Origin of the sequence: Variovorax sp. KBW07 (assembly GCF_003852515.1) — a bacterium.
Classification (GTDB): domain Bacteria; phylum Pseudomonadota; class Gammaproteobacteria; order Burkholderiales; family Burkholderiaceae_C; genus Variovorax.
In genome coordinates this window covers 1-57,092 of record NZ_QAJK01000013.1, presented here as the reverse complement: position 1 = coordinate 57,092, position 57,092 = coordinate 1, and the positions used below count along the sequence as shown (strand labels likewise).

At 66.9% G+C, this 57,092-nt stretch carries 46 protein-coding genes and 4 tRNA genes (1 of these 50 running past the window's edge); 11 read left to right on the top strand and 39 right to left on the bottom strand.

Annotation, left to right across the window (positions count from 1 at the left end; genetic code table 11):
• From DBV14_RS02645 to DBV14_RS02620, 6 genes are all read right to left on the bottom strand, one after another.
• Positions 1-401: the 5' portion of a DUF6886 family protein gene (locus DBV14_RS02645; protein ID WP_124457648.1), read on the bottom strand. The gene continues 139 nt to the left of window position 1, outside the view; only the first 401 of its 540 coding nucleotides appear in the window; its start codon is at positions 399-401; the stop codon falls past the left edge of the window.
• 36 nt (positions 402-437) lie between these two features.
• Positions 438-650: a hypothetical protein gene (locus tag DBV14_RS02640; protein ID WP_124457647.1), complete on the bottom strand. Its 213-nt coding sequence runs from the start codon at positions 648-650 to the stop codon at positions 438-440.
• 147 nt (positions 651-797) lie between these two features.
• Positions 798-1,721, bottom strand: coding sequence for a ZIP family metal transporter (locus DBV14_RS02635; RefSeq protein WP_124457646.1), 924 nt, complete (start codon positions 1,719-1,721; stop codon positions 798-800).
• Positions 1,722-1,842: 121 nt separating this feature from the next.
• Positions 1,843-2,742 carry a dienelactone hydrolase family protein gene (locus DBV14_RS02630; protein ID WP_124457645.1) on the bottom strand — a complete coding sequence of 300 codons (900 nt, stop codon included), beginning with the start codon at positions 2,740-2,742 and terminating at the stop codon, positions 1,843-1,845.
• Between the two features lie 138 nt (positions 2,743-2,880).
• Positions 2,881-3,642 carry an aspartate/glutamate racemase family protein gene (locus tag DBV14_RS02625; protein WP_124457644.1) on the bottom strand — a complete coding sequence of 254 codons (762 nt, stop codon included), beginning with the start codon at positions 3,640-3,642 and terminating at the stop codon, positions 2,881-2,883.
• 34 nt (positions 3,643-3,676) lie between these two features.
• Positions 3,677-4,567, bottom strand: coding sequence for a transporter substrate-binding domain-containing protein (locus DBV14_RS02620; RefSeq protein ID WP_124457643.1), 891 nt, complete (start codon positions 4,565-4,567; stop codon positions 3,677-3,679).
• Positions 4,568-4,796: 229 nt separating this feature from the next.
• Between DBV14_RS02620 and DBV14_RS02615 the strand changes: the two genes are divergently transcribed.
• A complete protein-coding gene (locus DBV14_RS02615; protein ID WP_124457642.1) occupies positions 4,797-6,026 on the top strand; it encodes a D-amino acid dehydrogenase in 1,230 nt (409 codons plus the stop codon).
• On the opposite strand, the gene DBV14_RS02610 is transcribed toward DBV14_RS02615, so the two are convergent.
• The 6 genes from DBV14_RS02610 to polA all read right to left on the bottom strand — a co-directional run bounded on the left by DBV14_RS02610 (position 5,956) and on the right by polA (position 15,343).
• Positions 5,956-7,533 carry a PepSY domain-containing protein gene (locus DBV14_RS02610; RefSeq protein WP_124457641.1) on the bottom strand — a complete coding sequence of 526 codons (1,578 nt, stop codon included), beginning with the start codon at positions 7,531-7,533 and terminating at the stop codon, positions 5,956-5,958. The two genes, DBV14_RS02615 and DBV14_RS02610, sit on opposite strands and share 71 nt — an antisense overlap.
• Before the next feature lie 16 nt (positions 7,534-7,549).
• Complete coding sequence (locus tag DBV14_RS02605; protein WP_124457640.1) at positions 7,550-9,745, bottom strand: TonB-dependent siderophore receptor; 2,196 nt, start codon at positions 9,743-9,745, stop codon at positions 7,550-7,552.
• A gap of 114 nt (positions 9,746-9,859) precedes the next feature.
• Positions 9,860-10,216, bottom strand: a complete 357-nt coding sequence (locus DBV14_RS02600) for a hypothetical protein (protein WP_124457639.1) — start codon at positions 10,214-10,216, stop codon at positions 9,860-9,862.
• Positions 10,217-10,262: 46 nt separating this feature from the next.
• Positions 10,263-11,165, bottom strand: a complete 903-nt coding sequence (locus DBV14_RS02595) for a LysR family transcriptional regulator (protein WP_124457638.1) — start codon at positions 11,163-11,165, stop codon at positions 10,263-10,265.
• 16 nt (positions 11,166-11,181) lie between these two features.
• A complete protein-coding gene (locus DBV14_RS02590) occupies positions 11,182-12,471 on the bottom strand; it encodes a M20/M25/M40 family metallo-hydrolase (RefSeq protein ID WP_124457637.1) in 1,290 nt (429 codons plus the stop codon).
• Positions 12,472-12,529: 58 nt separating this feature from the next.
• Positions 12,530-15,343 carry a DNA polymerase I gene (polA, locus tag DBV14_RS02585; protein WP_124457636.1) on the bottom strand — a complete coding sequence of 938 codons (2,814 nt, stop codon included), beginning with the start codon at positions 15,341-15,343 and terminating at the stop codon, positions 12,530-12,532.
• A 97-nt stretch (positions 15,344-15,440) separates the two neighbouring features.
• Here polA and DBV14_RS02580 point away from each other — a divergent pair, with 97 nt between their 5' ends.
• From DBV14_RS02580 to DBV14_RS02570, 3 genes are all read left to right on the top strand, one after another.
• On the top strand, positions 15,441-15,812 hold the full coding sequence (locus DBV14_RS02580) for a hypothetical protein (RefSeq protein WP_124457635.1): 372 nt from the start codon (positions 15,441-15,443) through the stop codon (positions 15,810-15,812).
• A 61-nt stretch (positions 15,813-15,873) separates the two neighbouring features.
• Positions 15,874-16,956 (top strand): homoserine kinase, encoded by a 1,083-nt coding sequence (locus DBV14_RS02575; protein ID WP_124457634.1) that lies wholly within the window; start codon positions 15,874-15,876, stop codon positions 16,954-16,956.
• A 9-nt stretch (positions 16,957-16,965) separates the two neighbouring features.
• The gene (locus DBV14_RS02570; RefSeq protein WP_124457633.1) at positions 16,966-17,796 is read left to right on the top strand and encodes a BPSS1780 family membrane protein; all 831 of its coding nucleotides are present in this window, start codon (positions 16,966-16,968) and stop codon (positions 17,794-17,796) included.
• A 30-nt stretch (positions 17,797-17,826) separates the two neighbouring features.
• On the opposite strand, the gene DBV14_RS02565 is transcribed toward DBV14_RS02570, so the two are convergent.
• The 3 genes from DBV14_RS02565 to DBV14_RS02555 all read right to left on the bottom strand — a co-directional run bounded on the left by DBV14_RS02565 (position 17,827) and on the right by DBV14_RS02555 (position 25,864).
• Positions 17,827-19,353 (bottom strand): DUF3999 domain-containing protein, encoded by a 1,527-nt coding sequence (locus DBV14_RS02565; RefSeq protein ID WP_260396780.1) that lies wholly within the window; start codon positions 19,351-19,353, stop codon positions 17,827-17,829.
• Between the two features lie 11 nt (positions 19,354-19,364).
• Entirely contained in the window at positions 19,365-23,318 is a 3,954-nt protein-coding gene (locus DBV14_RS02560; protein WP_124457631.1) for a DUF2339 domain-containing protein, read from the bottom strand.
• Positions 23,319-23,425: 107 nt separating this feature from the next.
• Positions 23,426-25,864: a UvrD-helicase domain-containing protein gene (locus DBV14_RS02555; protein ID WP_124457630.1), complete on the bottom strand. Its 2,439-nt coding sequence runs from the start codon at positions 25,862-25,864 to the stop codon at positions 23,426-23,428.
• 218 nt (positions 25,865-26,082) lie between these two features.
• Between DBV14_RS02555 and DBV14_RS02550 the strand changes: the two genes are divergently transcribed.
• Positions 26,083-27,060, top strand: coding sequence for a GMP reductase (locus DBV14_RS02550; RefSeq protein ID WP_124457629.1), 978 nt, complete (start codon positions 26,083-26,085; stop codon positions 27,058-27,060).
• Positions 27,061-27,117: 57 nt separating this feature from the next.
• Here the strand turns inward: DBV14_RS02550 and DBV14_RS02545 are convergent, their stop codons facing one another.
• Positions 27,118-27,984: an alpha/beta hydrolase gene (locus DBV14_RS02545; RefSeq protein ID WP_124457628.1), complete on the bottom strand. Its 867-nt coding sequence runs from the start codon at positions 27,982-27,984 to the stop codon at positions 27,118-27,120.
• Between the two features lie 90 nt (positions 27,985-28,074).
• Here DBV14_RS02545 and DBV14_RS02540 point away from each other — a divergent pair.
• Positions 28,075-28,150 (top strand) — tRNA-Ala (locus DBV14_RS02540).
• A gap of 119 nt (positions 28,151-28,269) precedes the next feature.
• Here DBV14_RS02540 and DBV14_RS02535 read toward each other — a convergent pair.
• The 6 genes from DBV14_RS02535 to DBV14_RS02510 form a co-directional block, all read right to left on the bottom strand.
• Positions 28,270-29,538, bottom strand: a complete 1,269-nt coding sequence (locus tag DBV14_RS02535) for a pentapeptide repeat-containing protein (protein WP_124457627.1) — start codon at positions 29,536-29,538, stop codon at positions 28,270-28,272.
• A 49-nt stretch (positions 29,539-29,587) separates the two neighbouring features.
• Entirely contained in the window at positions 29,588-30,922 is a 1,335-nt protein-coding gene (locus DBV14_RS02530) for a hypothetical protein (RefSeq protein WP_148092426.1), read from the bottom strand.
• Positions 30,922-34,002: a metallophosphoesterase gene (locus DBV14_RS02525; RefSeq protein WP_185545900.1), complete on the bottom strand. Its 3,081-nt coding sequence runs from the start codon at positions 34,000-34,002 to the stop codon at positions 30,922-30,924. The genes DBV14_RS02530 and DBV14_RS02525 overlap by 1 nt, the downstream gene beginning before the upstream one ends.
• 294 nt (positions 34,003-34,296) lie before the next feature.
• On the bottom strand, positions 34,297-35,406 hold the full coding sequence (locus DBV14_RS02520; protein ID WP_124457624.1) for a DUF4123 domain-containing protein: 1,110 nt from the start codon (positions 35,404-35,406) through the stop codon (positions 34,297-34,299).
• Positions 35,403-37,784, bottom strand: a complete 2,382-nt coding sequence (locus tag DBV14_RS02515) for a type VI secretion system Vgr family protein (RefSeq protein WP_124457623.1) — start codon at positions 37,782-37,784, stop codon at positions 35,403-35,405. Before DBV14_RS02515 ends, DBV14_RS02520 begins: the two co-directional genes overlap by 4 nt.
• Before the next feature lie 286 nt (positions 37,785-38,070).
• Positions 38,071-38,781, bottom strand: a complete 711-nt coding sequence (locus DBV14_RS02510) for an SDR family NAD(P)-dependent oxidoreductase (RefSeq protein ID WP_124457622.1) — start codon at positions 38,779-38,781, stop codon at positions 38,071-38,073.
• Between the two features lie 152 nt (positions 38,782-38,933).
• On the opposite strand from DBV14_RS02510, the gene DBV14_RS02505 reads away from it, so the two are divergent.
• From DBV14_RS02505 to DBV14_RS02495, 3 genes are all read left to right on the top strand, one after another.
• Positions 38,934-39,009, top strand: a tRNA-Lys gene (locus DBV14_RS02505).
• 402 nt (positions 39,010-39,411) lie between these two features.
• On the top strand, positions 39,412-40,371 hold the full coding sequence (locus DBV14_RS02500) for a GyrI-like domain-containing protein (RefSeq protein WP_124457621.1): 960 nt from the start codon (positions 39,412-39,414) through the stop codon (positions 40,369-40,371).
• Positions 40,372-40,387: 16 nt separating this feature from the next.
• Positions 40,388-41,752 carry an amidase family protein gene (locus DBV14_RS02495; protein WP_124457620.1) on the top strand — a complete coding sequence of 455 codons (1,365 nt, stop codon included), beginning with the start codon at positions 40,388-40,390 and terminating at the stop codon, positions 41,750-41,752.
• Here the strand turns inward: DBV14_RS02495 and DBV14_RS02490 are convergent.
• Positions 41,749-42,180, bottom strand: coding sequence for a hypothetical protein (locus tag DBV14_RS02490; RefSeq protein WP_124457619.1), 432 nt, complete (start codon positions 42,178-42,180; stop codon positions 41,749-41,751). The two genes, DBV14_RS02495 and DBV14_RS02490, sit on opposite strands and share 4 nt — an antisense overlap.
• A gap of 272 nt (positions 42,181-42,452) precedes the next feature.
• Here DBV14_RS02490 and DBV14_RS33305 point away from each other — a divergent pair, with 272 nt between their 5' ends.
• Entirely contained in the window at positions 42,453-42,629 is a 177-nt protein-coding gene (locus tag DBV14_RS33305; RefSeq protein WP_185545899.1) for a hypothetical protein, read from the top strand.
• A gap of 119 nt (positions 42,630-42,748) precedes the next feature.
• Here the strand turns inward: DBV14_RS33305 and DBV14_RS02485 are convergent, their stop codons facing one another.
• The 4 genes from DBV14_RS02485 to DBV14_RS02470 form a co-directional block, all read right to left on the bottom strand.
• On the bottom strand, positions 42,749-43,312 hold the full coding sequence (locus DBV14_RS02485) for an HNH endonuclease (protein ID WP_124457618.1): 564 nt from the start codon (positions 43,310-43,312) through the stop codon (positions 42,749-42,751).
• A gap of 46 nt (positions 43,313-43,358) precedes the next feature.
• Positions 43,359-43,432 (bottom strand) — tRNA-His (locus DBV14_RS02480).
• A gap of 29 nt (positions 43,433-43,461) precedes the next feature.
• On the bottom strand, positions 43,462-43,677 hold the full coding sequence (locus DBV14_RS02475; RefSeq protein WP_124457617.1) for a short-chain dehydrogenase: 216 nt from the start codon (positions 43,675-43,677) through the stop codon (positions 43,462-43,464).
• Positions 43,678-43,712: 35 nt separating this feature from the next.
• A tRNA-Arg gene (locus DBV14_RS02470) sits at positions 43,713-43,789 on the bottom strand.
• A gap of 745 nt (positions 43,790-44,534) precedes the next feature.
• On the opposite strand from DBV14_RS02470, the gene DBV14_RS02465 reads away from it, so the two are divergent.
• Entirely contained in the window at positions 44,535-44,936 is a 402-nt protein-coding gene (locus DBV14_RS02465; RefSeq protein ID WP_124457616.1) for a hypothetical protein, read from the top strand.
• Between the two features lie 9 nt (positions 44,937-44,945).
• Here the strand turns inward: DBV14_RS02465 and DBV14_RS02460 are convergent, their stop codons facing one another.
• The 12 genes from DBV14_RS02460 to DBV14_RS02405 all read right to left on the bottom strand — a co-directional run bounded on the left by DBV14_RS02460 (position 44,946) and on the right by DBV14_RS02405 (position 56,991).
• A complete protein-coding gene (locus DBV14_RS02460) occupies positions 44,946-45,389 on the bottom strand; it encodes a thioesterase family protein (RefSeq protein ID WP_124457615.1) in 444 nt (147 codons plus the stop codon).
• A gap of 2 nt (positions 45,390-45,391) precedes the next feature.
• Entirely contained in the window at positions 45,392-45,922 is a 531-nt protein-coding gene (locus tag DBV14_RS02455; RefSeq protein WP_124457614.1) for a MarR family winged helix-turn-helix transcriptional regulator, read from the bottom strand.
• Positions 45,919-46,695, bottom strand: a complete 777-nt coding sequence (locus tag DBV14_RS02450) for an SDR family NAD(P)-dependent oxidoreductase (protein WP_124457613.1) — start codon at positions 46,693-46,695, stop codon at positions 45,919-45,921. The genes DBV14_RS02455 and DBV14_RS02450 overlap by 4 nt, the downstream gene beginning before the upstream one ends.
• 53 nt (positions 46,696-46,748) lie before the next feature.
• Positions 46,749-47,498 carry an SDR family NAD(P)-dependent oxidoreductase gene (locus DBV14_RS02445; protein WP_124457612.1) on the bottom strand — a complete coding sequence of 250 codons (750 nt, stop codon included), beginning with the start codon at positions 47,496-47,498 and terminating at the stop codon, positions 46,749-46,751.
• A gap of 3 nt (positions 47,499-47,501) precedes the next feature.
• On the bottom strand, positions 47,502-49,091 hold the full coding sequence (locus tag DBV14_RS02440; protein WP_124457611.1) for an ATP-dependent acyl-CoA ligase: 1,590 nt from the start codon (positions 49,089-49,091) through the stop codon (positions 47,502-47,504).
• Positions 49,081-49,812 (bottom strand): ABC transporter ATP-binding protein, encoded by a 732-nt coding sequence (locus DBV14_RS02435; protein ID WP_124457610.1) that lies wholly within the window; start codon positions 49,810-49,812, stop codon positions 49,081-49,083. The genes DBV14_RS02440 and DBV14_RS02435 overlap by 11 nt, the downstream gene beginning before the upstream one ends.
• 82 nt (positions 49,813-49,894) lie before the next feature.
• Positions 49,895-51,691 carry an ATP-binding cassette domain-containing protein gene (locus DBV14_RS02430; protein WP_124457609.1) on the bottom strand — a complete coding sequence of 599 codons (1,797 nt, stop codon included), beginning with the start codon at positions 51,689-51,691 and terminating at the stop codon, positions 49,895-49,897.
• Entirely contained in the window at positions 51,688-52,743 is a 1,056-nt protein-coding gene (locus DBV14_RS02425; RefSeq protein ID WP_124457608.1) for a branched-chain amino acid ABC transporter permease, read from the bottom strand. The genes DBV14_RS02430 and DBV14_RS02425 overlap by 4 nt, the downstream gene beginning before the upstream one ends.
• Positions 52,744-52,786: 43 nt before the next feature.
• Positions 52,787-53,950, bottom strand: a complete 1,164-nt coding sequence (locus DBV14_RS02420) for an ABC transporter substrate-binding protein (RefSeq protein WP_124457607.1) — start codon at positions 53,948-53,950, stop codon at positions 52,787-52,789.
• Positions 53,951-53,990: 40 nt separating this feature from the next.
• A complete protein-coding gene (locus DBV14_RS02415) occupies positions 53,991-54,461 on the bottom strand; it encodes an aromatic-ring-hydroxylating dioxygenase subunit beta (protein WP_124457606.1) in 471 nt (156 codons plus the stop codon).
• Positions 54,458-55,783 (bottom strand): aromatic ring-hydroxylating dioxygenase subunit alpha, encoded by a 1,326-nt coding sequence (locus DBV14_RS02410; protein WP_124457605.1) that lies wholly within the window; start codon positions 55,781-55,783, stop codon positions 54,458-54,460. The genes DBV14_RS02415 and DBV14_RS02410 overlap by 4 nt, the downstream gene beginning before the upstream one ends.
• Positions 55,784-55,845: 62 nt before the next feature.
• Entirely contained in the window at positions 55,846-56,991 is a 1,146-nt protein-coding gene (locus tag DBV14_RS02405) for an ABC transporter substrate-binding protein (protein WP_124457604.1), read from the bottom strand.
• Between the last annotated feature and the right edge of the window lie 101 nt (positions 56,992-57,092).

Below are 57,092 nucleotides of genomic sequence, written 5' to 3'. Positions count from 1 at the left end.
ATGCGAGCGACGGCATCGGGCACGACCGTTTCAGGCGAGACCCACATGCCGACATCGTGGATGTCGACGAAGGACTCGGTGGGAAATTCGTAGCGCGCCAGCGCCGCATGCCCCAGGCGCTCGGCCCAGCTTTGCTCGACGTAGGCGACGGCCTCCATGCCCGGGGCCATGTCGCCGAGCCATGCCTTGCGGTCAACGTCGGCCGTTTCGCCGGTGGCCCACATCACGATGCGGGGGCACTCTCTCGGAAAAAGATACAGGCGCTGGTGCGCCTGAGCAATGGCCCAGACCAGCGGGCCATTGAGCCAGGCCATGCCCGCGGGGCGCTGTGCGGGCGTTCGTACCGGCCTGGGCACGAACCGGTCGATGTCGGCGTTTTCGCTGAAGTGAAACAGGCGCATGGCGGGGAGCGTAACCGCCCCGCCGGCATGGCTCGATCAGTCGGGAGCGTTCATCACGCGGTCGAACTCTTCGTCGGCCGGCACGTTGTCGGCATCGAGTTCGCTCGCATCGGTGAGATCGATGCCCGTTTCATCCGACAGGTCGTCGGAGGCTTCGCTGTCGGGCTCTTCGAAATCGTCGGCAGGCGTGTTGTCCTCGTCGTCTTCGAGTGGCGAAGCGGAGCGCGCGGTGGCGTCGACGTTGTTCATGATCGGTTCCTCGGCTGATGACTGAACGGCCCCCTATGGTGCGCCTGTTTCGGCCGCAGCGGTTCATCCGAACGGCAGCGTCGGTGTCGGAAAGTTTCCCGCCCCACCACCGCCGTCGACGTCATTGCCGTCATTGCCGATTCACGGTCAGTCTTTATGCACGTGGCCGTGTTCGCCGTGCCTAGGGTCGTCGTGACCATGGTCGTGCCCGTGCTCGCCGTGCGCCAGCCGGCTCACAAGCGTGACCAGCACGATGCCGGCGACCAGCCAGAGGACCTGCGCGGCGGTCTGGCGCGCGGGCAGGCGTTTTTGCAGCTGCGGAATCAGGTCGGCCAGCGCCACGTAGACAAAGCTGCTGCCGGCCAGCACCAGGAAGTACGGCAGCCAGCCGTGCAGCTGGTCGACCAGCCACCAGCCCGCGATGCCGCCGAGCATGGTCATGGTGCCCGCGAGCGACACCTTCACCAGCGCCACGCGCTGGTTGGCGGAGCTCTGGCGCAGCACCACCAGGTCGCCGATGTGGTGCGGCACCTCGTGCGCGAGCACGGCAATGGCGGCCACCAGACCCAGGCGCATGTCGGCGATGAAGGCGGAGGCGATGAGGATGCCGTCGCCGAAGCAGTGCACGCTGTCGCCGGTCAAGACAGCCCAGCTGCCGCCGCCGGTGGGCTTGTGGCTGTGCGCGTGTCCGTGGGCATGCGGGTGGTCGTGGTCGTGACCGTGGTCGTGCCCGTGGCCGGCATGCGCGTCGCCGGCCTTGGCTTCGGCGTCGCCGTGGTGGTGTTCATGGCCGTGGTGCCACAGCTCGGCCTTGTCGAGCAGGAAGAAGAACACCAGCCCGAACAGCAGCACGGCGAACAGCAGCGCGGGTTCGATGCGGCTTTCGAAGGCCTCGGGCAGCAGGTGCATGAAGGCGGTGGCGAGCAGCGCGCCGGCCGCCAGGCTGAGCAGGTGCTGGGGGTTCACGCCGCCGGAGCCGCTGCGCACGCCCACGCGCAACAAAAGGGCGGCCAGCCAGACGCTGCCGATGCCGGCAACCAGGGTCGCCAGGATGATGACTATCAAATTCATAGCTGCTTGCGCAAGAGAGACGGCCATTGAAACAGTTCCAGGGCCGTTGTCCGTTCATAAAAAGAGAAAAGGCCGTCATGGGACGGCCTTCGGCGGGGAGTGCGGCTACAGGGCGCCGGGGTCAGGCGACGCCATTGGCTTTGAACCAGGCCGTGGCACGCTGCCATCCGTCGTCAGCTGCGCTCTTCACGTAGCTGGGGCGGTAGTCCGCGTGGAATGCATGGCCTGCTTCGGGGTACACGACGAAGCTCGACGCCTTGGCCGCCGGAGTCCCATTGGCCAGAGCAGCTTTCATCTTATCAACCGTGTCAAGGGGGATGCCCTGGTCTTTTCCGCCGTAGAGGCCGAGCACCGGCGCCTGCAGGCTGGCGGCGATGTCGATGGGGTGTTTCGGCTGCAAATCGCTGGCCTGGCCGACCAGCCGGCCGTACCAGGCCACGCCGGCCTTGACCTTGCCGGTGGCGGCGTAGAGCCAGACGATGCGCCCGCCCCAGCAGAACCCGGTGATGCCGGCCTTGGCGGTGTCGCCGCCGTTGGCCTTGGCATAGGCCAGCGCGCCGTCGAGGTCGGCGATGACCTGCGCGTCGGGCACCTTGCTCACGATGTCGGCCTGCAGCTTGGGAATGTCGGTATAGCCGCGCGGATCGCCCTGGCGTGCGTAGAGCTCGGGCGCGATGGCCAGGTAGCCGAGCTTGGCGAAGCGGCGGCAGGTGTCGGCGATGTATTCGTGCACGCCGAAGATCTCCTGGATCACAAGGATGACGGGCAGGCCGGTCTTGCCGGCAGGCGCGGCGGCATAGGCCGGCACTTCGAAGCCGTTGACGGTGTACTTGATGGGGCCGGCCTTCAGGCCATCGGCCGAGGTGGCAATGGCCGTCTGCGCCACCACCGGCATGACGGCGGCTGCATAGCCGACGCCGATGGCGGCCTTGAGCGCGGTGCGGCGCGTGGCGCCCTGCTCGGTGCTCTCGCCGGGGCGAAGCGAATCGAAGTCGGAACGGCTGTCGTCGAGTGCGGACATGGGAAGGGCTCCAGTTGAATCGTCGGACAAGGGGCGCTGCGCGAAAAAACGCACGCCGCAATGTAGGCGAAATCGGCCCGGGGCCTCGATGACCGGAAATTCAGTGGGGTTGGCGCGACGTGCCCGCGCGCCCGCTCTTTACGTGCCTGACCCGCTCCGTGCGCCGTATGCGCGACGCGCCAGCGCGGCGGCCAGCACCTGCGCCGGGTCGACCAGGTCCAGCCCGGCCACCGCGGCCGAGCCCTGCAGGCCCAGCGGCACTTCGGTGCAGCCCATGATGATGGTCACGGGGCCATGGCGCTCGGCCAGCCGCAGCGCCACCTCTGAAAAGCACTGCTCAGCCAGCGACATGTTGCCGGCTTTCACGCCGTCGAAGATGCCGCGCATGATGGTCTGGCGCTCGTCGGCCAGCGGCACGTGGCAGCCCAACCCGGCTTCGGCCAGTGCCTGTTCGTAGAGCCGCACGCGGTAGGTGCCTTCGGTGGCCATCAGCGCGACGCTGGTCGCGCCCTGCCCGGCCAGCTGCTGCGCGGTTTCGCGTGCCATGTGCAGCAGCTCGACCTGCGGAAAGCGCTCCTGCAGGCTGGCGTGCCAGGCATGCGCGGTGTTGCAGGCAATGGCCACGGCCCGGCTGCCGAGCGCGGCCAGCCGGCCCAGTGCCTGCAGCATCGGCTCCAGTGGCTGGTGCGCGCCGTTGCGGTCGGCCGAAGCCAGCGCATCGGTGCGGTCGGGCACCGGCACCTGCGCCAGCCAGTGCTCGGGAAAGGACTGGTCGCGCACCAGCTCGCCGCGCGCGCGCATCTGCTGCGCGCAGGCCTGCACGAAGAGCCGGACGAAGTCGGCGCCCGCCGCGGGGCCCATGCCCCCGAGGATGCCGACGACCTGAGTGCCTGCGACCATGTCTTTTCTCTCTCTTTCCTTGTTGTTGTCGGGATCAGGTCGCTGGCTTGTCGCTGAAGGCTTTCAGGTTGTCCTTCAGCTGCGGGCTCATCGGCAGGTTCAGCGGCACGCCCTTCGGCGGAATCGGCTGCATGAACCACTTGGTGTAGAGCTTCTCGAACTCGCCGCTCTTCATCATGCCGATGAAGGTGTCGTCGACCAGCTTCTTGAAGGCCGGATCGTCCTTGGGCAGCATGCAGGCATAGGGCTCGACCTGCAGCGACTCGCCCACCACCTCGTAGTCGGCCGGCGTCTTGGCGTTGCCGATCAGGCCGAACAACAGGATGTCGTCCATCGCGAAGGCCACGGCACGGTCGCTCTCGACCAGCAGGAACGCATCGGCGTGGTCCTTGCCGAGCACGATGTTCATGTCGAGGTTTTTCTCGGTGTTGTACTTGCGCATGACCAGCGCGTTGGTGGTGCCGGTGGTGCTGGCCACGGTCTTCTTGGCAAGGTCGGCGTAGTCCTTGATCTTCGAAGTCTTCTTCACCAGCAGGCGCGTGCCGGTATAGAAGTGATTGACCGCAAAGGCCACGTCCTTGCCGCGCGCGGTGTTGTTGGTGGTGGAGCCGCACTCCAGGTCGATGGTGCCATTGGTGATCAGCGGAATGCGGTTCTGCGAAGTGACCGGCATCAGCGCGACCTGCAGGTTGGGCTTGTTCAGTTTCTTCTTCACCGCCTCGACGACGGCGTTGGAAAGCTCCACCGAGAACCCGATCGGCTTGTTGGGGCCGTCCAGGTAGCTGAAGGGCACCGACGACTCGCGGTAGGCGAGCGTGATCTTGCCGGACTCTGCGATCTTGGCGAGCGTGTCGGCGGCCTGGGCGCCGGTGGCGGTAAGGAGCACCGCGGCAGCCATGGATGCCATCAAGACGGAAAGTTTCATTCGAGCCTTCATTCGGTTGGATTGAACAGAAGGCCAGTGTAGGAAGGAGTGACTCATTGCGACAATTCCAATAGCACGCTGGGCCATACCCAAAGGTTATGGGTGAACCCCTTCGGCGCCGTGAGGCATGCGCTTTGGCTATGGGGCACGGCGCTTTTGGCATTTCCGGGGGCCGGGGCACGCCCCTACAGTCAGGGTTATCTCTCATCACTCCGGGAAAGTTGCTGCCATGCATGTGTGTGTGCTCGGCGCCGGCATCGTGGGCCTGGCCACCGCCTGGCAGCTCGAACGCCAGGGCCACCAGGTCACCGTGATCGACCGCGCCGCACCCGGCGCGGGCGCGAGCGGCGGCAATGGCGCGCAGCTGAGCTACTCGTACGTGCAGCCGCTGGCCGATCCGTCGATCTGGAAGCAACTGCCCAAGCTGCTGCTCTCGCCCACCTCGCCGCTCAAGCTGCGCCCGCAGCTCGACCCGCTGCAGTGGCGCTGGGGGCTGGCCTTCCTGGGCGCTTGCAATGCGCAGACTTCGCGCGACACCACCGCGCAACTGCTCGCGCTGGCGGCATCGAGCCGCACCGAGTTCGAGGCCATGCAGGCCGACATCGCGCCCGACTGCGACTTCTCGGCCACCGGCAAGCTGGTGCTGTACGCCGGTGCCGCGTCGCTCGAAGGCGCGCGCGCGCAACTCGAGCTGCAGCGCACCATGGGCAGCGAGCAGCGCATCGTCACGCCCGACGAGTGCATTGCCATCGAGCCCGCGCTGGCGGACTATCGCGGCCAGATGGCGGGCGCGGTGTACACGCCGAGCGAGTGCGCGGCCGATTGCCTGAAGGTGTGCGCCGAGCTGATGCGGGCCCTGAGCGCGCGCGGCGTGCGCTTCATGCTCGGCACCGACGTGCACGGCTTTGCGCGCAGCGAAGGCCGCGTAGCCGCCGTGCAAACGAACGAAGGCGACGTGCGGGCCGATGCCTTCGTGATGGCGCTGGGCTCGGCCTCGCACAAGCTGGGGCGCGCACTGGGCGCCTACCTGCCGGTGTACCCGCTCAAGGGCTACAGCATCACGGTCGAGGTCGACCCCACGCCGGGCGCGGCACCGCGCGTGAACGTGACGGACAGCGCGCGCAAGGTTGTCTTTGCGCGCATCGGCTCGCGGCTGCGCGTGGCCGGCATGGCCGAGCTGGTGGGGCACGACGCGAGCATTCCGGCCACGCGCATCGAAACGCTGGCCGCCGCCACGCGCGCCGTGTTCCCGCATGCGAGCCGCCTGGAAGAACTGCACCCATGGACCGGCATGCGGCCGGCCACGCCGAAAGGCCTGCCGATCATCGGGCGGCTGCCAGGCGCGCCGTCGAACATGCTGTTCAACACCGGCCACGGTGCGCTGGGTTTCACGCTGGCCTTCGGCTCGGCGCGGCAGATTGCGCTGGCGCTGGCGCCTTCCGCAGCGACACCGTCCTGAGCTTGCGGCCCAGGCGCCGCCAGCCGATGACCACGCCGGTCAGGCTCAGCAGCGTGCCGCCGAGGCTCAACACGATCAGCACCACGTCCCACAGCGGACGGTGATCAAGCAGCGGCAGCCAGTCCCAGCTGTGCAGCATCGCGAACAGCCAGCGGCTCAGGCGGCGCGTGCTGTCGGAGCGGCCGAGCACCGCGCCGGTTCGCGGGTCGACGTGCACCCAGGTGGCGTGCGCATCGGCGAACACCACGCGCCAGACGGGCAAGGGCTTGTCGGTGCCGCCGGTCATGGTGTGGGGCTCGCGCGTGTAGTAGTGGCTGTCGTAGGCGGTCGGCACGTCGATGCGTTGCACTGCGTCGGGCAGCAGGCGCGCGACCGCGGCTCGCAGTGCGTCGGCATCGAAGGTGTAGGGCTGCGCATCGGCTGCGCCACGCACCAGCGGCTGGCCGTTGCCGGTGCTTACCAGCACCAGCGTCTGCCCGGCCGCGCGCACCCAGCGCAGTTCGCGCACATTGCCACCGGTCGCGGCCAGCAGAGTCGCGGGTGCCGCGTCTTCCGCCGCAATGGCGAGCGCACCGCCATTCATCGCCTCGATGCGCAGCGCGGGTGCGCCGCTGTCGAACACGCGCCAGGGGTTCATCGACATCAGGCCGCTGAAGATCCACGTCAGCGTGACCAGCGCGAACAGCAGCCCGGTGATGTGATGCCAGCGCATCATGAAGCCCTGGTACGGCGAGTGCGAGCCGCTCTTGTAGGTGCGGCCGAAACGCCAGCGCATCACGCCCACCACCGTTCCCGTCAGCGTGACGGCGATGCCGACGATGGACAGCCAGTTGACGATGTCCGTCCAGTAGCGGTCGAGCCCCGTGCCGCGCAGCGGGTACAGCCAGTGGATCCAGGCGCCGGCGTAGTTCCAGAGCCGCTCGGTGCGTGGCGCATCGCGCACCACCTCGCCGGTCTTGCCCGACACGTAGAGCCGGGTGGCGTCGGCATCGGCCAACTCGACCACGTGCAGCGGGCGGTGCGCGTCGAGTCCGCGCGAATGGGTAAACGCGTCTTCGCCGATGGTGCCGCGGTAGTCGAGCGGCACGCCTGCGCCGGCGTAGGCCTGCGCACTGGCGAGCGCGCGGGCCCTATCGACTTCGCGCAGCACGGCGCCCGTCGCGGCATCGATGACGACCGCGCCGCTGCCCGGAGGCGGCCGCCGCTTGCCCGGCTGGGCTTCGCGCACCGGCGTCGCAAGGTACACCGCGCGCCCGCCGCTGGCGGCGGCCAGCCGCAGTTCCTGCAACGGCCCCGCGATGCCGGCCGCATCGAGCGCCTGCCTCGGCCCCAGCAGCGGTGCCGATGCATCGAGCCGCGGCAGGTGTTGCAGGCGCTCTGCTTCCGTGAGCTTGGGGTAGCCCACGTACATCATCACCACGCCCGAGACGAACCACATCGCGAAGAAGACGCAGACGACCACGCCCAGCCAGCGATGGACCAAAAACAACCAGCGTTTGGCATGCATGGCGATGCTCCCTTTGCTAGAAGGCCACGCGCAGCGACACGTCGGCCGTGCGCGGCGCGCCGAGGTAGGCAAAGGTGCTGCCCACGTTCGCCGCGTAGACGCGGTCGGTGGCATTGCGGATGCGGCCGACCAGCGTGACCGAGCGGTTCACCTTCCAGCTCAGCCCCAGGTCGAGCAGCGTGTAGCCGGGCCAATTGATGGTGTTGGCGGCATCGGCATACACCTTGCCCACGTGCCGCACGCCCACCGTGGCCTGCAGGCGCGGCGTGAAGGCATACGACACCCACAGGTTGGCCACCACCGCCGGCGTGTTGGTCGGCGTGCGGCCCGCGAGCGACACGCCGCCCTGCGTGAAGCGCTCGTAGCGCGCATCCACATACGTGAGGTTGCCCTGCAGCGACCACTGCGGCGTGGGCTGCAGGCCGAGCGCCAGCTCCACGCCCTTGGACGACTGCTCGCCCACCAATACAGTGAGCGCGCTGTTGTTCGGGTCTTGCGTGGCGATGTTCTTGCGGCGGATGCTGTAGGCCGCGAGCGTGGCCGTGCCCTTGCCCTGCCAGAAATCAAGCTTGGTGCCGACCTCCGCCTGCCGGCCGGTGGTCAGCTCGCTGTTGTTGCGCACGTCGGCGAACGAGGCGGTCGACAGCACGCCCGATGGCGGGTCGGCCGCCGTTGCGTACTGCGCATACAGGTTGGCGCCAGGCGCGAAGTCCCACACCAGCCCGATGCGGCCGGTGGTCGGCTTGTAGCCGCGATGGAAGGTGGCCGGGTTCGCCGCATCGACGGTGCGCCGGTTGACCAGGTCGAGGTCGATGCGCTCGTGGCGCAGCGCCGTCACGAGGTTCAGCGCCGGCATCAGCGCCGTGCGGTTTTCCAAATACAGCGCGGTGGTCGTGACCTTGTTGTCGCGGTCGGGCCGGAAGCCCGGCGTCATGCCCCGCACCGCGAAGAAACGCTCGGTGGCAAACACGTAAGGGTTGACGGTGCTCACCGTGGCCGGCAGGCTGTTGGGGAAACGCGTCTGCCGGTTCACGCTGTAGTCCAGCCCGAAAGACCAGTCGCTTTTCAGCCCGCCGAGCTGTCCCTTGTAAATGCCCTCGATGCGGTTGCCCCACACGTCCTGGTCGTGCCGCTGCAGCAAGGCGCCGGAACGGATGACGGCCGTGTTGGCCGGGTTGTAGCGGTAGCTTTCGACGTTGCGGTAGTCGCGCAGCGCGTCGTAGGCATAGAAGGTGTTCTTGAACTGCAGCGCGTCGGTGGCCTGCCATTCGGTGACCGAGCGCAGCCACTGCACGCGCTGCGCATACAGGCCGTCGCTGCTGTTGTAGTTCTTGAAGCGGATGCCGCGGTCGATGCGCATGGTGCCGGCCACGGGGTTGAGCACGGGTGTGCCCCAGTAGGGCCGGTCAACGTTTTCTTCCTGGTACTCGTAGGCCAGCGTGTGCTTCAGCCCGCCACCCAGATCGGACAGCAGCGAGGCCGCCAGCTGCGTCGACTTGTTCTTCGTGCCGTCGGTCCAGCCATTGGCATCGCGGTGGTTCACGTCGATGCGCGCGTAGTGGCTGCCCGCGCCGCCGTCGCCCGCGATGCGGCGGTTCAGCCCGAACGAGGCTTCCTTGAGGTTCTGCGTGCCCAGCCGCAGTTGGGCTTCGGCAAAGTCGCCGCGCTCCGCCGTCTTCGTGATGTAGTTGATCGAGCCGCCCAGCGCGCCCGAGCCGAACAGAAAGCTCGACGGCCCGCCGATGGCTTCGACGCGGTCGTAAATCCAGCTGTCCACGGGCCGCGCCGCAATGGCGTATTGCACGTTGATGCCGTTGAACATCTGGCCGATGGAGCCGCTGCCGAAGCCACGGTAGCTCACGCCGATGTTGCCGGGCGCGTCGTGCGCGGTCACGCCCGGAACGGCGCGCAATATTTCCTGCGTGTTCTGCGCGCCGCGCGCGTCGATCACCGAGCGGTTCACCACGGTGACCGAAGCCGGCGTCTCGCGCGGCGTGAGGCCCAGGCGGCTGGCGGTGTCCGAAGGGGTGTCGAGGTCGAGCCGGCCGTTGGCGCTGGGCGCGTCGTCGGCCACCTCGATCTGCGGCAGCGAGGGAGCGCCGGCGTGGTGCTGCTGTTGTTGCTGTTGTTGTTGCGCGATGGCGGGAACACAGGGGCTGCCGAGCAAGGCCAGGAGCCCCAGCGTGGGGGCGGAAGAAGTACGACGGGACATGGAATCTCTCTTGCGGCGGCGCGTGCAAAAGGAAAAAGCAGCGCCGGCCGCGGAACGACCGGAAACCCACCGCGCGGCCGTGTCAGGCCGCGTGCGGTGGAAGAAGAACGGGGTTCAGGAGAGCGTGGGTGGCCCGCGCGCCGGCAGCGGCGAGGCCGTGGCTGCCGCGATGCGGGCAGCGGGAATCGGTTGCAGCGCGCGGCCCAGCGGCAGCGGCGTGGGCAGCGTGACCTGCGCGGCGGCAGGTGGTGGCCCGGAGACCATGCACAGCGGGCAGTCCATGGCGGCCACGCCCAGCTCGGTCGGGCCGTCGTCGCCCTGCACGATCACCTTGATGGAGCCGCTGGCGGAACACACCAGCTCCATCGCCTGCGGGTTCACCAAGGGCGATGCGCCCGCAACCAGCAACGACGCCATGAACCACGCCAGCACCAGGCGGTGCAGGAAGCGGAAGGTTCGCGGGAAGTGCATGGCCGCGAATTATGGCGCGCGGCGAAAGCCCATTGCTTTCAAGCGTTCAAGCGGCCTGCTCTATCGCTTCGCGCATGCAGCGCGTGATGCCGCGCACGGCCACCGAATCGGGCCGGCCCGCGAAACGCAGCGCACGAATGGGCACCGGAATGTGTGGCTCCAGTGTGAGCACGTCGACCTTGTCGCGGTCGGCCGAGCGTGCGGTGCAGCCATCGACCAGCGCCACGCCGAGGCCGTGGTGCGCCATGGCCAGCGCCGCGTGGTAGGTCTGCACCGTGACCACGGCCTGCTGGAAACCCACGCCGGCCTGCCGGCAGGCCTGGCTCAGGCTGGTGCCCACGGGGTCGCGGCTGTCCAGCCCGATCACCGGCCGGTCGACCAGGTCGTGCAGCGCCACCGAGCCGTTGCGCACCAGTGCGCGCGGCAGCATGCCCTTGGGCGCGATGCACACCATGCGGCTGTCGGCCAGCGTCTCCTGCGTGAGCGAGGGATGCACTGCGGGGCTGAAGGCAAAGCCCACGTCGGCCTCTTGCAGCAGCAGCGCCGACATGATCTGCGGCGAATGCAGCGACTCGACCGTGATCGAGTAGCCCGGATGCCGTTCGCGAAAGGCCTTGAGCGCGCGCGGCAGCACGTCGTAGCTGAGCGCCAGCACGCTGAGGATGCGCAGCTCGCCGGTGTCGCCCGCCGTGCGCAGGTTGGCGGCCAGCCGCTGCACCTCGTCGAGCTGCGCGAACAGCCGCTCGATGTGCGGGTACAGCGTGAGGGCCTCGGTGGTCGGCGTGAGCCGGCCCTTGGCGCGCTGGAACAGCGGAAAGCCAAGCTGCAGCTCGGCATGCTGCAGCGTGCGGCTGACCGCCGGCTGCGTGATGTTGATGAGCCGCGCCGCCGCGCTCACGCTGCCCGTGAGCATGATCGCGTTGAAGACCTCGATGTGGCGCAGGCGCATGGGCGGCTCGGACGGATCAGTTCCCGCCGGTCGTCTTGCCGCGTGCGATGTCCATCACCATGCGTGTCGCCAGATACAGGCGCGGCTCGATGGAGTCGAGCAGCACGTACTCCGCATCGGCCGAGTGCGCGCCAAAGCCCTGCAGGCCGAAGCGCTCGACAACGGGTGCCTTGGTCTTGAGCGAGGCGAAGGCGGCATCGGTGCCGCCGCCGGCGGCCTTGTCGTCGGCGCCCAGCGGACGGCCGAGTTCGTCCTTGTAGATCTGCTGCGCATGCTTGGCGAACGCGATCGACGCCGGGGTGGCTTCGAGCGGCGGACGGCGGCGTTCGAACTTCAGCTCGACCTTGGCCTCGGGAATCAGCTGCTTCTTCACGCGTTCGTTGACCTGCTGCTCGATGCGGTCGTAGTCGGCGACCTTGAGCACGCGCACGTCGGCGCCCGCCGTGGCGGCCGCCGGAATCACGTTGCGGTTGCTGCCCGACTTGGAAATGGTCCAGTTCATCTTCAGGCCGGTGGCCGGATCGGACAGGTCGCGCATCTGCAGGATCTGGTGCGACAGCTCGTAGAGCGCGTTCACGCCCAGTTCGGGCGCCGAGCCCGCGTGCGAAGCCTTGCCGGAAACGTTCAGCGTGACCGAGGCGATGCCCGCGGTGGCCAGCGAGAGCTTGTCGTCCTTGATGGAGGCGCCCTCGAAGGACATCACCGCATCGTGTTCGCCGCCCAGGCGCGTGAGCAGCGCGCGCGAACCCGGCGAGCTGATTTCTTCGTCGCCGTTGATCAGCACGGTGAGCGTGCCGTATTCGTTGAACTTCAGCGCCTGCAGCATCGCCACCGTGTGCGCGATGACCGCGATGCCCTGCTTGTCGTCGGAAATGCCCAGGCCGTAGGCCTTGTCGCCTTCGATGCGGAACGGCTGCTTGTTGAGCATGCCGACCGTGTAGACCGTGTCCATGTGCGCGATGAGCATGATCTTCTTCGTGCCCGTGCCCTTGAAGGTCGCGCGCATGACGCGGCCGATTTTTTCGGGCGTGTCTTCCATGCGGTAGGCCTCGGCGCTCGGGTCGATCAGCTCGACCTGGCCGCCCAGTGCCTTGAACTTGGCAGCGATGAGGTCGGAGATTTTTTCCAGGCCCTCGAGGTCGCGGCTGCCCGACTCGATGGAGACCAGTTCTTTCAGCGTGTCGAGCAGCGCCGGCTTTTCCTTGGCGGCGAGTGATGCGACGCGGGCATCGGGAGCGGCGAAGGCAGTGCCGAGGTACGCGGCGCAAACGGCGGCAAGCAGGAACTGGCGGTGCGGGAATTTCATGGGCATTGGTTCTTCTCGGGATTTTTCTCGGGGTTTTTCTTCGGGTCGATTCGCGGGATCAGTGCGCCTTGTCCCAATTGGGACCGACGCCGATTTCGGCGAGCAGCGGCACCTTGAGGTCGGCCACGCCGGCCATGAGGCGCGGGATTTCGGTGCGCACCCATTCGACCTCGGCCTCGGGCACTTCGAACACCAGTTCGTCGTGCACCTGCATGATCATCCTGGTGCCACGCTTTTCTTCGTCAAGCACGTTCTGTACCTTGACCATGCTGAGCTTGATGAGGTCGGCCGCGGTGCCCTGCATGGGCGCGTTGATGGCCGCACGCTCGGCACCACCACGGCGCGGGCCGTTGGGCGAGTTGATCTCGGGCAGGTACAGGCGCCGGCCGAACACCGTCTCGACGTAGCCGGTTTCCTTGGCGCTGGCCTTGGTCTCGTCCATGTAGGCCTTCACGCCCGGGTAGCGCGCGAAGTAGCGCTCGATGTACGAGGCCGCAGCCTTGTTCTCGATGCCCAGGTTCTTCGCCAGGCCGAAGCTGCTCATGCCGTAGATCAGCCCGAAGTTGATGACCTTGGCATAGCGGCGCTGCTCGCTCGACACTTGGTCGGGCGTGGAGCCGAACACTTCGGCGGCGGTGGCGCGGTGCACGTCGATGCCGTCCCTGAAGGCGCGCAACAGCGATTCGTCGCCGCTGATGTGGGCCATGATGCGCAGCTCGATCTGCGAGTAGTCGGCGCTGGCGATCACGCTGCCGGCCGGCGCCACGAAGGCCTCGCGCACGCGGCGGCCTTCAGGGGTGCGGATCGGGATGTTCTGCAGGTTGGGGTCGTTGCTGCTCAGGCGCCCGGTCACGGCCACCGCCTGCGCATAGTGCGTGTGCACGCGGCCGGAGCGCGGGTTGGCCAGCTGGCCCAGCTTGTCGGTGTAGGTGCCCTTGAGCTTCGAGAGGCCGCGGTGCTCCAGGATCTTGGCGGGCAGCGGGTAGTCTTCGGCGAGTTTTTCGAGCACTTCTTCATCAGTGCTGGGCGCGCCGCTCGGCGTTTTCTTGACCACCGGCAGGCCCAGCTTGGTGAAGAAGATTTCGCCGATCTGCTTGGGCGAGCCCAGGTTGAAGGGCTGGCCGGCAATCTCGTAGGCCTCCTGCTCGAGCGCCATGATGCGCGTGCCCAGCTCGTGGCTTTGCGCGGCGAGCGTGGCGCTGTCGATGAGCACGCCGTTGCGTTCGATGCGGTACAGCGCTTCGCTCGACTCCATCTCCAGCTGGTAGATGAAGCCCAGCTTTTCATCGGCTTGCAGGCGCGGCCACAGCGTGCGGTGCACGTCGAGCGTCTGGTCGCTGTCTTCGCACGAATATTCGGCCGCCTTGGCGATGTCGACCTGGCTGAACGGGATCTGGTGCGCGCCCTTGCCGCACAGGTCTTCGTACGAAATGCCGCTGCGGCCCAGGTGGCGCTCTGCCAGGCTGGACAGGCCGTGCGGCTTGTTCACTTCGAGCACGTAGCTTTGCAGCATGGTGTCGTGCGCGTAGCCCTGCACCTCGATGCCGTGGTTGGCGAACACGTGGCGGTCGTACTTGATGTGCTGGCCGAGCTTTTTCTTCTCGCCGTTCTCGAGCCAGGGCTTGAGCCTGGCAAGCACTTCGTCGATGGGTAGCTGCGCGGGCGCGTCGGGGTAGTTGTGCGTGAGCGGAATGTAGGCCGCTTCGCCGGGCGTGACGCTGAAGCTGATGCCGACGATCTGCGCGACCATTTCGTCGAGCGAAGTCGTTTCGGTGTCGATGGCCGCAAGCTCCGCGGATTCGAGCTTCGCGAGCCAGGCGTCGAACTGCTCCCAGGTGAAGACGGTGTCGTACTTGAGGTTGCTCGCGGGGGCCGCGGCCTCCATGGCGCTCAGGTCGGCGGGCTCGTCGAACAGGCCGCCCTGGTCGGTGCTGGCCTTGGCGGACTTCTTCCTGGCGTTTTCCTCGATCAGCTCGGGCGGCACTTCCTGCGCTTCGAGTGTCTTCACGAGGCTCTTGAAGCCGAACTTCTCGTAGAAGGGCTTCAGCTCGGCGGTCTGCGGCGCGGCGACCGGCAGGCCTTCGAGCGACGGCAGGCCGGTGACGTGGCCTTCGAGGTCGCAATCGGTGCGGATGGTGACGAGCTTCCTGCTGAGCGGCAGCTTGTCGAGGGCCTTGCGCAGGTTCTCGCCGGCGGCGCCCTTCACTTCGGCGGCGCGCTCGACCAGCGCATCGAGCGAGCCGTATTCGAGCAGCCACTTCGCCGCGGTCTTCGGGCCGACTTTCTCGACGCCGGGCACGTTGTCGACCGAATCGCCCACCAGCGTCTGGTAGTCGACCATCAGGTTCGGCGGCACGCCGAACTCGGCCGTGACGCCGGCCACGTCGCGCTTCTTGCCGTTCATCGTGTCGATGATGGTGATGTGCTCATCGACCAGCTGGCTCAGGTCCTTGTCGCCGCTGGAGACGATCACCTCGATGCCCTGCGCGGCGGCAATCTTGGCGAGCGTGCCGATCACGTCGTCGGCCTCCACGTCGGGCACGCTGAGCACCGGCCAGCCGAGCAGCTTCACCACTTCGTGGATGGGGTCGATCTGGCTGCGCAGGTCGTCGGGCATCGGCGAGCGGTTGGCCTTGTATTCGGGGTACCAGTCGTCGCGGAAAGTCTTGCCGGGCGCATCGAAGATGCAGGCCGCGTAGTCGGCGCGCACCTCGCGGCGCAGCGCGGTCATCATGTTGATCATTCCGCGAATGGCGCCGGTGGCCGGGCTCTTCGGGTCGCCGGGCACGGCGCGCAGGTCGGGCATCGCATGGAAGGCTCGGTAGAGGTAGCTCGAGCCATCGACGAGCAGCAGCGTTTTCTTGTCGGTCATCGGGCCATTTTGCCGTGCCCGGACCGGCGCCCTGAACCACGACGGCGCGAGGTGGCAACCGACGCCCGGAAACCGGCCGCAAGCCTACAATCGGGCCATGCCTAGCTCCACACTCCTGGTCGCCCGCCGCATCCTGCTGGCGCTGGCTTTTGCCGCCCCCTTTGCCGCCGTGCAGGCGCAGTCCGCGCCCGCCCAACCGGCGGCCACGCCGGCCCCGGCGGAATCGCTACCAAATCAGGAGCAGGCCGACGGCCGGCGCAACCAGAAGGTCGAGAACCTCCACACCGAGGACAGCGGCGCTTCGGTCGACGAAGTCCGCTACGGCGGCCGCACGCAGAGCATCAACGTCAAGCCCAAGTCGAACATGCCCGGCTACGAAGTGCTGCCGGCCGACGCCGGCGCCGCGCGCCAGGGCTCGTCCGAGACCGGCGCCAACGGCCCGCGCGTCTGGAACGTGATGAAGTTCTGACCGTGCGCCTGTCCCGCCTCTTTCCATCTCCCGCATCCTCGGCCCGGCGCTGAGCAACGCCATGGCAGTTTTTACCGAAGTCCAGTTCGGCGAGGCAGACGCGCTCGTGCAAAGCCTCGGCGTGGGCCGCCTGCGCGACCTGCGCGGCATCCAGGGCGGCATCGAGAACACCAACTACTTCGCGACCACCGAGTCCGGCGAGTTCGTGCTCACGCTGTTCGAGCGCCTGAGCGCCGAGCAGTTGCCTTACTACCTTTGCCTCATGAAGCACCTGGCGGCCGCCGGCCTGCCGGTGCCCGAGCCCGTGGCGGCCATGGCCATCGCGCCCGCCGCCGAGAAGCAGCCCCACAAGAAGAGCCTGCCGCCGGTGCCCGCCGCCGACACCTCGTGCGACCTGCTCCACAGGGTGGCCGGCAAGCCCGCCGCATTGGTACAAAAGCTTTCGGGCCACAGCGAACTGGCCCCCGGCCCGGCCCATTGCGCCGAGCTGGGCGCCATGCTGGCGCGCATGCACCTGGCGGGCCGCGACTACCCCCGCAGCCAGCCGAACCTGCGCGGCCTGGCCTGGTGGAACGAGACCGTGCCGGTGGTGCTGCCGTACATCGAGGAATCGCAGGCGGCCCTGCTGCGCGCCGAGCTGGCCTACCAGAACCACATTGCCGAATCGTCGACCTACGCGGCCCTGCCCCGTGGCCCGGTGCATGCCGACCTGTTCCGCGACAACGTGATGTTCGCGACCAGCGACGACGCTGGCGCCGACGCCGCCCCGCGCCTGACCGGCGTGTTCGACTTTTACTTCGCCGGCACCGACACCTGGCTGTTCGACCTGGCCGTGTGCCTGAACGACTGGGCCATCGACCTGCCGACCGGCCGCCACCATGCCGGGCGCGCCGATGCGCTGCTCTCGGCCTACGAATCGGTGCGCCCGCTGAACGCCGCCGAGCGCGCCCTGCTGCCAGCCATGCTGCGCGCCGCGGCGCTGCGTTTCTGGATCTCGCGCCTGTGGGATTTCCACCTGCCGCGCGAGGCGAGCATGCTCAAGCCCCACGATCCGTCGCACTTCGAGCGCGTGCTGCGTGAGCGCGCCACCCACCCGCATGCCATGGCACAACCGGCCTTCGAGCCCGTGCTCGTGGCTGCCTGACCCCCACACATGAAACTCAACCTCGTGCCGGCGCGAACCGGCGTCGCCTGGGTCCGCCTCGGACTCAAGACCTTCTGGCGGCAACCGCTGGCCTTCATCTCGCTGTTCTTCCTGCTGATGGCGATGATCTCCACGGTGTCGATCGTGCCGATCCTGGGCAGCCTGTTCGCACCGGCCCTGGTGCCGTTCATGACGCTGGGCCTGATGGTCGCGACCTCGGTGGCCTATACCGACAACGCCGAAGGCGCCGGCCGTGCCGGCGATGCGCAGCGGCCCACGGGCTCGGCAATGTTCGTGGCGGTGTTCGCCGCCATGCGCACCGAATGGCGCTCGCTGCTGGTGCTCGGCATCATCTCGGCGGTGTACTTCGTGCTGGCCGTGCTGGTGACGATTCCGGTCGATGGCGGACAACTGGCGCGCGCCTACCTGCTCGACGACCCGCTGACGCCCGAGATCATCGGCAGCCGCGACTTCCAGGTCGCGCGCATGCTGCTGATGTGCCTGAACCTGCCGCTGTCGCTGGCCATGTGGCATGCGCCCGCGCTGGTGCACTGGCACCGCGTGGAGCCGGTGAAGAGCGTCTTCTTCAGCATCGTGGCGCTGTTCCGCAATTTCGGCGCCTACGCGTTGTTCGGCATTGCATGGTTCGGCGTGTTCCTGCTGGCCGGCATCGGCATGGGCCTGGTCGCCACGGTGCTGATCGGCGTCGGCGCGATGGGCTCGGGCGGTGCCGCGCTGGCGGTGGGCAACGTGCTGATCGTCGGCACGGCGCTGGTGCTCGCGGCCATGTCGCTGTGCTCGACCTGGTTCACCTTCCGCGACACCTTCGATCCGAACTGAGCGCGCTGAACGCGCCCGGCCGGGCCTGACTCAATCAGGTCTGGCAGCATCCTTGCGCAGGCTCGCGAACAGCGACCACGCCATGCCGGCCAGCAGCAGCAGGCCGACACCCAACGCTCCCCACAGCCACCACTTGCGCGACGGATCGCGGCCGTCCACGGCAGGAATGGGGGGCTGCACGGCCGCCGCCACCACCGCGGTGACCGCTGCCGTCGGCAACGTGACCGACGCGCCGTCGGCCACCACCGGCTTGTCCGCGGCATAGCCCGGGATGAGCGTAGACAGCGCGAGCGGTGCGCCGGGCACGGCGCCTTCCACGGTGCCCGCGGCATCGGGCGCCGCCTTCCATGCCAGCGAGAACGGCGCCCCGCCCTGCGCAAGGAACACCAGCGTGCGCGGCACCGCGCCTACGGAAATGGCCGGCGGCGTTGCGCCCAGCACGCTCACCGGGCCAGTGGTTCGCAAGCGCAGGCGCGTGTACACGGCGCCGTCGAGCGCCAGCACCGGCGAACGCGCCTCGCCGCCAGCCTGCGCGAGGCGGTAGACCACGGCATCGACCAGCGGCGATTCGTCGGGCCGGTCGGGCAGCGGAACCGGCCGGCGCTGCGGGTGCCGCAGCGCATACAGCGGATTGCGGGGCACGGGCTGCGCCGACGTGGCGGCGGCTGCTGCTGCGGCAAGCACCGGATCGGACAGCCCCGAGATGCCGACCTGCGCCAGCGTGTTGACGTCGGCCAGGTCGATGCGCAGGCTCTGCACGGGCAGGCCGTGCGGCAGCAGGTAGTCGCAATAGTCGGTGGTGCAGCGCTCCGGCTTCAACGGGCCGGACCATTCGAGCGGCGCCACGGGCTCGACCTCTTGCACGCTGTCGATGCCCACGCCGGTCAGCCGCGCGCCCTGCGCCGGATCGCTCCAGCGCAGGCGCAGGAAGCGCGTGCGCAGGTTGCCCAGGTCCACGGCCAGGCGCTCGATGGTCTGGCCGCCGTGCGCGAGCCGTACCAGTTGTTCTTCACCGCTCACCGGGCGCCATTGCCGCAGGTCGTCGCTGGCTTCGAGCCGGAAAGCGAACAGGCCCTGCGCTTCGGGCGCGATGCGGAAGCGCGCCTGCAACAGGCTGCCCTTGACCTGGCTCAGGTCGATGAACCACTGCGCCGCCCCGCTCGCCTGACGCTGGCCGGCGGCGGCCTTGCTGTCGAGTGCCAGCGAGCCGTCGGGCCGCACCGTGAAGGCGAGCGAAGTGTCGGCCGAAGCCGTGCCGCCTTCGCTGCCGGGCAGCGCGAAGATCGGCACGTCTTGCGACGCGGTTCGCGGTGTGGCGGCTTCGTTGCGCAGCCATGCGTAGGGCACCGCATGGCCGGCGGCGTTGCGCACGCGAAGGTCGCGCAAGTCGCCGTACGCGGCGCTGCCGTAGATCGCCAGGGGCAAGGTGAGCCGGTGGTACGGGCCCGCGCCTTGCAGCACGATGGGCGCCGAGGTCACGGGCTGCGCGAGCGCTGCGCCGGGCCCCATCGTCGCCATGACGAGGGCGAAAGCGCCGCCCGCGCGAAGCACAGTCATCGTTCGGCTGTTCATGCCGCACCGCCTTCCGCTGGCGCCTTGGCTTGCGCTTCCGCCTCTTCCTTCTTCGGCGGCACCGGCGCGAAGTAGCCCACCAGCAGCAGCAAGGCCCCGACCGCGATGAACGACACGATGCGGAACAGCCCGCCGCGATTGGCCAGCTCGACGAAGAACAGCTTCAGCACCACCACGCCGAGCAGCACCGCGCCCGCCACCCACAGCGTGCGCACCTTGCGCGAATGGCCCAGCACCATCGCGGCCACGCCGCAGATCGCCCAGGTGATCGACAGTGCCGCCTGCGTCAGCCACGATGCGTAGAGCGCATCGAACCGCCATTCGACACCCGCGTAGTGATGGCAGGTGCGCAACACCATGCCGGTCAGCAGGGCGAGCCCCGTGAGGCCGGCCGCGCCCTTGGCGATCATCGGTTCCACGCGCGCGAACGAGCCTGGCGGCAAGACGCGCCACCAGAGCACCAGCGAAAGCAGCACCAGCCATTGCGCCAGTTCGAGCGGGTTCAGCAGCGGCACGTACGGCAGAGGCGCCGCGTTACCGGGGCTCACGGCATTGGTGAGCCAGCCCCAGACCAGCAGGTAGACCACCACCGGCGTCGCCGCGAATTCGAGGTACGCGCTGCGGTACTCGGCCAGCGGCCAGCGCTGCAGCACCGCGCGCGAGCGCAGCGCCCACAGCACCAGCGCGGGCACGATGGCCCAGCCCAGCAGTTGCCAGCTCGACCACTCGGTACCGATGCGGCCCAGCTGCCATTGGCATTCACGCGCCGCGAGCAGCAGGAAGAGCCAGAAGCCCGCCACGTGGAAAGGCACGAGCGCCGATGCGTCGAACCAGCGCTTCTGCACACGCAGCAGGCGCAGGTGCCACAGCAGCGCCAGCGGCCAGGCAATCCAGCCCAGCGCGCTCGACGGCACATAGAACGACGTCGGCCCGCCCACGATGGCGTTGCCCACGATGAGGCCGAGCCCGCTCGTCGGCACGCCGAACGGCGCCAGGCTTCCCACGATGCAGTAGGCCGCGATGAGGCCGAAGCCCGGCAGCGTGGCGATGGTGGCCTTGCCGAGCTGCGACCAGTCCCGGCGGTGCGCCACGAACGCCGCCAGCACGGAGGTGACGAGCACCACCGCCATCGCGGCCGCGGGCACATGGCTCGCAAGATCGTGGCGGTTCAGCACGCGCGCGCTTTCGTCGAGCAGGCCAAACAGCCACCACCACAGCCCCCAGACCACCGGCGTCCACAGCACCACCGGTATCGCGCACCACGCGTTGGTCCAGCGCCTGCGCGCCGTGCCCGTGGGCTCGTCGACGCGCGGCACGGCCTCGTCGCGCAGCCAGTCGCCGGCCAGCAAGGCCGTGAGGCCCAGCACCACGGGCGTCCAGAAAGCCAGGTTCGCGAACGCCGGCTTCACCGCGCCGGCATCGAACGCATCCGACACGCTGAACGCCACGGCCGCGATGACCTGCAGCACGCCCGCCAGCGCGGCCAGCGGGAAGTGCGCCATGCGCAGCGCCACCCAGAACACGACGGTGGCGGTCAGCGGCCACAGCAACGCAACCTGCGCCAGGCTCAGTTGGAACAGCATCGCCAGGTGCAGCAGGCCGACGCCCGTGAGCACGCCCACCACATTGCCGAGCGACCACACCGGCTGGATGCCGCGCGCCAGGGCCGCACGGTGCGCCTGCAGCATCGACCACGCGGCGCTGCCGAGCACGCTGAGCGCGATCACGCAGGCGACGGCGGCGCCCTGCCACCCGCTTTGCAGGACGCGCCCATCGACGACCTCGCCGGTGTGGTGCAGCGTCGCCACGAAGCCGGCCACGGCAAGCGCCTGCATGCCGAAGCTCACATAGGTCAGCGGCAGCAGCGCAAAGCGCACCGCCACGGCGAAGGTGGCCGACGCCAGCACGGCGGTGGCGGCCGCGGCCCATGGCGGCGTCCACCATTGCCAGAGCAGCAGCGTGAGCGCGGCCATGCCGAGCCACGGCAAGGCAGTGCCGGCCATGGCCTCGACACCATTGCCCGCATCGAGCTTCGCGCGGCGGTGGATGGCCCACATCGCAAACGCACTCACGGCCACCAGCACCGGGCCGATGACGGAACCCGTGAGCAGCGGATGCCCCGCGGCTCCGTCGAGCCCGGTCGCTTCCAGCAGCTTGAGCACCGCACCGGCGAACACCAGGAACGAGAAAGCGCGCGCATACACGCGCCCCTGCCGCGCGCCCAGCCAGTACATGCCGGCCGCCTCGACCGCCCAGGCCGCGCCGGTCCACTGCCCTTCGAGGCCGAGCGGAATGGCGAGCGTGCCGAAGATCACGCCGACGATGGCATACGCCTCCGCCAGCAGCGCGAGCCCCTTGGGCTGCGTGGCGAACACCAGCCGCCCCATCACCAGGTAGAAGGCCGCGAGCGCCATCGCCGAGAAGGCGGCGCCGTATTCCCACGGGCGCATCAGCAGGTACTGCATGCCGAAGGCGACCATCGGCGTGCCGAACACCAGCGAGCTGTCGACCCGGCCCGCACGGCGCAGCGTGTCGAGCGCACGGGTGGCCAGCGGCTGCGCGGGCTGCACCGGCGCATCAAACAGCGTGCGGCGCGCGAACAGCAGCCCGATGGCGGTGAACAGCAGGAAGAACACGATCAGGAAGGGCTGCACGGTGCCGTACTGGTCGTCGGTGTAGTACTTGTGCGCCCAGCCGGCGGCCAGCGTGAAGGTGCCGACGAAACCGATCAGGTTGAGCACGCGCCAGGCCTTGAACCACGCGACCAGCACGATGCCGACGTCGAGCACCAGCAGGTAGGTGAACAGCCCCACCGGCTGGTTCGAACCGGTGGAGGCGAGCACCGGCGCGGCAAAGCCTTCGAGGGCGGCCACGATGGCCAGCAGCGGCGCGTTCTGCAGCACGGCCAGCGCGGCGCTGAGCACCGCCACGCCGAACAGGAAGGCAAAGCCGACGCTGGCCGGCAGCAGGCCGCTGAGCTTCATGGCCGCGAGCGTCGTGAGATAGAACACGCCGATGCCCGCGCCCTGCAGGATCAGCGCATAGCCCGCGCGCTTGTGGCGCAGCAGCCAGCCCAGCACCAGCAGCACGGCGCCCACCAGCGCCACGCCCGCATAGCGCAGCTCGATGGGCACGGTGACGCGCTCGGCCGTGTAGCGCAGCAGGAAGGCCAGCCCGAGGAACAGGATCAGCACGCCGAGCTTGACGAGCATGTTGCCGCCGAAGACCAGGTTGGCAATGGGTGCGGGCAGGCGGTCGCGCAGCGGCACCGGGGGCGGTGGGGGTGGTGGGGGTGGACGGCGCACGGGTGCCGGTGCGGCCACGGGAGGCTTGGCGGGCGCGGCGGGCTGCTCGGCGGGGACGGCGGCGGCAGTGACCACGGGCTCGGGGGCAACGTCCTCCGCAGCGGCAGCGGCAGTGGCAGGTGCGGGAGGCGCGGGCACCGTCATCATCGCGATGCGCGGACGACCCAGCTCCGGCACAGCCGGCGCCAACGGCAGCGACGGCACGGTGGCAAGCGGCGTATCGGCCATCGACGTGGCGAGATCGCTCGCGGGCGGCGCATCGGCCAGCACGGGAATGACGGAGGCCATTGCTTCGGCCACGGGTGCCGCGGAGGCATCGGCCGCGCCTTGCGACAACCGGGCCTCGAGCTGCGAGACCCGCTGTTCGAGCTCCGCCACGCGCTGCTGCAGCTTCTGCATGCCGCTGGCCGGCGCCACGGGCGCGTTGCCGATCGCGGAGTTGGCGGAGGTAGCGGGGTTCGCGGAATTCGCGGCGCCCGGCGTCGGGACGCTTTCAGCTTCGGTGCGAACGGGCGCGGCCTTTTTCTTCTTGCCGAAGATCTGCGGGAGCGCGAAGGCGCCCAGCACAGCGAGCACCAGCGCCGCCGGTATCGACTCGAACAGCGCCCCTATCACCAGGCCGGCCATGATGCCAAGAAACCACATCCCGAACTCCCCTTGTTTGGCGAGCCCGGAGTGTACGGCCGTTCAAGACGAAAGACGCGAAAACGCCCGTCCTGTCTGCGCTGTTCGCTATAGCTTTAGTAGCAACATCAAACCGGCGTGAGCTTGGCGACCGACAGTGCCAGCCACTTCACGCCATGCCGCGTGAACTTGACCTGCGCGCGCGCGTCGTCGCCCGTGCCTTCGAGCGCCAGCACCGTGCCTTCGCCGAACTTGTTGTGGAACACCTGCATGCCCGAGCGCAGGCCGTGCGAAGGCGCGGCCTTCTGCGGCGGCACCGGCGGGCTGGCGAAGGTGTCCTTGCTGCTGCTTGCGCCTCCGCCATAACCGCCGCTGTAGCCGCTGCTGCCGCCACCGCTGTACGCACCGCCGCCGCCACGCGTGCTCCCATAGCCGCCGCCATAGCCGAAAGCCGACGGCGTGAAGCCCTGGTTCTTGGGCGTGAGCCACTTGAGCGCGCCCTCGGGCAGTTCCTCGAAGAAGCGGCTCTTGACGTTGTAGCGGGTCTGGCCGTGCAGCATGCGCGTCTGCGAATGGCTCAGGTACAGGCGCTTGCGTGCCCGCGTGATCGCCACGTACATCAGGCGGCGCTCTTCCTCGAGGCTCTCGAAATCGCTCATCGAGTTCTCGTGCGGGAACAGCCCCTCTTCCATGCCGGTGATGAACACGCAGTCGAACTCCAGCCCCTTGGCGGCGTGCACGGTCATCAGCTGCACGGCGTCTTGCCCCGCCTGTGCCTGGTTGTCGCCCGATTCGAGCGCGGCATGCGTCAGGAACGCAGCCAGCGGGCTCAGCGTTTCGCCGGTCTCGGCATCGGGTGCCAGCGGCTCGTCGATCACCGGACGGGTCAGGTCGATGCCCTGGCTCGCGGGCGACTGTCGCAGTTCGTCGACTGGCAGTGCTACAGCGTCGCGGCCGAAGCCTTCCTGCGTGACGAAGCTCTCGGCCGCGTTCACCAGTTCTTCCAGATTCTCGACACGGTCGGCGCCTTCGCGGTCGGCCTTGTAGTGCTCAATGAGGCCGCTGTGGTCGAGCACCAGCTCGATGATCTCGCGCAGGCTCACGCCCTGGGTCTGCTCGCGCAGCACGTCGATCTTGGCAACGAAGCCCGTGAGGTTGGCGCCGGCCTTGCCGCCGACCACGCTCACCGCGTCGTGCAGCGAACGCCCGGCCGCGCGGGCCGCGTCCTGCAGGGTTTCGAGCGTGCGCGCGCCGATACCGCGCGGCGGAAAGTTGACGACGCGCAGGAAGCTGGTGTCGTCGTCCTTGTTCTCGAGCAGGCGCAGATAGGCCAGCGCGTTCTTGATTTCGGCACGCTCGAAAAAGCGCAGGCCGCCGTACACGCGGTACGGCACCGAGGCATTGAAGAGCGCCGTTTCGATCACCCGGCTCTGCGCATTGCTGCGGTAGAGCACGGCCATTTCTTTTCGGTCGAAGCCGTCGCGCGCCAACTGGCGCATTTCTTCGACCATCCACTGCGCCTCGGCCAGGTCGGTGGTCGATTCGTACACCCGCACCGGCTCGCCGGGGCCCTGGTCGGTGCGCAGGTTCTTGCCCAGGCGCTTCTTGTTGTGGCTGATCAGCTCGTTGGCCGAATCCAGGATGTTGCTGTAGCTGCGGTAGTTCTGCTCCAGCTTGATCTGGTGGCGCACGTCGAACTCGCGCACGAAGTCGGTCATGTTGCCCACGCGCGCACCACGGAAGGCATAGATGCTCTGGTCGTCGTCGCCCACGGCGATCACGCTGTTGTTGCCGCTCGGCGTGAACTGGCCCCCGACCACGTTGCCCGAGAGCATCTTGATCCACGCGTATTGCAGGCGGTTGGTGTCCTGGAACTCGTCGATCATGATGTGGCGAAAGCGCCGCTGGTAGTGCTCGCGCACCGGGTCGTTGTCCCGCAGCAGCTCGTAGCTGCGCAGCATCAGTTCGCCGAAATCGACCACGCCTTCGCGCTGGCATTGCTCTTCGTACAGCTGGTACAGCTCGACCTTCTTGCGGTCGTCGTCGCTGCGGACCTCGACGTCGCCGGGGCGCAGGCCGTCTTCCTTGGCGCCTGCAATGAACCACTGCGTCTGCTTGGCCGGAAAGCGCTCGTCGTCGACGTTGAACTGCTTCATCAGGCGCTTGATGGCCGAGAGCTGGTCTTGCGTGTCCAGGATCTGGAAGGTCGAGGGCAGGTTGGCCAGCTTCCAGTGCGCGCGCAGCAGGCGGTTGCACAGGCCGTGGAAGGTGCCGATCCACATGCCGCGCACATTGACGGGCAGCATCGCCGTCAGCCGCGTCATCATTTCCTTGGCGGCCTTGTTGGTGAAGGTCACGGCCAGGATGCCGCCGGCGGACACCTGCCCCGTCTGGAGCAGCCACGCGATGCGGGTGGTGAGCACGCGCGTCTTGCCGGAGCCGGCCCCCGCGAGGATGAGCGCATTGCCTGCCGGCAGCGTGACCGCGGCGAGTTGCTCCGCGTTCAGGTTATGGAGCAGCGGCATGTCCGCAGGGTGGGCGTCAGCCGCAGGATCGTTAAACAACATCCGCCGATTGTAGAAACCACTGCGTATGCGGGTTATATGAAGAAACGGAAGACCCCCCGTCGCGAGACCGCGTAAACTCAATCACCGGGCCCAAGTTTCTTGCGCCCGGTTTTTTGTGGGCGCTTTCTTTGCACATTCCTTGCAGAAAGCGCCGCAAGAACCGGCCGGACCAAGCGCTCTTTCGTTCTGTTCAACGATTTCCTTTCTGGAGCCTGGCCATGCAAATCTTCGATTACGACAACATTCTTTTGCTTCCCCGCAAGTGCCGCGTGGAAAGCCGCTCGGAATGCGACGCCAGCGTCACGCTGGGTGCCCGCAGCTTCCGCCTGCCGGTGGTACCGGCCAACATGAAGACGGTGGTCGACGAGTCGATCTGCCTGTGGCTGGCGCAAAACGGCTACTTCTACGTGATGCACCGCTTCGACCTGGACAACGTCAAGTTCGTCAAGGACATGCAGGGCAAGGGCGTGTTCGCGTCCATCTCGCTCGGCGTGAAGAAGCCCGACTACGACACGGTCGACCAGTTGGTGGCCGAGGGCCTGACGCCCGAATACATCACCATCGACATTGCGCACGGCCATGCCGACAGCGTGAAGAACATGATCGGCTACCTGAAGGAAAAGCTGCCGAAGTCCTTCGTGATTGCCGGCAACGTCGGCACGCCCGAAGCCGTGATCGACCTCGAAAACTGGGGCGCCGACGCAACCAAGGTCGGCATCGGCCCGGGCAAGGTCTGCATCACCAAGCTCAAGACCGGTTTCGGCACCGGCGGCTGGCAGCTCTCGGCGCTCAAGTGGTGCGCGCGCGTGGCCACCAAGCCCATCATTGCCGACGGCGGCATTCGCGACCACGGCGACATTGCCAAGAGCGTGCGCTTCGGCGCGTCGATGGTCATGATCGGCTCGCTGTTCGCGGGGCACGAAGAATCGCCTGGCAAGACGGTCGACGTCGATGGCACGCTCTTCAAGGAGTACTACGGCTCCGCCAGCGACTTCAACAAGGGCGAATACAAGCACGTCGAGGGCAAGCGCATCCTCGAGCCCATCAAGGGCAAGCTGGCCGACACGCTCGTCGAAATGGAGCAGGACGTGCAGAGCTCGATCAGCTACGCGGGCGGCCGCACGTTGATGGACATCCGCAAGGTCAACTACGTCACGCTGGGCGGCGACAACGCGGGCGAACACCTGCTGATGTAAGACGGCAGCGGCCACCTCCCCTGGGGCTCAGGGCAAGGGCTGCTGCGCCGGTCGCCGTCAGGCTTCGAGCAGTTGCACCGCGTGCCGGTGCAACGAATGCGCCGGATCGGCCACCGCATCCACCACGTCGAAGTGGTTGAGCCCGGGGAGCACCTCGCACACCGGCACGGTGTTGCGGCCCCAGGCCTCGCGGATCATCGCGTTGTGGCGGATGAACTCGGGGCTCTCGGCGCCACCGGCCACCGCGTAGAGCTGGCCGCGCGCAGGTGCTTTCCAGAGTGCCGGGCTGGCGCGCAGCGCATCCGCATCCGTCAGGTGGAGCACGTCTTCAAGGAACGGTGTGCGCTGCAACGGGCGCAAGTCGTACAGGCCCGAAATCGACAGCGCGTTGCGCACCAGTTGCGCGGGCAGGTCGGGCGCGACCGCTTTCCAATCGCAGGCCAGCAAGGCTGCCGCCATGTGCCCGCCGGCCGAATGCCCGGCAACGGTGATGCGCGACCGGTCACCGCCATGGGCTGCGACATGGCGCCACGTCCACGCCAGCGCTTTCACCATCTGCATCAGGATGCCCGGCACCGTCACGGGCTGATCGACGGGGCCGGGGCACAACGCATAGTTGGGCACCACCACGCACACGCCGCGGTCGTTGAACGCGGGCGCAATGAAGGAATGCTGGCTCTTGTCCATCGCGCGCCAGTAGCCGCCGTGGATGAAAACCAGGACCGGTGCGTCAGGCACCGGGGCCGGAAAAATGTCGAGCGTTTCGTTCGGGCCGTCGCCGTAAGCCAGGTCGATGCGGGCCGGCAGCGAATCGCGTGCCGCGGCCGATTCGCGCGTCCATCGCTCGAAGTAAGCGGGATGGTCCTTGACCCGCGCGAGGTTGTTGTACATGCCTTCCAGCCAGGCGGGTTCGTACGAGGCCATGCAGTTCCTGCTCCTTGTTTCCAGAGGCGCGAATCTTGGCACGCCCCGCGTGCACCCGCACGGGAGTCTGGTTAGAATTTACGCTGTGTTGGGGGGGTAGCTCAGCTGGGAGAGCGCCGCGTTCGCAATGCGGAGGTCGTGAGTTCGATCCTCATCCTCTCCACCAACATGTTTCCCGTCGATCAACGCCTGCCGCTTTTCAGTGCCAGGCGTTGATTGCTTTTGGGGCTCGGTTTGCGTTTGTGCCGGTGCCCCGCCCAGCCGTCTTCGGGGGCAGCAGGACTTTCAGCGCCGTGGCAGCTTGATGTTCGAGCCCTCGAGCTTCAGCTGGCTCCCGAGCCTGGCCACCTCCGTGCCCCCACTCTGCTTGAGATCCCGCACCCGGGTATTGCTCATGTCCAGCGCGCCTGCGAAACGCGCGTTGTCCAGCCTCAACACGCCCAACACGCTGTTGCTCAAGTTGGCTTCGGCAATGTCGCTGTTTTCGATGCGCACTTCCGCAGCATGGATGTGATCCACGTTCAATTGCGGAATGGTGCTGTTGCGGATCGTCAGCCGTTCGGTGACTCGCCGCCTCGGCTTGGCAAGATCGGCCCCCGTGCCACCCGCGATGGTCACCCCGTCCGTGTTGTTGGCGCCTTTCGCGGTGCCTGAACCGAAGACTGTTCCGTCGATCTCGATGGTCTTGATGCCGCCGGCATACGCATCGAACACGTCCTGCCCGTCACCCATGATCTTGCTGTTGCGAACAGTGAAGCTGTTGGCATGCTTGACATAGCCACGAACGACGCCGCCCTGCACACGTTCAATGAGAACGGCGCCCTTGACCTTGGCATCGTTCAAGTCGAGGGTGCCGACAACGGTGTCTCGGACAGTCAGGGATCGGAGATCCGCCACAACCATGCTGAACCTGCCGCGCAGCCTGCTGTTCTCGATCAGCACGTGAGACCCACCGTCGTCGTTGTTGATGCCGCATCGAACATCTTCGAAATCGCATTCACGAATCACATGCCTGGTTTCGCCCGACAGATTGGTCAGTCGTGCCTTGCACTTGATGAACTCGACCTCACCGTAGGCGCCGAAGCTGCCCCAGTGATTGGCATCCGTGTCGCTGCCCATCTGTTCGCACGAATCGAAAACCACGCCCACGCTGCCGACATCGCCCACCACGTGGCTCGTCTTGGCAATCAGGCACCGAAAAAAGCCGACCTGCCTCAATATGCCGAAATTGAAGATTCCCGAGAATCGGCATCCCTCGAAGACGGAACGTTCAATGGCTTCGGGCTTGATCTGGTAAGCACCCACGAAATCGCAGTTTGTGAACTTGATGTTCTGCCAGATCTCTCCTTGAAGGTCGACGCCGCTGAACACGGCACCTTCGATGACGAGTTGCGCGTCTCCGGCTTCCTTCTTGCGAAGCTCCGGGTCGAGCAAGTACTGGTACGTCTTGTCGAATTCCTTGATGTTCTTCTTTCCTTCGGGCTCGCTCACGCACCCATACAGACAACTGCCGGCAACCACCGTCGCGACTTTGAGAAAGCGACGACGGGTCATCCATCGGTCTCCATTTGCAAGGCAGGCGAATAGCCGGAGACCTCAGTGTTCATTGGGGCAACTTGAGATTGGAGCCATCGGCCTTGAGCCTGCTCCCAAGCTTTGCCAAGTCCGTGCCTCCACTCTGCTTGAGATCCCGCACCCGGGTATTGCTCATGTCCAGTGCACCTGCAAAACGCGCGTTGTCCAACCTCAATACGCCCAGCAGACTGTTGCTCAAGTTGGCTTCGGCGAAGTCGCAGTTTTCGATGTGCACCTCCGCCGCCTGGATGTGATCCACGTTCAATTGCGGGATCGTGCTGTTGCGGATCGTCAGCCGTTCGGTGACTCGCGGCTTCGGCTTGGCAGGATCGTTGCCGATGCCGCCTCCGATGGTGACCCCGTCCGTGCTGTTGCCACCTTTCGCGGTGCCTGAACCGAAGACTGTTCCGTCGATCTCGATGGTCTTGATGCCGCCGGCGTATGCCTCGAACACGTCCTGCCCGTCACCCATGATCTTGCTGTTGCGAACAGTGAAGCTGTTGGCATGCTTGACATAGCCACGAATGACGCCGCCCTGCACACGTTCGATCAGAACGTCGCCCTTGACCTTGGCATTGTTCATATCGAGCGAGCCTTCGATAAGGGTGTCGCGAACGGTCAACGAAACAAGATCGGCGTTGGTCATGCGAAACCTGCCTCGCAGCGTACTCGTCTCTATCAGCATCTCCGAAGAAACGCCGCCCGACTCACGCGCCGAGGGAGAGCAGATGACGTTGTCGAGTTCGCACCCGCGAATGACCAGTTTCGAGTGGCCGTCGAGGTTGAACATGTTTGCCGTGCATTTGACGAACTCGGCCTCTCCGTCGCTGCCGACGGCCCCCCAGTGATTGGGGTCCGTGCTGCCACCCACGAATTTGCACGATTCAAACAACACGCCACGGCTGCCTTCGCCTGCATAGGCATTCGATTCCGGTGCCCACGCGCAACGCAGGAAATGCAGCGCCAAAGCCTTGCCATATCCGAAGACACCCGAAAACCGGCAATCTTCGTAGAGCACATTGGTCGAGCTCTTGGGCTTGAGTTCATAAGCCCCAACGAAATCGCAGTTCTTGAAATGAATGTCGTGCCATTCCACGTCCTCGAACTTCTCTCCGCTGAACACGGCGCCCTCCACGGTCAGCTTGGCATTGCCCACCTCTTTCTTGCGAAGCTCCGGGTCCTTCAAGTAGTCGAAGATTTTGCCGAAGTCGCGAATGTTCTTGTTGGTCGTGGTTGTGGTTGTGGTCGAAGTCATGTCGCATCCAGTCAGGAAGGGAAGCGCGAGGCCAGAGATTGCGACCTTGGCAAGGAAAGCGCGCCGACGATGCATCAGAGCTAATTCGGGTAGATTTTTTTCACGCATCAGATTCTTGTCTTGATTGCCTCTTTGGCTGAAACGTAGCCTTTGTCCCCGAAATACTCCGCGAGAAAATCCCAATCCGGCACCTCCCCACGCTCCCCATTCGGCCGAGTGAACTGCCACAAGCTTCGGGGCGAGAGCGTCTCGTCCGCGATGCTGATTTCGAGCGGGAACACCCAGGCATCCTTGTCGCACAGCATGTCTTTTCCCCAATCATCTCCAGCCTTCGTCGGTGCCGGCGCCTGCAAGGCGACTTCGCAGAAAGCCTGGCGCACCTTGCGGTACTTGGCCCCTCCCCGGCCGCTCTGGTCCTTATATTGCCCGGCGACACCGGCAATCATTGCTGCATTGAGAGCCACCAGATCGGGGCCACCAAGGCTCAGTATTGCTCGTTCCGGATCGGTCGGGTGCTTTGCCCAACTCGGGCTCAAGCGGGTCCATTTCCTGACTTGTTCCTTCTTCGCATTTTTCCCCCCCTCGAACACCCAGATGGCCATGCCCACGATACATCCGAGCTTCGTCACCTGCGGACTCATGTAGACGTCGATGGTGGTCGGAAATCCCTCCTTGTGGCGCAAGAGATAGATCGGATCCTTGATATCGCCCTTCGCGGGCAGGCTCCTCATCACCCACAGGTAGTCCAGCGCCACTGCCAGGCGCGGCTTCTCGTTGTAGGCCTTGCCATCTTCGACACGGCTACGATGGGTGGAGACCTGCTGGATGACGCCGGTCGCGCAGTCCAGCAGGCTGCCCGCCGGGGGACGCCCCGTCCAGGCACTGAGCTCGCCATCGAAGTTCTGGTAACCGATGGGGCCTCCGCAACTGGAGACGATCAATGCCGTCTGCGTGTCGGGCGCAACCGTCTGCTTTCCATGAACGCCGGGGTCGCGCGCGGAGACGATCTCCACGCAGGGTTTGTCGCTGTCGCCGCTCCTGCTCCATTGGGCCTTGTAGACGGCGCTGCGATGGCTGTGGCCCGAGAAGTGCCAGTCCACCTGCGCGGCGCCCTTGGGGCGCTGGCGACCCGCTCGCACATAGCGCTCGAAGTAATCGTTCAAGCCCCGCTCGCAGGTTCCGACATTGGCCTTGTTGAACCCCGCCTCCAGGTTGGGCACGCCGGTGGTGCTGTTGTGCGGCCAGAAGCGCACGAGGTCCACGTTGTCCTTGACGGAAGTCAGAGGCACCGGCTCATCGAAGCTCACGATGGTGAAGTGGCTGGCCACCGTCAAGGTCTTGCCGCTGGCTTTCTTGAAGGCCTGCGCCTGGGTGAGCAGTTCGAACTGGCTGGTGCTCCACGATTCGGTGGCGCGCGGCAGGATGCCCGCGCCCTGCCTGTCCACGCCGAGAGGAATGCCCTTCTTCTTGAGCGCGTCATCGGCCATTTCGCCGAGGTTCTTGAAGTTCTCGTTGGTCCCCCAGCCCATGGGCGCGATGACCTGCAGAGCACCAGCCCCGGTGGCATCGTCGCTCTCGGCACCGTAGGCCACCACGATGTCCGCAAGCGGCGTGAACAAGGCATAGAACCAGTCGAACTGGCCGCCGTCGAAGTTGAAGCCGGTCAGGGCCTGGCCATAGGTCGGGCCGTACGCCAGGCAAGCTTCGTAGACGGTCATGTTGTGGTCGCGGCTCATGCCTTCGTTGGCCTTGCCGCGCGTCCATTTGCTGGCCGCCTCGAGCTCCTTCAGATGTTTGGCCAGCTCGCTGCCATCCATCGCCTGTCCCGCGCTCTCCACCTTCTTCGCCAGGCTCCTGGCACGGTCGTCATCGATGCCGCGCAACCTTTCCGCGACGTCGCGCGCTATGCCCGGCGCGGCCTTTGCCGCCCGCTGCGCGGCACGCTCGGCGGCCTCGCTCGGATCGAGCCCGGTGGCCGACTTGAACCACCCGGCCGTCTTGTCGACAGTTCCCTGCGCCTGTTCGCGCAATGCGCCTCCGCTGGCACTGACAGTCGCCTTGGCAATCTCGCCGAGCTTGGCGGGATCTGAAGCCGTTTCCAGCACGCCAAGCTTGAAGGCCCAGTTCTCCATGTCCCCGGCCTCCACCCGCGCACTGATGCCATACGGCACCTGGTACGCCTCGTGGTTGCCACTGGTCATGAACACCGGCAGCTTGTGCTCGCGGTACACGGCGCGCACAAGGCTGAACACCAGCATGTCGTCGAGGCCCCGTGGATAGAGCCTGGGACCGTTGGCCTTGTCGTGGATGTTGTTGAGCAGGTTGAAGGATTTCCACTGCTCGCCGATGCTTTTCCCGCACTCGGCGGGATTGATGTTGCGGTTGAAGTCGATCAGGTCGCCGGTCAGCAACACGGCGTCGGCCTTCTCTTTTCCGTCACCCGAAGCGAGGTTCCTGAAGAGCTGCCGCAACGCATCGAAGGCGTTGCACACCTTGGTGCCGACCGGCTGGTTCCATGCCGCTTCGCCCACCATCTCTCCCTCGATCACCCGTGCCGGGCTTTGCCCCAGGGCCGTGTGGCGCACATTCACGTGCACGTCCGACAGATGCCCCAGTTTCAACGCCCTGGCCGGCATGTACTTCACCGGATGCCAGCTCTTGAGCTGGTCCGCCGTGTCGCTCTTTTGCGGCGGCAGCGCGTTGGCGGTATGGGGCGCGCCCTTCTTCAGGTCGAACTCGTGGATGTTCCTGAAATGGTAGGGGTCCTTGTCGGCCTGCTCTTTGAGGAAGCGGGCGATCATCAGGTCCTGCGGCTCGGCATGGGTGGCGCCGGGTATCAGCTTCTTGCCCTCGTCGTTGAGCTTCACCATCCAGGCGAAGCTCATGAAGCTCTCGCCATTGATGGGCTTGAACGGCGCCGCCTTCAGGTCGAGCTCGACCTCGTAGATGTCGCCGCCCGCCAGGTCCTTGTAGACCTTGACGGCCATCGGCGCGATGGTGGCGAAGGGGCGGCCATGGCGGTCCTTGATGAGTGCGCCGGCATCGAAGCTGCCCACGCGCCAGGCGTCCAGGTGCTGCTTGGCGACATCGCAGGTCTTGCCGTCGCCGAACAGGGTGCCGACGGTGGTGTCGGTCTGGATGTCCTTCTTCTCGATCGGGTAGACCCGCAAGTGGCGGTCGACGAACACATGCAGGTTGGGCGCATGCGCCGGAATGTCGCCCCCGGCGCCCGCGGGCGAACGCAAGCCTTTTTCGCCGACGATGAAGATGCTGCACTTGCTCTGCCCCTTCTTGAGCATCAACGGCGTGCCCAGGCTCGGGTAGAGGATGAGCGCCGATTTTTCGCTCGGCTCCGAACAATCGCACAGGCCGGGAATGCGGTTCTTCGACGCCTGGGCGTTGGCGGCGCTGGAGCTGAGATTGGGGACAGTGGCCATGGTGGATTCGGTGAGCGAACAAGCAAGCAAACGATCGATCAGGCGTCAATACACGTGCGCGAAGGGATGCGCCGCGCGCGCATCGGTGCGCCGCTTGCGCAAGGCGGCAAGCAGGGTGTGCGAATGCAGGGCCAGGGCCTGGGGCGCCTGTTCGGCCAGGTCGGTCCAGCGGTCAGGGTCGATGCCGACGACGGCCGCACCGAGCGCTTCGCGCCCTTCGGCAGCCGCGGCGAACAGCGGGTGCAGGGCTTCGACTTCGGCGATGTCCGGATGCAGGCGCAGCCCCATCGACAGCAGCATGTAGCGGTCGGCCCAGTCCGTCAGGCCGAGGCGCCGCGCATCGTCGAGCAGGCGGTGCGCAAGCCAGCGCTGCAACGACGGCCCGATGCGGTCGAGCTCGCCGGGCTCGATGTCGTTCTCTCGCACGAAGGCCAGCATGTTCTCGGGGGTGTTGAGCTTGTCGAGCGCCAGCATCAGGGGTGGATCGAGTGGCAGCGGCCCGATGCGCGGTGCCGCGCGGTTGTGCATGCCGCCGCGCAGCAGGCGCGGCGAGAAGTCGGGTTGCCAGGCCGCCCACCAGCGGAACGCCCGCACGAACTGCATGCGGTCTTCGTCCGGCCAGCAAGAGGGCACGTCGAGCCCGATGCGGGGATCGAACCAGCGCAACACCGCGCCCATGGCTTCGTCGCCCGGCAGTTGCGCATCGGGCGGAATCAGGCCTTCGAGCCAGGACCGCAGATGGTCCGCGAGCGCGCGCAGCGGCAAGGGAGACACCATGAGGCTCAGCGCATGGTGCGCGCCTGCATGCGACGCCAGCAAGTCCAACACCTCGCCCGGCTTCTGTGTGGAAAGCTCGATGAGCCACGGCCCCTGGTCGGCCAGTTCGGCTTCAGGCGTGCCGTCGAACAGGCGCGCCACATCGAGGCCATGGTTCAGCACGCACAGGGCAATGGCCGAGCGGTCTTCGATGCGCGGGCATTGGCCCAGCTCGACGAGCGCATAGCAAGGCATGCCGGCAGCGGCGGCCAGCAGCACGCCCATGTCGTGCGCCAGTGTCCGCGCGACTTCCGCATCGAAGGCAGCCGGCTCGTGCAACGGCAGGCCCACCATGGCCTGCCGCGATGGCTTCATCAGGTGCTGGATGGGGGCCGTCACTGCCTGGGCGCCACCGCGGCGGCACGTGCCGCGGCCTTCTCCATGCACTCTTTGCAGACGACCTGGCGGGGCTGCATCGGTGGCACCGGCAAGCTCCTGGGGCCGGTCATCGAATGCGCGGAGGCGTGCACGCGCCACAGGCCATTGGTGCCGTGCACGATGCCCTGGGCATTCCAGCGCGTGTAGCTGGAGCCACCGTTGACCACCACCTCGTCCCTGCCGGTGATGGTGATGCGGTTGGCCTCCTGCTTGATGTTGAGCTTGGCCAGCACGTTGATGCTGTCCTTGAACGCGTCGATGTCGATGTCGCCCTGCGCGGCCGTGAACCGCATGCCCGCCTTATGGGCCGCCATGCGCACGGAGCCCTTGGCGCTGACCAGCAGGCTCTTGCCAGCGCTCAGGCTCGTGTGCCTTCCGCTCGTGAGCGCGTTGTGCTCCTCGCTCGCGATGTGGGTCGAGCCCTGCGCCGTGGTCTGTATACCCGCCGCGCTGGCCAGCGTCAGGTGCGGCTCCTGGAATTCCGCGAACTGGCCTCGCGCCTTGTCTCCGCCCTGCCCCTTGATCGCGTCGGCCTGCTCCTTCAGGCTCTTCGCCACTTCGTCCTGGTCGCCGGCCTCATGCGCCTTGGCGTCCCTGGCGGCACCGCCCAGGTCTTCGTGCAGAGCCCTGCCCTGCGTGAGCCTGCCCACGGTCTCACCCATGTCGGTGATGTGGAACTGTGCGTTGGTGCGCGCCTCGGTGGTGACCAACAGCCCGTCGGCTGCGCGCATCGCGCCGTGGCCGTCGGTGCGCAGCTCGAAGCCCTGGCCGCGCAGGTCCTTGCGGCCTGCCGTGTCCTCGATGCGCGCGATGTGCCCCATGCTCAACTGACTGGCCTGGTGGTCGCTGCGCAGTTGCGCCTGGATCTTGCCGTTGCTGTCGTCCAGCACCAGGTGGTTGCCGCGCCCGCCGCCCAGCTCGCGGCTGCGGATGCCCGACAGGTGCTTCTGCTCGGGCAGTTGCCACGCCGGCATGGTGTCCGCGTTGTGCACGCAGCCCGTGACGATCGGGTAATCAGGGTCACCATTCAGGAAATCGACGATCACCTCCATGCCGATGCGCGGCACCGAGGTCATGCCGAAGGTGGACCCGGCCCAGGCCGTCGACACGCGCACCCAGCAGCTGGAGTTTTCGTTGTGCTGGCCGATGCGGTCCCAGTGAAACTGCACCTTGATGCGGCCGTACTGGTCGGTCCAGATTTCTTCGCCCGACGGGCCCACCACCATCGCGGTCTGCGGCCCACGGGTGCGCGGCTTGCTGGTGCTGCGCGGCGGGCGCCATGCATAGCTGGTGGGCTGGGCCACGAAGTCGAAGTACTGCAGGGAACCGTCCGAACCCTCGGCGCCCTCGCTGGCCTGCAGGTTCTCTTGCAGGTGGTAGGCCACGCTCAACAGCAGGTACTGCTGGTTCTGGTCTCCCTTCGGGTGCTCGGTGAGCCTGAAGGTATGGCCCGTTGCCAGCTCCCGGAGATTGGAGCGCCCGCGTGCACTGCTGCGCTGGCTCAACTGCTCTTCGTTGCGGATGCGCGCATAGGCTTCGCCATCGCCGTGCTGCACGAAACCGCCCGGCCACTCGTACTGCTCGTAGCTGTCGTGCGCATGGCCCGGTGGCCTCTTGCTCAGGTGCGCGAGATCTGCCTTGGGCTTCTCGAAGTCGTAGTCGTCGTTGTAGTGGCGGCCCGGTCGCACGTCCTCGTCGATCTCCCAGGCGGAAATGCGCTCTCGCTGGCCCACGCCGGATTTTTCCAGAGGGTGGTAGCGCACCTCTTCACCACCGGGCAATGGGCTGTGCGAGCCGGCGATGTCATCGGCGAACACCAGCACGTGCTGCGACGCCTCGTGCCTGAAGTAGTAATAGATGCCTTCGAGCTCGCACAGGCGCGAGATGAAATTGAAATCGCTCTCGTGGTACTGCACGCAGTAGTCCCAGCGGCGGTAATCACCGCGGCTGAGCTTCTGCTCGATGGGGTGGCCGTAGCTGCCGAGCACCTCCATCACTATCTCGGGCACCGTCTTGCCCTGGAAGATGCGGAAATCGCTGCGGCGCGTGGCCAGCCAGAGCCACGGGCGCAGCCTCAGGCTATAGAAGGAATGGCGCGCGTCTTCCTGCGCAAGACCGAACCGGGTGGCAATGCCGCACAGGTAGCGTTGCCCTCTTTCGGTTTGCAGAGTGACCGTGGCGGCCTTGCCCAAAAGGGCCTTGGGGTCGATGCCATGATGGCTGCCCAGAAGATCGATGTCGAAGGCGTAGAGCTGGCTCAGGGCTTCGCGCCCCACCAGGCGATGAAACTGAAGTACGTCCGAACCCGCCGGCGTCTGGATGGTGACGCGGCGGCTCATTGCGGCAGCGCAAACGGGCTTGTGGCAAGCCCTGTTCGTGATCGGCACGCAAGCAACACCAAAGTCCGCACGACGCTGTACATCACACGCCTCCCTCCCTTTGCGAGGAATCTTACTGGCGGAAGGCGCGCTCGAAAATCATGCGAAAGATTGGCTTTCGCGCGGATGGAACACTAGTTTCTTACTCTGCAGCGGCTTCTTCGCGCTTCTTTTTCAAGAAGCCGATCGATCCGCGCATCGGGCCGGCTTGTCAACCTGGCCCTTGCTTGCTCGCTCGCGGCCGCGCTCAGGTGTCGAGCGTCAGGTGCTGGCCATGAAGCGCGGCCGCCGCTGGCGATGCAAGAAAGCCGATGGTCTGCGCCGCGACGGAAGTCGATACCCACTCGGCCGGATTCGCGTCGGGCATGGCCTGCCTGTTGGCCGGCGTGTCGAGCACGCTGGGCGCCACGCTGTTGATGTTCACGCCATGCGGTGCGGCTTCCGCGGCCATGGCTTCGACCAGGCGCTGCAGCGCGCTCTTCGAGGCGATGTACGCCGCCATCGCCGGCACGCCGCGTGCCGCCACTTTGGCTGTGACCGCAACGATGCTGCCCGAACGGCGCTCGGTCATCGACGGCAACACGGCCTGCGTCACAGCGACGAACGACCACGCATTCAGATTCATCATGCGGTCCCAGCTTGCGCGCGTGAGCGCATGCGTTGCCTCGCCCATCTCGAAACCACCCGCGATGTGCACCAGCGTGTCGATGCGGCCGAAGGACTTGAGCACCTGCCCGGCAAGCGCTGCCATCTCGGTCGCCGAGGTCACGTCGCCCGCGAGCAACAGGTGCTGCGAGTTGTCGAGGCCGGGGAACACTTCAGCCAATCGACCCGCGTGGTGATCGACCAGCGCAAGGCGCGCGCCCTGGTCAAGGAAGTGCTGCGCCACGGCGCGGCCCAGTGCGCCCGCGGCACCGGTGATCAGGACATGGGGCGTGTTGCTTGCTGCATCGCTCATAGAAGTTTCTCCTGCTGGGAATGGGGGCGGCGGGGTCGCGCCCGCCAGTGGTGGCGCATCCTAACGCTGCAGTTCACAATTTTTTTGGAATCGCACAAATTCTGGGATATACTCGTGGTCTTGCCAGAAAACGCCAAACGTTTTCAAAGCAAGGGCTCTTAGCTCAGTTGGTAGAGCAGCGGACTCTTAATCCGTAGGTCGAGTGTTCGAGTCACTCAGGGCCCACCAACCAACACTGCGTCATCGCTGGAACGCCCGCTACCCCCAAGGTAGCGGGCGTTTTTCATTGCGCGTTCGTTTCGTTGCGGGTTGGCGGCGCATGGACTTCTCACCGGATGCGAAGTGGCCTCATGGCCGCAAAGCTCGCTCCACCGCGCCCCTCCCGTTCGACCCAGCGCCCGATCTTGTCGCGCTCCAGCATCACGGCGACAAAAATACAACACGATCGATGGCACGGGGCACGACGGCGACGTTGAAACCGGTCGCCACATCTGCACCCATGTTCTCTGCCTGCGAGATGCCGACGTCGGCGACAGCCGCATCGAACTCTGCGACCGCACGCAGGCATCCAGGGCATCGAGCAAACGCGGACACGCCAGGCAGCGGGTTGCCTGAAACAATCCCGATGCCATGCAGCAGCCAGACCCCTTCGCCACATTCAACACCTCGAAAGCGCAGACGGTCCGCTATCTCGACCTGCTGTCGCGTGCGGCCGCGCACATCGACACCCATCTCGCCGACCCGCTCGACGGACGTGAGCTGGCCGACATGGCCGCCATGTCGCGCTACCACTTCCACCGCATCTTCCGCGCGTACTTCGGCACGACCGTGGGCGGCTACATCACCTGGCGCCGCTTGCAGCGGGCGTGCGAACTCCTCGCAAGCGATGCCGCACCGGTGCACCGGATCGCGCTCGAGGTGGGCTACGAATCCGCGCAAGCACTGGCGAAGGCGATGCGCCGCGAACTCGACACCACGCCCATCGCCGTGCGGGCCGGCGACGCACCATGCTGGCAGCAGCTGTTCGATCGCAGGCCCGCCACCGACCCGCTGGAGTCGCACGACGACGCGCTGCTCAAGCCGCAAATGCTCGACGTGCAGGCGCTCCCGATATTGACAGCCACCGGCCGCGGAATGGATGACGGCAACATGCGGCAGGCCGCGGTGCAGGCCTTCGACGAACTGGTTCCGGCGATACGACATGCAGAACTTCTGCCGCGCGTCCAAAGCTGGCTGGCGCTGTTTCCCGACGAGCCCCAGGGCCCGGAAGACCAGCAGGCGCGCATGCTCTGCGGCGCGGTCTTCGACCACCACCTCACCGAACGCCGCGGCAACGCGACGCAACCGCCGGTGGCACTGGCAGGCACCCTGGCGTGGTGGCACCTGCCCGCGGGCCGCTACGCGGTGTTCTCCCATCGTGGCGCCCATAGCCTGCTGCACCGCGTCTGGAACGCCGTGTACCGCGACTGGCTTCCCGCCACCGGCTATGCGCTGCGCGACAGCCCCTGCTTCGTGCACTACGTCAACGATCCGCGCCTGCCTTTGGGCGACGCATGGCGCACCGACCTCTACCTCCCACTGCAGCAGTAACCCTCGACAGCCCTTCATGACGCCCCCCTTTCCAGACATCGAAACCGCCAGTGCAAGCCAACTGGTGAAGGCGCTTGCCGCACGCCAGGTCAGCGCCCTTGAACTTTGCGACGCGACCATCGCGCGCATCGAAGATCGCGACCGCGACATCAATGCCGTGGTCGTCCGCGACTTCGATCGCGCACGCGAGCAGGCGCGCGCCGCCGATGCCGCGCTGGACCGCGGTGAACGACGTCCATTGCTGGGCCTGCCGATGACGGTGAAGGAAGCGTTCAACGTCGCGGGCCTGCCCACGACCTGGGGCTTCGAGTTCGCACGCGCTCTGCCGGTGACCGAAGACGCGGTGGCGGTCGCACGGCTCAAGGCGGCCGGTGCCGTGATCGTGGGAAAGACCAATCTCGCGCTCGCGCTCGGCGACTACGAGAGCAACAACCCGACGTACGGGCGCACCCTGCATCCGCTGGATGCGACGCGCACGCCGGGCGGATCGTCAGGAGGGTCGGCGGCCGCCTTGGCCGCGGGCATGGTGTCGCTCGAGCTGGGTTCCGACGTCGGCGGATCGATCCGCGTGCCGGCCCACTTTTGCGGCGTGTACGGCCACAAGCCGAGCCACGGCCTGCTGCCCACGCGCGGGCATGACTTCCCCGGCTACCAGGCGGCCTCCGATGTGCTTTCGGTGATCGGCCCCATGGCGCGCAGCGCAGCCGATCTTGAACTTGCGCTCATCGTGCTGGCCGGGCCCGATGCCGACGAAGCCACGGCCTATCGCCTTCAGCTGCCGCCCGCGCGGCGCACGACCCCGCAGGGCTTGCGTGTGCTGGCGTTGACGGAGCATCCCTCGGCGCGCACGGGTGCGGACATGAAGCGCGTGGTCGAAGACGTGGCCGCTCGCCTTGCAAAGGCCGGTGCGCATGTTGCAGATACCAGCACCCTGCTTCCCGACCTCGCCGACCTGCAGAGCGACTACGCAAAGCTCCTGGTGACACTGGCAACCCGGGGTGCCCCCCATGCAGCGCCCTCCATCTCCGCGCATGAATGGCTGCGCCTGCTCGACCGGCGCATGCAGTGGCGCAAGCGCTTTCATCTTCTCTTCGAATCGTTCGACGTGGTGGTCGCACCGCCCTTCGGCACGGCGGCCTTCGCGCACATCGACGCTCCCGATTGGGAACACACGACGCTGACCATCGACGGGGAACCGTCCATGTACCGCGACCAGCTCGCATGGTCGGGGCTTGCAACGGTCGCTGGATTGCCATCGACCGTTGCCCCCGCCGGCAAGACGGCACAGGGCTTGCCGCTGGGCGTGCAGATCATCGGCCCGGCACTGCAAGACCGGACCACCATCGCCGTGGCCCGCTGGCTCGAAGAAAACGCGGGCTAGGAAGCCGGAGCCTGCGCACCGCCTTGTGGCTGGGCGATCCATTCGTCGACGAAGCGCGCGAGAACATCGCGCTTCTCGCCCACCTCCGCCATCAGGTACTGCCTTGCATGTTCCTGGGCCACATCGCTCGACAGAAACCACTGCTCGCGCGCCGCGCTGCCTTGCGGCGGCGGCGTTCCCCAGTCCGCGCCACTGTTGCCGCGGAACGCTTCGGTCACCGGCAATCGCCCGTCGGTCTTGCCGATGTCCGACAACGCGTTGCGCGCGCCGCCCAGCGCGATGCGGACCTGCACGAGGTCGCCTTCGGCATGAACGGATGCCCCCAGGCCGCCCGCCTGGTGCACCTGCCAGAGCTGTTCCGCTGAAGCATGACGGACCCAGTTCTCCAAGGCACGCGTCAGACTTTCGAGAATGATTTCTTTGTTCATACGGCAATATTTCACATTTCCTTGTGGCACTTACACCCACCCGAGATTCAACCTACAAATGCAGCCTGTTCGGCATGGCATCTTGCAACCTGCTGTCACGCATCACAACAACACAAACAGCAGGGACATCAACTTCGAAGCGAAAAGCTCGTTGCACCCGCTCAGGCGGGTATTTTTTTGCCCTGTCGCATCCGGCGTCAACGGCGATGCGAGGGCGCCACGAATGGACAGTCACCGGCATATGCTTTGCCGCCTGAGCTATATTTCCGCCCATGGAAAAGGCTTCCGACATAGGCAAACCCACCGTGCCCATCGACCTGATCGGCCCGGAACACTGGACCCGCTCGAAACGTGGCAATGGCCGCTTCACCAAGGTGATCCTCATCGTCGTGGGCGGCATTGCGGCCGCGGGCGTGGTCGCCTACCGCTACTTCGGCGTCGGGCGCTGACCTACTCTCAGAACGCTCCGAACGCTTCGACCAAACAAGCAAAAGCCCGCTGCCTGAAAGACAGCGGGCTTTTTTCATGGGCGCCTGCATACGGCGCGAGAGTGGGCACAAGAGCGCCCTCATTGAAGCCGCGAGCCCTTGGGCAGGCGCTTCGCAAGCCATTCGTGCACGTCCGCGCGAATGTTGCGGCCTTCGAGCAGAAAGTTCTCGAAGCGGCTCGGCACATACGGCAGGTAGACCAGCGGCATGCCTGCTTCTTCAGGCGTGCGCGCCGCCTTGCGGTTGTTGCAGACCGCGCATGCGCTCACCAGATTGGTCCACGTCCACGGACCACCACGCGATTCGGGCAGCACGTGTTCGCATTGAAGGTCGCGCTCCTGGAACACGCCGGCGCAGTACGCACAGGTGTGGCGGTCGCGACGCAGCAGCTTGCCCTTGGTGACGCTGGGCACCACGTCGAAGAGGTTGATCTTCGACGCGCCACGCAGCGCGATGATGGGCGCCACCTCGATGCGCGACTGCACACCGCGCGCCACGTTGAAGCCGCCGCGCAGCGTGGCCAGCGGCAGGTCGCCGTCTTCCCACGCGACCGATCCGGTGGCGTAGTGCAGCACCGCCTGCTCCAGCGAAATCCAGGCTTGCGGCGTGCCCTGAATATCGAGTTGCAGGACGTGAGGGTGCATGACTCGCCTCCTTTCGCGGCGATGGTGGACTGAGAAAAAAATGCGATGGGGTGCACGAACGGAATCGAACCGTCGTCAGCGGGACCACAACCCGCGGCTCTGCCGTTGAGCTACGCGCACCGTAAAAACAAGAAGAGAAAGTCCGCGCCCTACCACTCGCCCAACAGGCGCACGCGCTGATCGAGGTCGAGGTCCGGGCCATCGCTCCGACACTCTCGGCCAGCCGATGCATACGGGTTCTCGGCTTCGCGCCGGGCATCGTCGGTGCCAATGCCGAAGCGGCGGGCCAGTGCAAGGACCATGCGCCTGCGCGGCTGTGCCGGGCGCACGGTGATCATCCGGATCGGGGTGTTGCGCTTGCGCATGGTGACTCCTTGGTTGGTATGGCTGAAAAAGAAAATGGCCCCACGTGCACGACTCGAACGTGCAACCCCTTGCTTCGTAGGCAAGTGCTCTGATCCATTGAGCTAACGCGGGTTGAAAAACAAGAACAAGAAAAGTGTCCGGTTACGAGTTCCGGCGCCGCCCAATCTTTGCGGCCGGTTTCCACGGGAGGGCCATCTGCATGGCCCGGTCCCGCTCGGGTTCGGTTGAAGAAAACGGATGACCCGCTTTTCCATTTCGGTTGTGTCCTCACGCGACGGACAGCACGCTGGGTGCTGCCCCGTACGACGTCGCTGCACAGGGGTGATCACTTTCCTGCACATCCCGCCAGACCGTCTACGCGGTGGTTCCTGGCGGTGTGGTGAAGGCACACCCGAAATGACAAAGCACGGCAAACAAACAAACAAGGCAAAAAACAAAAAGGCCCGGAACCTTTCGGTGTCCGGGCCTCTGCTTGAGAGAGCTAGGGAGATGTGCGCCTATGCGCAGTCTCCACCCGGTAACCCCTGATCCTCGAACTTGCCAACGCGCAGGCTTGCTGCGGCTTTCGTGGAATGCACGGAGCTCTGGCGCAGGTTCGAGGTGATCGACGACGGCAAATTGCTGGAGCCACCACACGACCACACGCGCACGAACGCCCGGCCCGATGCGGGTCGAATGTTGGTGAGAGTCAAGGCGGTGTTCACGATGGTTCCTGGTCAAAAATTGCCGCTGTCGGCCGTTAGGGGTTGGAAAAAAGGTACGGCCTGGGCCGCGAATGAAGGTAACTGTAAATAGTGTTTACGGCGACGTCAACAACCGGGACAATCTTTTCTTGTCTTGTTGTTGTTTTTGAACAGTGCCCAATATCACCGTCGCGCGTCGTCGCAATGCTCTCGCGCTGCATCGCCGCTTTCTCGAAGAGGCCGTTGCCGCGGGCCTGCCAGCCAAGGGGCTGGACCAGGCGTTCGCGAAGAAGATCGAAGTCTCTCCCAGCATGTGGAGCCAGATCAAGAGCGCCCGGCCGATCGGCGACAACCTTGCGCGGCAGATCGAGCGGCACTGCGACGTCGAGGCCGGTTGGCTCGACAAGGAAGACCGTCCCTCCGAAGTACCCGATGCGGCGGAAGAGCGCTTCATTGCCGCCGCACGCGAAGCGTGGCGTAGCGCCAACGCCAAGGGCAAGCGGGAACTCGGCGGCTGGCTGAAGAAGCGCGCGCAGGAAGCCGCGGACGCCGCCGGCGCTGAACCCGCGCCCTGAAGCAGAGGTTCAACCCAGCGCGGGTGCGTCGCGCAAGATGGCCGCGCGCATGTCGCCCGGAATGGCGACGGCGCGGTGCGTCTCCAGCGACGTGGTCACCAGCACCTGCTTCACCTCCATGCGCACTTCACCGGACACAGGCTCGAAGCAGCGCAGCGCCAGCGACATCGAACGCGAGCCCAGCCGCTGCACGGCCAGCCCCAGCGTCACCTGGTCGCCCATGCGGCTCACGGCGCGAAAGTCGGCTTCGAGCTTCACTGTCGGCAGGCCGATGCGGCGCTGCGCCACCAGCCCGTGGTAGCTCAGGCGCAGGCCTTCGTTCACCCAGTCTTCGACCAGGCCGTTGAGCATCACGAAGTACTGCGGATAGAAGACGATGCCCGCCGGGTCGCAGTCCGAGAACCGGATCAACCGCGGGCGTTGGAATTCGATGGTGCCGCCAGCTTCGCTCATGCTCAACCCTCCTCGCCCGCGGGCTCGCCGCGCAGCACGTGCACGCGCAACTGCCCCAGTTGGCTGTGCATCTGCTTCACCGTCTTCATGTCGAGGCCCGAGAACATCTCGAGGATCCACTGCTCGTGCTCGCTCGCCATGGTCTCGAAGGTGCGCCGGCCGGTGGGCGTGAGGCTCACGATCCACGCACGGCGGTCGTCGGGGCTGGGCGCGCGCGCCACCATGCCTTCGCGCTCGAGCTCATCGGTCAGGCCGGTGACGTTGCCGCCGGTCACCATCAGGTAGCGCGACAGCACGCGCATCTTCAGGCCGTCCTTGTAGCGGTACAGCTGCGCCATGTAGTCGAAGCGCGCCAGCGAAATGCCGAAGCGCTCGCGCAGGCGGCGGCGAATTTCGGCCTCGATCTGCGTGGTGCTCGCGAGCATGCGCAGCCACAGCTTGAGCATCGCGTGGTCTTCATGGCCCGCGCGCCCTTCATGGCCGAGTTCTTCGGCGTCGCTCAGCACCGCATGCGATGCGTCGTTGCGTGTCATGTCACTTCTCCCCCTGAAACCGAGATCGACTGGCCGGTGACCGATGCGGCGCCCTCTCCGCACAGCCAGCGCACGGCATCGGCCACTTCGGCCGGCTGCACGATGCGCTTCTGCGGGTTGACGCTGGAAAACTCGGCCAGTGCATCGGCCTCGCTGCGTCCGGTCTTGCCGACCACGTTGGCCACGCTGTTGCGCAGGATGTCGGTGTCGGTGTAGCCCGGGCACACCGCATTCACCGTGATGCCCTTGCGCGCCACTTCGAGCGCCAGCGAACGCGTGAGCCCGACCACGCCGTGCTTGGCTGCGGTGTAGGCCGCCACATACGCATAGCCCTTCTGGCCGGCGGTGCTGGCGATGTTGACGATGCGGCCCCAGCCGGCGTCGAGCATGTCGGGCAACGCCGCCTGCGCGCACAAAAAGCTGCCGGTGAGGTTGACCGACAGCATGCGCTGCCAGAGCTCGAAAGAGGTCTTGAGAAACGGCGCGCTCTCGGCCGCGCCCGCGTTGTTGACCAGCACGCGGATGGCGCCCCGCTCGGCACGGGCCTGCGCAAAGGCCGCTTGCACGGCCTCGGGGTTGGCCACGTCGGCCGCAACCACGCCATGGCCACCGCCTGCGAGCGAATCGGCCACGCGCTGCAGCGCATCGCGGTCGCGCCCCAGCAGGGTCAGGACGGCGCCCTCGGCGGCCAGGGTGCGGGCGATCTCCGCGCCAATGCCGCGTGCGGCACCGGTAACGAGTGCGTGGCGGCCAGTCAGTGAATTTGTTTGCATACCTGAATGTTTTAGTTCTGAATCATTTTAGCGAAGTGCGCCCTGCCCGGTTGTCACCGCATGAAACGCCCGCCGTTCAGGTCCAGCGTCGCGCCCGTCATGAAGGCAGCGGCCGGCGAAGCCAGGTAGACCACGGCCGCCGCCACTTCTTCGGGAAAGCCGAAACGGCCCAGGGGAATGCGGGCCTTCAGCGCCTGTTGCCGCGCAGGGTCCAGCGCATCGAGCGCCGGGCTGTCGATGGCCGCCGGGGCCAGCGCGTTCACCGTCACGCCGTGCGGCGCCAGCTCCTGCGCAAAGGAGCGCGTCAGTGCCAGCAACCCGGCCTTGCTGGCCGCGTAGTGCACGCCGGTCGCGGCGCTGGGCTGCTGGCCCGCCATCGATGCCAGGTTGACGATGCGGCCCGCGCCGCGCTCGCGCATGTGCCGGCCCGCAATGCGGCAGCCGAAGAAACTGCCGCGCAGGTTGATGGCGAGCACGTCGTCCCACTCATCGGGCGTGATGTCCCAGAGCGAAGTCGTCGGCGTGCGTGCCGCGTTGTTGACCATGATGTCGATGGCGCCGAAGTGCGCCACGGCCTTGCCGAAGCCATCGCCGAAGGCCGCTTCGTCGCGCACATCCAGCCGCAATGCAAGGCCGCCCAACTCCGCCGCGACACCTTCGGCGTGGCCTTGCTCGATGTCCGTCAGCGCCACGCGTGCGCCTGCCTGAGCCAATCCGCGTGCGATGGCGGCCCCCAGCCCCTGCCCCGCGCCCGTCACGAAGGCCACGCGCCCGGCAAGCGGCAACAACGACGGACTGCTCATGGCCTACGGCCTTGCGGGCCGGCCGTCCCAGGTGTGCGCGCCGACGCCGCGCTCGCGCAGCTTGAACTTCTGCACCTTGCCGTTCTCGGTGCGCGGCAGGTCGGGCAGCAGGTCGATGTAGCGCGGCACGGCAAAGTAAGGCAGGCGGCTTTCGCAGAAACGCGCCAGCTCGGCCGGGTCGATGCGCACGCCCTCGCGCGCCACCAGTGCGGCCATCACTTCGTCTTCGGCCAGCTCGGAGCGCACCGGATACACCGCGCAAGACGCCACGCCCGGATGGCTCAGCAGCACCTGCTCGACCTCGAACGAAGAGATGTTCTCGCCACGCCGCCGGATCGCGTCCTTGATGCGGTCGATGAAGCGAAACGCGCCATCGGCATCGCGCACCACGCGGTCGCCCGTGTGGAACCACAGGTTGCGCCAAGCCTCGACGGTCTTCTCCGGCATGCTGAAGTAGCCGCTCGCGAAAGCGTAGGGCTCGTCGGCGCGCAGCAGCAGTTCACCGGCCTCGCCGGGCGGCAGCGCTACATCGTCTTCGTCGGCCACGCGCGCCTCGAAGCCGGCACGCAGCCAGCCCATGACGCCGCCGCGCGGCGAGTCGGGCGCGGTGGCAATCGCAAAGTTGGTCTCGGTCGAACCGTAGCCTTCGAGCAGCGAGACACCGGTGCGCGCCTTGAACGCCTGCCCCGCGGCCGACGGCACGCCGGGGCCGAGCCCGATGCGGACACGGTGGTCCCGCTCGCCGGCACCTTCGGGCTGTGCCAGCAAAATGGGCACCATCGCCCCCAGCAGGTAGACCACGGTGGCGCCATTCGCGCGCATCGATGGCCAGAAGCCCGAAGCCGAGAAGCGCGACTCGAACACCACTTCTGCGCCGGTGAGCGCGGCCTGCGCGAAGGTGTTGAGCGCATTGATGTGGAACAGCGGCAGCGTGGTGCACAGCACGTCGTCGGGGCCCACGCCCAGCACTTCCGCGCTGTTCACGCCCCACCAGAAGTACTGCGCATGCGGGCAGATCACGCCCTTGGCCGGGCCCGTGGTTCCAGAGGTGTAGAGAATCGCGAGCGGGTCGCCAGGCTGCACCGGCGCCGGCGCGATGGCTTGGGCGCCTTCCGGGTACGGCACCGCGCGCACGCCAGCAGGCGCTTGCCATGCGGCACCCGCCGCCTCGCCGACCACCCAGATCTCTTGCACGGCGGTGCGCCCCAGGTCGGCGGTGGCCAGCCGCTCCAGAAACCCCGCCTCGATGACCAGCAACTTCACTTCGCTGTTCGCCAGGAAGTATTCGATCTGCGGCCCCATCGACGCCGAGTTGACCGGCACGACCGACGCACCCAGCCAGCCCGCGCCCAGGAAGGTCTCGATGAATTCGATGCGGTTGGCGCACATCACGGCAATGCGGTCGCCGCGCACCACGCCCGCTTGTGCCAACGCACCGGCCCGCACGGCCGCCGCTTGCGCCGCATCGCCGTGCGTCCATTGCCGCCCCGCGATACGCAGCAAAGGCCGCTGCCCGTACAACCCGGCCTGCCGCTGCAGCATGGCGGGCAGCGTGCGTTGTGCCGGCGGCACCGCGCGGGCTTCACTCGTCATCGTGCGTGCCTCCACCCAGGTAGGTCGCCTGCACGCGCGGGTCGCTCGCCAGTTCGGCCGAGGCGCCCGAGAGCGCGATCTCGCCGGTCTCCAGCACGTAGCCCTGGTCGGAGCTTTCGAGCGCGGCACGCGCGTTCTGCTCCACCAGCAGGATCGACACGCCGTCGTCGCGCAGCTTGCGCACGATGGTCAAGATGTCGCGAACGATCAGCGGCGCAAGGCCCAGGCTGGGCTCATCGAGCATCAGCAGGCGCGGCGCGGACATCAGCGCACGTCCCACCGCCAGCATCTGCCGCTCGCCACCCGACAGCGTGTCGGCCCGCTGCGCGCGGCGCTCGGCCAGCCGCGGAAAGCGGTCGTACACCGACTGCAACTGCCGCTTCATCGCATCGCTGCGCAGCCGCTTGGCATAGGCACCGAGCTGCAGGTTGTCGAGCACCGTCAGCTCGCCGAACAGCTCGCGCTTCTCGGGCACCAGGCACAGGCCGCGCTCCACGCGCGCTTCCACGTCGAGCCCCTGCAGGTCTTCGCCCTCGAAGCGCAGCGTGCCCTTGCACGGCAACAGGCCCATGGCAGCCGCCAGCAGCGTGGTCTTGCCCGCGCCGTTCGGCCCGATCACCGAGATGATCTGCCCCGGCTGCAGGTCGAGCGACACACCGCGCACCGCCTCCACTTGCCCGTAGGACACATGCAGGTCGCCAATCTCCAACATCGCGCTCATTTCACTACCCCCAGGCTTGTCACTTCGTGTACTTCTCCTCCCCCCTGAAGGGGGCCCGCGCCTTCGGGCGGCCGTGCGGCGCTCATACAACGCTCCCCAGGTAAGCCGCCTGCACGCGCTCGTCGGCGCGCACCGCCGACGGCACGCCCTCCACGAGCTTGGAGCCGAAGTTCATCACCACCAGCCGGTCCACCAGTTTCATCACGAAGTCCATGTCGTGTTCGACGATCAGGATGGTCACGCCCTCTTCCCGCAGCTTGCGCAGCAGGTCGCCGAGCGCCATCTTTTCCTTGCGGCGCAGGCCGGCCGCGGGCTCGTCGAGCACCAGCAGCACCGGGTCGGCGGCCAGCGCACGCGCAATCTCCAGGATGCGCTGCGTGCCCAGCGGCAGGCTGCCCGCCAGTTCATGCGCGCGGTCGCCCAGGCCGATGCGGTCGAGTTGGCGCTGCGCCTCCTGCAGGATCTGCATCTCTTCCGCGCGGTCGAGCCGAAGCCCCGCCTTCAGGATGCCGGAGCGCGTGCGCGAATGCGCGCCCAGCGCCACGTTGTCGAGCAGGCTCATGCGGGGCCGCAGCTTCACGTGCTGGAAGGTGCGCGCCAGGCCCAGCCGCGCCACCTGCCGCTGCGGCATGCCGGCGATGTCGTGGTCCAGGAAGCGCACCTGCCCCGAGGTCATCGGCAGCGTGCAGGTCAGCAGGTTGAACATGGTCGACTTGCCCGCTCCGTTGGGCCCGATCAACCCGACGATCTCGCCGGCCTTCACATCGAAGCTCACGTCGTTCACCGCCACCAGCCCGCCGAAGCGCTTGACCGCGCCGTTCACCGACAGCACCTGCGTGCCACGCTCGGGCAACTGGCGATGCGGCAGCGGGTCGACCGGCGGCGCCTCGTGGCGCGATGCGCCCTGGGCCACGCCGCGGCGGTGCGTCCAGCGCCGCAGCAGGCCCATCACGCCGCCGCGCGCAAAGTGCAGCAGCAGGATGAACAGCGCGGCAAAGGCCACGGCCTCCAGTTGCCCCGCGCGCTGCGTGAGCATCGGCAGCACGTCTTGCAGGCCGTTCTTGAGCACCAGCACCAGCGCGGCGCCCACCAGCGCGCCCGCGAGCTGCCCGAGCCCGCCGGCCACCGCCATCAGCAGGTACTCGATGCTGGCGCGCACGTCGAAAGGCGACGGGCTCACGAAGCGGTTCATGTGCGCATAGAGCCAGCCGGCCAGCCCCGCGAACAGCGCGGCCGTCACGAACAGCGTGAGCCGCACGCGGTAGGCGTCGGCACCCACGCTGGCCAGCAACGTTGCACCGCCGCGCAGCCCGCGGATCGCACGGCCTGGCCGCGACTGCAGCAGGTTGTGGCTGAACAGGCAGGCCAGCCCGACCACCACCCAGATCAGGTAGTACATCGCACGCGGGTCGGCCAGCGACCAGCCGGCGATCTGCAGCGCCGGAATGTTCGACAGCCCCGTGTGCCGCCCCAGCGCATCGACGTTGCCGAACAGCATCGCGATCGACAGCCCCCAGGCGATGGTGCTCAGCGGCAGGAAGTGCCCGCCGAGCCGCAGCGTGAGCATGCCGATGGCCAGCGCCGACAGGCCCGTCAGCAGCAGCGCGAACAGCAGCCCGAGCCAGGGCGACAGGCCCTGCGTGGTCGTGAGCCACGCCGTCGCATAGGCCGCGATGCCTACGAAGGCCGCCTGCCCGAACGACGTGGCGCCGCCCACGCCGGTGAGCAGCACCAGCCCCAGCGCCACCAGTGCGCCGATGCCGATGTCGTTCAGCAGCGAGACAGTGAAGCTGCCCGCCAGTGCCGGCACCAGAGCCAGCACGACCACCACGGCGGCAATCCACGCCATGCGCTTGCGGTTCCTGTTGTTGGCGTTCATTGGTCCACCTCGTCTTCTTCCTCTTCGGCGTGGGCCGCCATGAACGACCGCAACATGAGCACCGGAATCAGCAGGCTGAAGACGATCACGTCTTTCAGCGCGCCGCTCCAGAACGAGGCAAAGCTTTCCACCACGCCGACCGCGAGCGCGCCCACGGCCGTCATCGGGTAGCTCACGAGCCCGCCAATGATCGCGGCCACGAAAGCCTTCAGGCCGATGATGAAACCCGAGTCGTAGTACATGGTCGTCACCGGCGCGATCAGCACGCCGATCAGCCCGGCCAGCAACGAGGCGCAGCCATAGGCCAGCAGGGCCGTGCGCACCGGCCGGATGCCGACCAGCCGCGCGCCGACCCGGTTGACCGCCGTGGCGCGCAGCGCCTTGCCGGCCACCGTGCGCTCGAACACCAGGAAGAACAACCCGCTCAGCACGATGGCCGCCCCCACCATCAGCACCACCTGCCCGCTGACCGTGAAGCCATCGCCCAGCGTGAACACGGCGCTGGTGAGCGGCGTGGTGCGCGAACCTTCAGGCCCGAAGAACAGCAGGCCCAGGCCCGACAACAGAAAGTGCAGCGCCAGCGACACGATCAGCAGCACCAGCACCGACGCATCGGCAATCGGCTGGAACACCACCCGCGCCAGCAGCGGCGCAATGGGCACCACCAGCAGCACGGCCACCGCGATGTGCACCGCCACCGGCACGCCGGGGCGCGCCGCCAGCCATGCGAGCACGCACGGAATCGCGGGCAGCACGCCCCACATCAGCACCGCCTTGGGAATGCGCGCCGCTTCGCCGCGCCGCAGCAGGCTGCCGATTTCCGTTGCCAGCGCCAGCGCGGCAAGCACGGCCACCATGCCGATGGTCGGCGGCACGCGGCCGGTTTCGAAAGCCGCCAGCGACAGGGCGGCAAAAGCCGCGATGTCGCCGAACGGCACGAACACCACCCGCGTGACGGAAAAGATCAATACCAGCCCCAGCCCGGCCAGCAGATAGACGGCACCGTTGGCCAGGCCATCGGTGACGAGAATCAGCGCCACGTCCCATGTCATAGAAAAGCCTTTTCGAAAGTCGTCGTCAGCATCGGAAAGAGGTTCAAGGTGCGAGCTTCCATTGGCCGTTGTCGAGCTTGACGATCACGCGGGCGCGTTCGTCCACGCCATACAGGCTGCCCGGCTTGAAGCTGTACACGCCGTGCGTGCCCACCACTTCCTTCGTGCTGAAGATGGCGTCGCGCAGCGCCACGCGAAACTCCGGCGTTCCCGGCTCGGCCTTCTTCATGGCGCGCGATGCCGCATCGGCGAACACCAGCCAGCCGTCGAACGAATAGGCCGAGAAGGCGTCGCTGGTCGGTGCGTTGTTGACCTTCTGGAATGCGGCGCGGAAGTCGGCCGCGATCTTCTTGGTCGGGTAGTTGTCCGGCAACTGCTCGGCCACGATCACCGGGCCGGTGGGCATCAAGGCGTTCTGCCCTGCCGCGCCGACCACGCGCACGAAGTCGGGGTTGATCAGCCCGTGCTGGCCGTACACGCCGCCCTTGTAGCCGCGCTCGGCCAGTGCAAGGAAAGGCAATGCGCCCGGCGTGCCGGCGCCGCCGGTCATGACCGCATCGGGCCGCAGCGCCACGATCTTCAGCACCTGGCCCGTGACCGAGGCGTCGGCGCGCGCATAGCGCTCGTTGCTCACCACCTTGATGCCGGCGCCGGGCGCGGCCTTCATGAGCGCGTCGTACACCAGGTCGCCCCAGGCATCGGTGAAGCCGATGTAGCCCACCGTCTTGACGTTGTTGCGCTTCATGCGCTCGACCACCGCGTCGATCATCAGTTGCGTCGGCTGCGCCACCGTCATGACCCATGGGTTCTCGTTCGGATCGAGCAGGATGGGCGTGAGGCCGATCATCGGCGTCTTCGCCTCCTTGCCCACCTGCGCCATCGCAATGGCGGCGGGCACGCCCGAGGTGCCCATCAGCACATCGACCTTTTCTTCCTCGATCAGCTTGCGCGCATTGCGCCCGGCCGTGGTCGGGTCGGAGCCGTCGTCCAGCACGATGAGCTGAACCTTGCGGCCGTTCACCTCCGGCTTGTAGGCCAGCGCGGCCTGCATGCCCTTGGCGTAGGGCACGCCGAGCGAGGAGTTGGGCCCCGACAGCGACACGCTCAGTCCGACCTTCAGGTCGGCCGCAAAAACGCTCGCAACGCCACAGGCGGTCAGCGCGGCGGCAAGGGCACCGCGCGTCAGGGTCTGCATCAGGCTCTTCATGTCGTAGCTCCAGTGAGGATGGATGGAAGGAACGGAAAACTCAGATGAACAACTGGATGGCCGGCAGGGCGCGCCCGGCATTGAGCAGGTCGATGCGCTTCTGGCGGATGGCCCAGCCCGAAGGCGTGCGCACCAGCCGGTGGCGGGCCGTGCCGCTCAGCAAGACCTGGCTTTCGCCGCGCGCCTCGATGTAGATGAAAGGGGTGTGCAGCAGCACCTCGCCGCTTGCCGCGTCTTCGTCCGCGACGCGCGAAGGCTGCAGCACGTGCTGGCTGTGGCTGGCCGGGTGCTGCGAGTGCGCACGCGGGTTCTTCAGGCGGTCGACGCGCAGTTGCAGCAGCAGCCGGTCTTCGTAGGCCAGCGAGTTGTGCGAGAACGGGTCGGCCTGGGCCGCGCCCAGCAGCGGCACCCAGTAGTGGCCGTCGTCGGTGAACAGGGCCAGCCAGTCGTCGAAGCGCCGTTCGTCGAGTAGCGCCGCCTCGTGGGCGATGAAGTCGCGCGGGTCGTTCATGGCGCGGCCTCCGTGCCGGCGGCCATCGACTTCGCCCAGGCGCGGAACTGGTTGCGCATGAGCAGCTCGTTCGTGCCGTTGGTGGTGATCGTCGGTTGTGCCAGCTCGGCGGCGTCGAAGTTGCGGTGCAGGCTCACCCATTCGTTGCCGCCGGCGCGCAGGCCCTGCTGGATGCTCTCGAACAGGTGCACGTCGTCGTGCGCCACCACCGACATCGGCGAGAACACCAGCCGGTTGTAGTTCATGGCGCGCTCGAACAGCAGCGCCGGCGCGCCCGCCGCACGGAAGCTCCAGGCCTCGATGAGCGTGCGGTCAGCCGCCAGCGGGCGAATGACGCGAATCGCCTGCGGAGAACCCTTCACGGAAAGGCTCGGATAGAAGACCGAGTTCTGCGGCGAGCGCTGCAAAATGTCGGCCGCCCGCTCCGCCCCGTGTGCGGCCTGCATCGCGGCCTCGTACTCGGGCAGCTGCGCATAGTTGGAGTGGATGCTGAAGTTCACGCCCAGCACGCTGTGGCCGTTGGCGAACACCCGTCCGCCCATCTTGTCGAAGAATTCGTAGCCCGAGCCGAAGGGCAATATCTGCTCCATGGCCATCGGCTTGGGGTCGGTGGGTGCATGGCCTTCCCACAGCGCCTCGGCCGCCTTGGTGGCCGACTCGTGCGTCGACATCGGGTGCACCGTGTCGTTGATGTTCTCCAGGTACATCTTCCAGTTGCAATGGACGATGTTGCGCAGCACGCCGCCGCCCACCGTGAGCTTGCCTTCGGGCGAGCGGTCGACCATGTTGTCGATGGCGCCCAGCACTTCGCCGAAGTAGTCCTCGAACGACGGGCCCGTGTCGGACAGCCGCACGAACACGAAGTCGCGGTACACCTTCACGTGCTTCACCACCGACAAGCCCCGCCCCGACTCGCAGGCCTTGAGCTGCGTGCCCTCGTAGCCGTTCTTCAGCGGCAGCCCGAGCGGCGCGCCGTCGAGCTTGTAGGTCCACGCGTGGTACGGGCAGCGGAAGAAGCGGCCGGTGTTGCCGCTCTCGTCGGTCACCAGTTGCGTGCCCTTGTGGGCGCAGCGGTTGTACATGACGTGCACCGCGCCATCGGGCTGGCGCACCATCAGCAGCGGCCGCCCGGCGATGTCTTGCGTCACGAAGTCGCCGGGCTCGGGCACCTGGCTCGCGTGGCCCAGAAAAACCCAGGTGTTCGCGAACAGGCGTTCCTGTTCGAGCGCAAAAATCTCCTCGCTCAGGTACAGGTCGCGGTGCACCCGGTCGTCCTGCACCAGCGCCGCGACAAGATCGGGGCGATTGCGGTAGGTGGTCATGGCGTTGGGCTCGGTGGCTCAGGCGGTGATGACGATCTTGCTGGTGCTGGTGCCTGCGATGCTCAAGGAACCAGCTTCCACTGCCCCTTGACCATCTGCACGATGACCACGCCGCGCTGGTCCGACCCGTAGCGGTCGTCGGGCTTGAAGGTGTAGATGCCGTGCGTGCCCACCAGCTCCTTCGTGCTCACGATGGCATCGCGCAGCGCCGTGCGGAATTGCGGCGTGCCCGGCTCGCCCTTGGTGCGCGAGGCCGCATCGGCCAGCAGCAGGTAAGCGTCGTAGGTGTACGAAGAGAACGCATCCGTGGGCACCGCGCCGTTGACCTTCTGGTAAGCCGCGCGAAAGCCCATCGACACCTTTTTGATCGGGTTGCTGTCAGGCAACTGGTCGGCCACCAGCACCGGGCCGCTGGGCACCTGCAGGCCTTCGATGGAAGCACCGCCCACGCGCACGAAGTCGGCGTTGATGAGCCCATGCGTGCCGTAGATCCTGCCCTTGTAGCCACGCTCCGCGAGCGCGATGTAGGGCAGCGCGCCGGGCGTCCCGGAGTTGCCCGCGAACACCGCGTCGGGCCGTGCCGCGACGATCTTCAGCACCTGCCCCGCCACCGAAGAATCGCTGCGCGCATAGCGCTCGTTCGCGACCACCTTGATGCCGGCGGCGGCCGTGCTCTTCATGAGCGAGTCGTAGGCCAGGTCGCCCAGTGCATCGGAAAAGCCGATGAAGGCGACCGTCTTCACGCCCGACTTCTGCATGCGGTCGACCACACCCGCGACCATGAGCGAAAACGGCTGCGACACGGTGACGGTCCACGCGCCTTCGGCGCCCGGGATGGTCACGGGGGTGGGCGAGATCAGCGGCGTGTTGAGCTCCCGCGCCACCGAGGCGATGGCCATGGCACCGGGCACGCCCGAGGTGCCGATGAGGACGTCGACCTTGTCTTCGGTAATGAGCTTGCGCGCATTGCGGCCAGCGGTGGTCGGGTCCGAAGCGTCGTCGAGCACGATGAGCTGGACCTTGCGCCCGCCGATCTCCGGACGTTCGGCAATGGCGGCGCGAATACCCTTCTCATACGGCACGCCCAGCGCCGCGACGGGGCCCGAGAGCGAGCTGATGAAGCCGATCTTGAGGTCGGCTGCCATGGTCTGCGCGGCGGCCAGTGCTACGGCTGTGGCGCCTAGGATTCGAACGAGGTTCTTGTTCATTTTTTGTGCTCCGACATTGCGTTGAGTTGCTGGCGTGCTTGCGTTACGTGGGCTCTTGTTCCTGGCGCTGCTGTTCAGGGCGCGTGCGAATGACACCGGGT

Bases quoted from the DNA above. Each gene is read 5' to 3' on its own strand.
- DBV14_RS02575 (WP_124457634.1), top strand. From the start codon at position 15,874: ATGGCAGTTTTTACCGAAGTCCAGTTCGGCGAGGCAGACGCGCTCGTG.
- DBV14_RS02415 (WP_124457606.1), bottom strand. From the start codon at position 54,461: ATGAACGACCCGCGCGACTTCATCGCCCACGAGGCGGCGCTACTCGAC.
- DBV14_RS02485 (WP_124457618.1), bottom strand. From the start codon at position 43,312: ATGCACCCTCACGTCCTGCAACTCGATATTCAGGGCACGCCGCAAGCC.
- DBV14_RS02610 (WP_124457641.1), bottom strand. From the start codon at position 7,533: ATGCATGCCAAACGCTGGTTGTTTTTGGTCCATCGCTGGCTGGGCGTG.
- DBV14_RS02635 (WP_124457646.1), bottom strand. From the start codon at position 1,721: ATGAATTTGATAGTCATCATCCTGGCGACCCTGGTTGCCGGCATCGGC.
- DBV14_RS02615 (WP_124457642.1), top strand. From the start codon at position 4,797: ATGCATGTGTGTGTGCTCGGCGCCGGCATCGTGGGCCTGGCCACCGCC.
- polA (WP_124457636.1), bottom strand. From the start codon at position 15,343: ATGACCGACAAGAAAACGCTGCTGCTCGTCGATGGCTCGAGCTACCTC.
- DBV14_RS02535 (WP_124457627.1), bottom strand. From the start codon at position 29,538: ATGACCCGTCGTCGCTTTCTCAAAGTCGCGACGGTGGTTGCCGGCAGT.
- DBV14_RS02490 (WP_124457619.1), bottom strand. From the start codon at position 42,180: ATGAACAAAGAAATCATTCTCGAAAGTCTGACGCGTGCCTTGGAGAAC.
- DBV14_RS02570 (WP_124457633.1), top strand. From the start codon at position 16,966: ATGAAACTCAACCTCGTGCCGGCGCGAACCGGCGTCGCCTGGGTCCGC.
- DBV14_RS02445 (WP_124457612.1), bottom strand. From the start codon at position 47,498: ATGAGCAGTCCGTCGTTGTTGCCGCTTGCCGGGCGCGTGGCCTTCGTG.
- DBV14_RS02500 (WP_124457621.1), top strand. From the start codon at position 39,412: ATGCAGCAGCCAGACCCCTTCGCCACATTCAACACCTCGAAAGCGCAG.
- DBV14_RS02510 (WP_124457622.1), bottom strand. From the start codon at position 38,781: ATGAGCGATGCAGCAAGCAACACGCCCCATGTCCTGATCACCGGTGCC.
- DBV14_RS02565 (WP_260396780.1), bottom strand. From the start codon at position 19,353: ATGACTGTGCTTCGCGCGGGCGGCGCTTTCGCCCTCGTCATGGCGACG.
- DBV14_RS02625 (WP_124457644.1), bottom strand. From the start codon at position 3,642: ATGGTCGCAGGCACTCAGGTCGTCGGCATCCTCGGGGGCATGGGCCCC.
- DBV14_RS02530 (WP_148092426.1), bottom strand. From the start codon at position 30,922: ATGCGTGAAAAAAATCTACCCGAATTAGCTCTGATGCATCGTCGGCGC.
- DBV14_RS02495 (WP_124457620.1), top strand. From the start codon at position 40,388: ATGACGCCCCCCTTTCCAGACATCGAAACCGCCAGTGCAAGCCAACTG.
- DBV14_RS02560 (WP_124457631.1), bottom strand. From the start codon at position 23,318: ATGTGGTTTCTTGGCATCATGGCCGGCCTGGTGATAGGGGCGCTGTTC.
- DBV14_RS02460 (WP_124457615.1), bottom strand. From the start codon at position 45,389: ATGAGCGAAGCTGGCGGCACCATCGAATTCCAACGCCCGCGGTTGATC.
- DBV14_RS02475 (WP_124457617.1), bottom strand. From the start codon at position 43,677: ATGCGCAAGCGCAACACCCCGATCCGGATGATCACCGTGCGCCCGGCA.
- DBV14_RS02605 (WP_124457640.1), bottom strand. From the start codon at position 9,745: ATGTCCCGTCGTACTTCTTCCGCCCCCACGCTGGGGCTCCTGGCCTTG.
- DBV14_RS02595 (WP_124457638.1), bottom strand. From the start codon at position 11,165: ATGCGCCTGCGCCACATCGAGGTCTTCAACGCGATCATGCTCACGGGC.
- DBV14_RS02550 (WP_124457629.1), top strand. From the start codon at position 26,083: ATGCAAATCTTCGATTACGACAACATTCTTTTGCTTCCCCGCAAGTGC.
- DBV14_RS02430 (WP_124457609.1), bottom strand. From the start codon at position 51,691: ATGAACGCCAACAACAGGAACCGCAAGCGCATGGCGTGGATTGCCGCC.
- DBV14_RS02455 (WP_124457614.1), bottom strand. From the start codon at position 45,922: ATGACACGCAACGACGCATCGCATGCGGTGCTGAGCGACGCCGAAGAA.
- DBV14_RS02435 (WP_124457610.1), bottom strand. From the start codon at position 49,812: ATGAGCGCGATGTTGGAGATTGGCGACCTGCATGTGTCCTACGGGCAA.
- DBV14_RS02440 (WP_124457611.1), bottom strand. From the start codon at position 49,091: ATGACGAGTGAAGCCCGCGCGGTGCCGCCGGCACAACGCACGCTGCCC.
- DBV14_RS02555 (WP_124457630.1), bottom strand. From the start codon at position 25,864: ATGTTGTTTAACGATCCTGCGGCTGACGCCCACCCTGCGGACATGCCG.
- DBV14_RS02425 (WP_124457608.1), bottom strand. From the start codon at position 52,743: ATGACATGGGACGTGGCGCTGATTCTCGTCACCGATGGCCTGGCCAAC.
- DBV14_RS02450 (WP_124457613.1), bottom strand. From the start codon at position 46,695: ATGCAAACAAATTCACTGACTGGCCGCCACGCACTCGTTACCGGTGCC.
- DBV14_RS02545 (WP_124457628.1), bottom strand. From the start codon at position 27,984: ATGGCCTCGTACGAACCCGCCTGGCTGGAAGGCATGTACAACAACCTC.
- DBV14_RS02580 (WP_124457635.1), top strand. From the start codon at position 15,441: ATGCCTAGCTCCACACTCCTGGTCGCCCGCCGCATCCTGCTGGCGCTG.
- DBV14_RS02590 (WP_124457637.1), bottom strand. From the start codon at position 12,471: ATGAAATTCCCGCACCGCCAGTTCCTGCTTGCCGCCGTTTGCGCCGCG.
- DBV14_RS02630 (WP_124457645.1), bottom strand. From the start codon at position 2,742: ATGTCCGCACTCGACGACAGCCGTTCCGACTTCGATTCGCTTCGCCCC.
- DBV14_RS02600 (WP_124457639.1), bottom strand. From the start codon at position 10,216: ATGCACTTCCCGCGAACCTTCCGCTTCCTGCACCGCCTGGTGCTGGCG.
- DBV14_RS02410 (WP_124457605.1), bottom strand. From the start codon at position 55,783: ATGACCACCTACCGCAATCGCCCCGATCTTGTCGCGGCGCTGGTGCAG.
- DBV14_RS02640 (WP_124457647.1), bottom strand. From the start codon at position 650: ATGAACAACGTCGACGCCACCGCGCGCTCCGCTTCGCCACTCGAAGAC.
- DBV14_RS33305 (WP_185545899.1), top strand. From the start codon at position 42,453: ATGGAAAAGGCTTCCGACATAGGCAAACCCACCGTGCCCATCGACCTG.
- DBV14_RS02405 (WP_124457604.1), bottom strand. From the start codon at position 56,991: ATGAACAAGAACCTCGTTCGAATCCTAGGCGCCACAGCCGTAGCACTG.
- DBV14_RS02620 (WP_124457643.1), bottom strand. From the start codon at position 4,567: ATGAAACTTTCCGTCTTGATGGCATCCATGGCTGCCGCGGTGCTCCTT.
- DBV14_RS02420 (WP_124457607.1), bottom strand. From the start codon at position 53,950: ATGAAGAGCCTGATGCAGACCCTGACGCGCGGTGCCCTTGCCGCCGCG.
- DBV14_RS02515 (WP_124457623.1), bottom strand. From the start codon at position 37,784: ATGAGCCGCCGCGTCACCATCCAGACGCCGGCGGGTTCGGACGTACTT.